General features: G+C 45.6%; 57 protein-coding genes (1 of these 57 only partly in view). 46 read left to right on the forward strand and 11 right to left on the reverse strand.

Going from position 1 to position 57,671, the window contains the following annotated elements; translation table 11 throughout:
* Positions 1 to 496 precede the first annotated feature (496 nt).
* The 10 genes from HMPREF0240_RS05710 (at position 497) to HMPREF0240_RS05755 (ending at position 11,584) form a co-directional block, all read left to right on the forward strand.
* On the forward strand, positions 497 to 1,531 hold the full coding sequence (locus HMPREF0240_RS05710) for an iron-containing alcohol dehydrogenase (protein WP_009002493.1): 1,035 nt from the start codon (positions 497 to 499) through the stop codon (positions 1,529 to 1,531).
* 24 nt (positions 1,532 to 1,555) lie between these two features.
* On the forward strand, positions 1,556 to 2,947 hold the full coding sequence (locus HMPREF0240_RS05715; protein ID WP_035312424.1) for a sugar ABC transporter substrate-binding protein: 1,392 nt from the start codon (positions 1,556 to 1,558) through the stop codon (positions 2,945 to 2,947).
* 71 nt (positions 2,948 to 3,018) lie between these two features.
* The gene (locus tag HMPREF0240_RS05720; protein ID WP_148486287.1) at positions 3,019 to 3,915 is read left to right on the forward strand and encodes a sugar ABC transporter permease; all 897 of its coding nucleotides are present in this window, start codon (positions 3,019 to 3,021) and stop codon (positions 3,913 to 3,915) included.
* The gene (locus HMPREF0240_RS05725; RefSeq protein ID WP_009002496.1) at positions 3,916 to 4,740 is read left to right on the forward strand and encodes a carbohydrate ABC transporter permease; all 825 of its coding nucleotides are present in this window, start codon (positions 3,916 to 3,918) and stop codon (positions 4,738 to 4,740) included.
* Between the two features lie 21 nt (positions 4,741 to 4,761).
* Positions 4,762 to 5,685 (forward strand): allose kinase, encoded by a 924-nt coding sequence (gene alsK / locus HMPREF0240_RS05730; protein WP_009002497.1) that lies wholly within the window; start codon positions 4,762 to 4,764, stop codon positions 5,683 to 5,685.
* 65 nt (positions 5,686 to 5,750) lie between these two features.
* Positions 5,751 to 6,470 carry a glucosamine-6-phosphate deaminase gene (gene nagB / locus HMPREF0240_RS05735; protein WP_035312426.1) on the forward strand — a complete coding sequence of 240 codons (720 nt, stop codon included), beginning with the start codon at positions 5,751 to 5,753 and terminating at the stop codon, positions 6,468 to 6,470.
* A 42-nt stretch (positions 6,471 to 6,512) separates the two neighbouring features.
* On the forward strand, positions 6,513 to 7,139 hold the full coding sequence (locus tag HMPREF0240_RS05740) for a GDSL-type esterase/lipase family protein (RefSeq protein ID WP_009002499.1): 627 nt from the start codon (positions 6,513 to 6,515) through the stop codon (positions 7,137 to 7,139).
* Between the two features lie 193 nt (positions 7,140 to 7,332).
* The gene (locus HMPREF0240_RS05745) at positions 7,333 to 8,811 is read left to right on the forward strand and encodes a glycoside-pentoside-hexuronide (GPH):cation symporter (RefSeq protein ID WP_009002500.1); all 1,479 of its coding nucleotides are present in this window, start codon (positions 7,333 to 7,335) and stop codon (positions 8,809 to 8,811) included.
* Positions 8,812 to 9,032: 221 nt separating this feature from the next.
* Positions 9,033 to 10,328 carry an aspartate aminotransferase family protein gene (locus tag HMPREF0240_RS05750; protein WP_035312428.1) on the forward strand — a complete coding sequence of 432 codons (1,296 nt, stop codon included), beginning with the start codon at positions 9,033 to 9,035 and terminating at the stop codon, positions 10,326 to 10,328.
* Between the two features lie 89 nt (positions 10,329 to 10,417).
* Positions 10,418 to 11,584 carry an ROK family protein gene (locus tag HMPREF0240_RS05755; protein ID WP_009002502.1) on the forward strand — a complete coding sequence of 389 codons (1,167 nt, stop codon included), beginning with the start codon at positions 10,418 to 10,420 and terminating at the stop codon, positions 11,582 to 11,584.
* A gap of 154 nt (positions 11,585 to 11,738) precedes the next feature.
* On the opposite strand, the gene HMPREF0240_RS05760 is transcribed toward HMPREF0240_RS05755, so the two are convergent.
* Positions 11,739 to 12,098, reverse strand: coding sequence for a metal-dependent transcriptional regulator (locus HMPREF0240_RS05760; protein WP_009002503.1), 360 nt, complete (start codon positions 12,096 to 12,098; stop codon positions 11,739 to 11,741).
* 425 nt (positions 12,099 to 12,523) lie between these two features.
* Between HMPREF0240_RS05760 and HMPREF0240_RS05765 the strand changes: the two genes are divergently transcribed.
* From HMPREF0240_RS05765 to HMPREF0240_RS05875, 23 genes are all read left to right on the forward strand, one after another.
* Positions 12,524 to 13,405, forward strand: a complete 882-nt coding sequence (locus tag HMPREF0240_RS05765) for a hypothetical protein (protein WP_009002504.1) — start codon at positions 12,524 to 12,526, stop codon at positions 13,403 to 13,405.
* Between the two features lie 239 nt (positions 13,406 to 13,644).
* Entirely contained in the window at positions 13,645 to 13,860 is a 216-nt protein-coding gene (locus tag HMPREF0240_RS05770; protein WP_009002505.1) for a FeoA family protein, read from the forward strand.
* 15 nt (positions 13,861 to 13,875) lie between these two features.
* Positions 13,876 to 14,097 (forward strand): FeoA family protein, encoded by a 222-nt coding sequence (locus HMPREF0240_RS05775; protein WP_009002506.1) that lies wholly within the window; start codon positions 13,876 to 13,878, stop codon positions 14,095 to 14,097.
* A gap of 128 nt (positions 14,098 to 14,225) precedes the next feature.
* Entirely contained in the window at positions 14,226 to 16,409 is a 2,184-nt protein-coding gene (gene feoB, locus HMPREF0240_RS05780; RefSeq protein WP_009002507.1) for a ferrous iron transport protein B, read from the forward strand.
* Positions 16,410 to 16,465: 56 nt separating this feature from the next.
* On the forward strand, positions 16,466 to 16,606 hold the full coding sequence (locus HMPREF0240_RS05785; RefSeq protein ID WP_035312429.1) for a FeoB-associated Cys-rich membrane protein: 141 nt from the start codon (positions 16,466 to 16,468) through the stop codon (positions 16,604 to 16,606).
* Complete coding sequence (locus tag HMPREF0240_RS05790; protein WP_009002508.1) at positions 16,596 to 16,829, forward strand: transcriptional repressor; 234 nt, start codon at positions 16,596 to 16,598, stop codon at positions 16,827 to 16,829. Before HMPREF0240_RS05785 ends, HMPREF0240_RS05790 begins: the two co-directional genes overlap by 11 nt.
* 152 nt (positions 16,830 to 16,981) lie before the next feature.
* Positions 16,982 to 17,383: a YbaN family protein gene (locus HMPREF0240_RS05795; protein WP_035312430.1), complete on the forward strand. Its 402-nt coding sequence runs from the start codon at positions 16,982 to 16,984 to the stop codon at positions 17,381 to 17,383.
* Positions 17,376 to 17,612, forward strand: a complete 237-nt coding sequence (locus HMPREF0240_RS05800; protein ID WP_009002510.1) for a cytochrome b/b6 domain-containing protein — start codon at positions 17,376 to 17,378, stop codon at positions 17,610 to 17,612. Before HMPREF0240_RS05795 ends, HMPREF0240_RS05800 begins: the two co-directional genes overlap by 8 nt.
* On the forward strand, positions 17,602 to 19,335 hold the full coding sequence (locus tag HMPREF0240_RS05805; protein ID WP_009002511.1) for an ABC transporter ATP-binding protein/permease: 1,734 nt from the start codon (positions 17,602 to 17,604) through the stop codon (positions 19,333 to 19,335). Before HMPREF0240_RS05800 ends, HMPREF0240_RS05805 begins: the two co-directional genes overlap by 11 nt.
* The gene (cydC, locus tag HMPREF0240_RS05810; RefSeq protein ID WP_009002512.1) at positions 19,335 to 20,996 is read left to right on the forward strand and encodes a thiol reductant ABC exporter subunit CydC; all 1,662 of its coding nucleotides are present in this window, start codon (positions 19,335 to 19,337) and stop codon (positions 20,994 to 20,996) included. The genes HMPREF0240_RS05805 and cydC overlap by 1 nt, the downstream gene beginning before the upstream one ends.
* Before the next feature lie 238 nt (positions 20,997 to 21,234).
* Positions 21,235 to 21,519, forward strand: coding sequence for a DUF6110 family protein (locus HMPREF0240_RS05815; RefSeq protein WP_009002513.1), 285 nt, complete (start codon positions 21,235 to 21,237; stop codon positions 21,517 to 21,519).
* A 99-nt stretch (positions 21,520 to 21,618) separates the two neighbouring features.
* A complete protein-coding gene (locus HMPREF0240_RS05820; protein WP_035312432.1) occupies positions 21,619 to 23,700 on the forward strand; it encodes a heavy metal translocating P-type ATPase in 2,082 nt (693 codons plus the stop codon).
* 264 nt (positions 23,701 to 23,964) lie between these two features.
* Positions 23,965 to 24,255, forward strand: a complete 291-nt coding sequence (locus tag HMPREF0240_RS05825) for a DUF2325 domain-containing protein (protein WP_009002515.1) — start codon at positions 23,965 to 23,967, stop codon at positions 24,253 to 24,255.
* A gap of 259 nt (positions 24,256 to 24,514) precedes the next feature.
* On the forward strand, positions 24,515 to 25,711 hold the full coding sequence (locus HMPREF0240_RS05830) for a GGDEF domain-containing protein (RefSeq protein ID WP_009002516.1): 1,197 nt from the start codon (positions 24,515 to 24,517) through the stop codon (positions 25,709 to 25,711).
* 20 nt (positions 25,712 to 25,731) lie between these two features.
* Entirely contained in the window at positions 25,732 to 26,940 is a 1,209-nt protein-coding gene (locus HMPREF0240_RS05835; protein WP_009002517.1) for a GGDEF domain-containing protein, read from the forward strand.
* A 401-nt stretch (positions 26,941 to 27,341) separates the two neighbouring features.
* Positions 27,342 to 27,707 (forward strand): DUF2089 domain-containing protein, encoded by a 366-nt coding sequence (locus HMPREF0240_RS05840; RefSeq protein ID WP_009002518.1) that lies wholly within the window; start codon positions 27,342 to 27,344, stop codon positions 27,705 to 27,707.
* Between the two features lie 99 nt (positions 27,708 to 27,806).
* Complete coding sequence (locus tag HMPREF0240_RS05845; protein WP_009002519.1) at positions 27,807 to 28,190, forward strand: hypothetical protein; 384 nt, start codon at positions 27,807 to 27,809, stop codon at positions 28,188 to 28,190.
* Between the two features lie 32 nt (positions 28,191 to 28,222).
* Positions 28,223 to 28,486: a hypothetical protein gene (locus HMPREF0240_RS05850; RefSeq protein ID WP_009002520.1), complete on the forward strand. Its 264-nt coding sequence runs from the start codon at positions 28,223 to 28,225 to the stop codon at positions 28,484 to 28,486.
* 259 nt (positions 28,487 to 28,745) lie between these two features.
* Positions 28,746 to 29,468, forward strand: coding sequence for a phosphatase PAP2 family protein (locus HMPREF0240_RS05855; protein WP_009002521.1), 723 nt, complete (start codon positions 28,746 to 28,748; stop codon positions 29,466 to 29,468).
* Positions 29,458 to 30,510, forward strand: coding sequence for a lysylphosphatidylglycerol synthase transmembrane domain-containing protein (locus HMPREF0240_RS05860; protein WP_009002522.1), 1,053 nt, complete (start codon positions 29,458 to 29,460; stop codon positions 30,508 to 30,510). The genes HMPREF0240_RS05855 and HMPREF0240_RS05860 overlap by 11 nt, the downstream gene beginning before the upstream one ends.
* A 69-nt stretch (positions 30,511 to 30,579) precedes the next feature.
* Positions 30,580 to 31,248: a CDP-alcohol phosphatidyltransferase family protein gene (locus tag HMPREF0240_RS05865; RefSeq protein ID WP_035312433.1), complete on the forward strand. Its 669-nt coding sequence runs from the start codon at positions 30,580 to 30,582 to the stop codon at positions 31,246 to 31,248.
* Positions 31,249 to 31,387: 139 nt separating this feature from the next.
* Complete coding sequence (locus HMPREF0240_RS05870) at positions 31,388 to 32,332, forward strand: phosphatidylserine decarboxylase (protein WP_009002524.1); 945 nt, start codon at positions 31,388 to 31,390, stop codon at positions 32,330 to 32,332.
* Between the two features lie 456 nt (positions 32,333 to 32,788).
* On the forward strand, positions 32,789 to 34,138 hold the full coding sequence (locus HMPREF0240_RS05875; RefSeq protein ID WP_035312434.1) for an MATE family efflux transporter: 1,350 nt from the start codon (positions 32,789 to 32,791) through the stop codon (positions 34,136 to 34,138).
* A 69-nt stretch (positions 34,139 to 34,207) separates the two neighbouring features.
* Here the strand turns inward: HMPREF0240_RS05875 and HMPREF0240_RS05880 are convergent, their stop codons facing one another.
* The 4 genes from HMPREF0240_RS05880 to HMPREF0240_RS05895 form a co-directional block, all read right to left on the reverse strand.
* Positions 34,208 to 35,104, reverse strand: coding sequence for a HAMP domain-containing sensor histidine kinase (locus HMPREF0240_RS05880; RefSeq protein WP_035312437.1), 897 nt, complete (start codon positions 35,102 to 35,104; stop codon positions 34,208 to 34,210).
* A 61-nt stretch (positions 35,105 to 35,165) separates the two neighbouring features.
* Positions 35,166 to 35,972 carry an ABC transporter permease gene (locus tag HMPREF0240_RS05885; RefSeq protein ID WP_035312438.1) on the reverse strand — a complete coding sequence of 269 codons (807 nt, stop codon included), beginning with the start codon at positions 35,970 to 35,972 and terminating at the stop codon, positions 35,166 to 35,168.
* A complete protein-coding gene (locus HMPREF0240_RS05890) occupies positions 35,965 to 36,882 on the reverse strand; it encodes an ATP-binding cassette domain-containing protein (RefSeq protein WP_009002528.1) in 918 nt (305 codons plus the stop codon). Before HMPREF0240_RS05890 ends, HMPREF0240_RS05885 begins: the two co-directional genes overlap by 8 nt.
* Positions 36,883 to 36,958: 76 nt before the next feature.
* Positions 36,959 to 37,633, reverse strand: a complete 675-nt coding sequence (locus HMPREF0240_RS05895) for a response regulator transcription factor (RefSeq protein WP_009002529.1) — start codon at positions 37,631 to 37,633, stop codon at positions 36,959 to 36,961.
* 391 nt (positions 37,634 to 38,024) lie between these two features.
* Between HMPREF0240_RS05895 and HMPREF0240_RS05900 the strand changes: the two genes are divergently transcribed.
* Both HMPREF0240_RS05900 and HMPREF0240_RS05905 read left to right on the forward strand, forming a co-directional pair.
* Complete coding sequence (locus HMPREF0240_RS05900) at positions 38,025 to 38,387, forward strand: DUF134 domain-containing protein (RefSeq protein ID WP_009002530.1); 363 nt, start codon at positions 38,025 to 38,027, stop codon at positions 38,385 to 38,387.
* 177 nt (positions 38,388 to 38,564) lie between these two features.
* A complete protein-coding gene (locus HMPREF0240_RS05905; protein ID WP_009002531.1) occupies positions 38,565 to 38,969 on the forward strand; it encodes a NifB/NifX family molybdenum-iron cluster-binding protein in 405 nt (134 codons plus the stop codon).
* A 162-nt stretch (positions 38,970 to 39,131) separates the two neighbouring features.
* On the opposite strand, the gene HMPREF0240_RS05910 is transcribed toward HMPREF0240_RS05905, so the two are convergent.
* The gene (locus HMPREF0240_RS05910; RefSeq protein ID WP_009002532.1) at positions 39,132 to 39,344 is read right to left on the reverse strand and encodes a helix-turn-helix transcriptional regulator; all 213 of its coding nucleotides are present in this window, start codon (positions 39,342 to 39,344) and stop codon (positions 39,132 to 39,134) included.
* A gap of 225 nt (positions 39,345 to 39,569) precedes the next feature.
* A complete protein-coding gene (locus HMPREF0240_RS05915; protein WP_009002533.1) occupies positions 39,570 to 40,622 on the reverse strand; it encodes an ABC transporter substrate-binding protein in 1,053 nt (350 codons plus the stop codon).
* A 155-nt stretch (positions 40,623 to 40,777) separates the two neighbouring features.
* Between HMPREF0240_RS05915 and HMPREF0240_RS05920 the strand changes: the two genes are divergently transcribed.
* The 8 genes from HMPREF0240_RS05920 to HMPREF0240_RS05955 all read left to right on the forward strand — a co-directional run bounded on the left by HMPREF0240_RS05920 (position 40,778) and on the right by HMPREF0240_RS05955 (position 52,416).
* On the forward strand, positions 40,778 to 41,791 hold the full coding sequence (locus HMPREF0240_RS05920) for a hypothetical protein (RefSeq protein ID WP_009002534.1): 1,014 nt from the start codon (positions 40,778 to 40,780) through the stop codon (positions 41,789 to 41,791).
* A 421-nt stretch (positions 41,792 to 42,212) separates the two neighbouring features.
* The gene (locus HMPREF0240_RS05925) at positions 42,213 to 43,502 is read left to right on the forward strand and encodes a sugar ABC transporter substrate-binding protein (protein ID WP_035312439.1); all 1,290 of its coding nucleotides are present in this window, start codon (positions 42,213 to 42,215) and stop codon (positions 43,500 to 43,502) included.
* A gap of 39 nt (positions 43,503 to 43,541) precedes the next feature.
* On the forward strand, positions 43,542 to 44,441 hold the full coding sequence (locus tag HMPREF0240_RS05930) for a sugar ABC transporter permease (RefSeq protein ID WP_009002536.1): 900 nt from the start codon (positions 43,542 to 43,544) through the stop codon (positions 44,439 to 44,441).
* Between the two features lie 16 nt (positions 44,442 to 44,457).
* Complete coding sequence (locus tag HMPREF0240_RS05935) at positions 44,458 to 45,318, forward strand: carbohydrate ABC transporter permease (RefSeq protein WP_009002537.1); 861 nt, start codon at positions 44,458 to 44,460, stop codon at positions 45,316 to 45,318.
* 15 nt (positions 45,319 to 45,333) lie between these two features.
* On the forward strand, positions 45,334 to 46,380 hold the full coding sequence (locus HMPREF0240_RS05940) for an alcohol dehydrogenase catalytic domain-containing protein (RefSeq protein WP_009002538.1): 1,047 nt from the start codon (positions 45,334 to 45,336) through the stop codon (positions 46,378 to 46,380).
* A 40-nt stretch (positions 46,381 to 46,420) separates the two neighbouring features.
* Positions 46,421 to 48,652 (forward strand): pyruvate formate lyase family protein, encoded by a 2,232-nt coding sequence (locus HMPREF0240_RS05945; RefSeq protein ID WP_148486309.1) that lies wholly within the window; start codon positions 46,421 to 46,423, stop codon positions 48,650 to 48,652.
* Between the two features lie 11 nt (positions 48,653 to 48,663).
* On the forward strand, positions 48,664 to 49,554 hold the full coding sequence (locus HMPREF0240_RS05950; RefSeq protein WP_009002540.1) for a glycyl-radical enzyme activating protein: 891 nt from the start codon (positions 48,664 to 48,666) through the stop codon (positions 49,552 to 49,554).
* Positions 49,555 to 49,587: 33 nt separating this feature from the next.
* Complete coding sequence (locus HMPREF0240_RS05955) at positions 49,588 to 52,416, forward strand: hypothetical protein (RefSeq protein WP_009002541.1); 2,829 nt, start codon at positions 49,588 to 49,590, stop codon at positions 52,414 to 52,416.
* Between the two features lie 57 nt (positions 52,417 to 52,473).
* On the opposite strand, the gene HMPREF0240_RS05960 is transcribed toward HMPREF0240_RS05955, so the two are convergent.
* The 3 genes from HMPREF0240_RS05960 to HMPREF0240_RS05970 all read right to left on the reverse strand — a co-directional run bounded on the left by HMPREF0240_RS05960 (position 52,474) and on the right by HMPREF0240_RS05970 (position 55,365).
* The gene (locus tag HMPREF0240_RS05960; protein WP_009002542.1) at positions 52,474 to 53,457 is read right to left on the reverse strand and encodes a LacI family DNA-binding transcriptional regulator; all 984 of its coding nucleotides are present in this window, start codon (positions 53,455 to 53,457) and stop codon (positions 52,474 to 52,476) included.
* Between the two features lie 58 nt (positions 53,458 to 53,515).
* The gene (locus HMPREF0240_RS05965; protein WP_009002543.1) at positions 53,516 to 54,952 is read right to left on the reverse strand and encodes a histone protein; all 1,437 of its coding nucleotides are present in this window, start codon (positions 54,950 to 54,952) and stop codon (positions 53,516 to 53,518) included.
* A gap of 188 nt (positions 54,953 to 55,140) precedes the next feature.
* Positions 55,141 to 55,365 carry a hypothetical protein gene (locus HMPREF0240_RS05970; RefSeq protein WP_035312440.1) on the reverse strand — a complete coding sequence of 75 codons (225 nt, stop codon included), beginning with the start codon at positions 55,363 to 55,365 and terminating at the stop codon, positions 55,141 to 55,143.
* A gap of 112 nt (positions 55,366 to 55,477) precedes the next feature.
* On the opposite strand from HMPREF0240_RS05970, the gene HMPREF0240_RS05975 reads away from it, so the two are divergent.
* Complete coding sequence (locus HMPREF0240_RS05975; protein ID WP_009002545.1) at positions 55,478 to 56,203, forward strand: phosphatase; 726 nt, start codon at positions 55,478 to 55,480, stop codon at positions 56,201 to 56,203.
* A gap of 73 nt (positions 56,204 to 56,276) precedes the next feature.
* A complete protein-coding gene (locus HMPREF0240_RS05980; RefSeq protein WP_009002546.1) occupies positions 56,277 to 56,582 on the forward strand; it encodes a YerC/YecD family TrpR-related protein in 306 nt (101 codons plus the stop codon).
* 71 nt (positions 56,583 to 56,653) lie between these two features.
* Here HMPREF0240_RS05980 and HMPREF0240_RS05985 read toward each other — a convergent pair whose 3' ends face one another.
* Positions 56,654 to 57,265 carry a DUF1836 domain-containing protein gene (locus tag HMPREF0240_RS05985; RefSeq protein ID WP_009002547.1) on the reverse strand — a complete coding sequence of 204 codons (612 nt, stop codon included), beginning with the start codon at positions 57,263 to 57,265 and terminating at the stop codon, positions 56,654 to 56,656.
* A gap of 316 nt (positions 57,266 to 57,581) precedes the next feature.
* Between HMPREF0240_RS05985 and HMPREF0240_RS05990 the strand changes: the two genes are divergently transcribed.
* Positions 57,582 to 57,671, forward strand: the beginning of a protein-coding gene (locus HMPREF0240_RS05990) for an HPr family phosphocarrier protein (RefSeq protein ID WP_009002548.1). The gene runs 150 nt beyond the window's last position; 90 of the gene's 240 nt are visible here — the first part of the coding sequence; it begins with the start codon at positions 57,582 to 57,584; its stop codon lies off the right edge, out of view.

Genomic DNA, 57,671 nt, shown 5'->3' on the forward strand with positions numbered 1-57,671 from the left:
CTATATGAATAGAAAATAATGAATGTGGATTCGACCATGAATCAATCTATAAAGTTGCAAACTCAAGACTTGGATGGTACAGACAGAGTGGAATGAACGTAGTTAATTTTATCATTAGCCCAATGGTGCTTGAAACAAAAATAAAGGACGGAGCTGGTTTGCTCAATCCTTTAAATTATTATCTAAGATAAGTTGGAATATAAGTTGTAGAGCCGTATACGAGACCCGTACGTACGGTTCAATGAGAGGGAAATAATGCTAGCCATTATTTCCCTACTCTATTTATTGAGTGATAGATATGCGAATGGGTGGCGTTTTTTTGTTATTTGGAGGAAATGCACAAAATTTCCCTCTCGGTTTTGTGAATTTGTGAGAGTTGACAAATCGCATGTGCATTGTTAATATAATGTTAAATAATATTTATAAACACTATTTAGAAATATTATTTAGGAATAAAACCAATAAATGATGAAAAAAGAAAAAGGAGAGAAAAATCATGGCAAAGAAATTATTTACAACAATTTACGGAAGAAATCTGGTAGGAGAACTCAAGAATATCGTGCAGAGACCTTATCTGGTTGTTACCATGGAAGACCTGTGGGATACATTTAAAGATGAATTTGATGATGACTGCATCGTGCATTTTGTAAAGACACTGGAGTACGATGAGATTATGGCCAATGTAGACAGCCTTCCGAAGTTTGAATCCGTAATCGGTCTTGGCGGCGGCCAGGCTGTGGACTATGCGAAGATGGTAGCATGGAAGAGCCACATGCCTCTGTATCAGGTACCGACCTCTATCGCTACAAATGCAGTATTCGGACACCGCGCAGGAGTTCGTTTCGACAGCGTAGTAAAATATGTAGGATATGTAGAGCCGGTAGCAGTATATGTAGACTATGACGTGATTCAGAACGGACCGAAGGCCCTGAACAGAAGCGGTGTTTGCGATGTTCTCTGCTACAACAACTCCATGTTCGACTGGAAATACGCAGCCGACCAGGGAAAATGCGAAGAAAAATGGGCATATGACCAGGATATGGTAGACGAAGTAAGAGAAGTATATCAGTCAGTAGTAGACGGCCTTGATGATATTTATGCACTCAACGAAAAGGGAATTCGTATTCTGACAGAAGGATTGAGATGGGGCGGCGGTGCTTTCCACAATAACGGCTGGAATCCAAGACCGATCGAGGGAAGCGATCACTTCTTATTCTATACATTAGAGTACATGACAAAGAAGAAATTCATCCACGGACAGCCGGTATGCCTCGGAATCTTTGTTGGTTCTGCAATGGGCGGCAATGATCCTGACGGTATCCTGGATATCATACATAAAGCAGGCGTAGAGATCCGTCCGGAAGGCATGGGAATCACATGGGACGATGTATTTGCAGCAATTAAATATGAAAAAGAATTTTTGGAGAGCCACGGATACTGGTACACCGTAGTGAATGATTTCAAAGTGACAGACGAGTTCTGCCAGATGATCAAAGATAAGGTAACTGCAAAATATGGTGAATGGAAATAATCAATTTCCGGATCGGGGGATTTTATGAGAAAGAGATTAACGAGAGCAGCCGCGTTTACGCTTGCGGCAATGATGTTATTTACAACAGGGTGCGGTTCATCTAAAAAAGAAACATCAGAGGGAAAAGGCGAAGGTGTACGTAAGTTTGAAGGAACGACACTTTATATGATTGCTGAGCAGCAGACCCCGACAATTGCACTTCAGTCTCAGCTGGATGATTTTGAGGAACTGACCGGGATAAAGGTAGAACTGCAGATGGCGCCTTACGATGACGTTGTCCAGAAGGAGACGCTGGCTTTTGAAAGTAAATCCGGAGCATATGACATCGTGGCATCTGCGTACCAGTTCCTTGGGAATATGGTAGAAAATAAATATATCCAGTCCATAGAGCCTTTTATGGAAGATGAATCTCTGGCGATCATACCTGATTACAATGCGGACGATATTATTGACGCTATGTGGGATGCTTCCGGCAACTGGAAGGGGACGATGTATGGTGTTCCCGCCAACTCCTGTATCGGGTTCTTTGCATACCGCAAAGATTTGTTTGAAAACGAAGAAGAACAGGCAGCCTTTAAAGAAAAGTATGGTTATGACCTGGAAGTTCCGAAAGACTGGGATACATACCGAGATGCAGCAGAGTTTTTCACCCGTGCAAAAGGCGAGAAGCTGGCAGGCGAGACCCTGGACCGGGATTTTTACGGAGTATCGATGGAAGGAAAACGCCATGGTGCGACAACCTGTGAGTGGATGAACTATATGTGGTCGTTTGGCGGAGGCATCTTTGATGAAGAGGGAAATATTGCCGTTAACAGCGATAAGTGTGTCAAATCCCTGGAATATTTTACAGACCTGACCCAATATGCACCTCCGGGAGTCACATCCAAGACATGGGATGAACAGACAACAGAGCTGCAGCAGAGTATTGCCGCCATGGCTATTATTTTCAATGACAACGCACCTGCCCTGGAAGATACATCAGCATCCGCAGTAGCGGGCAAGATGGGATACGGCGCAGTGCCGGTAGGGGAAGCAGAAGCCGCGCATTACGGCGGATGGGGATACTACATTCCGACAGATTCCAAGAATCCTGAGGCAGCCTGGGTATTCATGCAGTGGTTTAACACACCAAAAGTACAGAAGGCAATTGCTTTAGAGGGCGGTTTTATTAATCTGCAGTCTGTTTATGACGATGAAGAACTCAACGAACTTCCATACTGGCAGGCGAGTAAGGATGCCTATGAAATCAGCAGCACGCGTCCGCGTATCGCAGAATGGAATAACATGGACAATGTCCTGATGCTGGAATTATCTAACACACTGGCCGGTAAGACAACGCCGAAAGAGGCATTGGATAAAGCGGCAGCGGAATTTGAAAAAATCCTGGACGGCAAGTTACCCGTCACTTATCAGTAAAAACTGAATAAAAGTAAGAGTGTCAGGGAGAATGCCTTTTACAGGCATCTCCCGCACAGGAAGGGATGCCTATGAGACACAGGAAACAGAAAAAATTAACGAATTATACTACACTGGCGATCAGATTTCATTTACCTACGTTTATTACACTTACTTTGATTACCCTGGTACCGCTGCTGTACACCCTGAAAATCAGCTTTTTTGACTATCAGCTGTCCAATCCGGGCAGTGAGCACACCTTTGTCGGGCTGAAAAATTATATTGCCCTGTTCCAGGATCCGGAACTCATGAATTCCATGGGAAAAACCTTTATTTTTATGTTCTTTGCCGTCATCCTGGAAGTAATCATCGGCGTTGCTCTGGCAATGGCGCTGAACAGTATTCCGGCCTGTCGGAAGCTGTTTACCTCTCTGACCCTGATTCCCATGATGGTGGCTCCGCTGGTAATCGGCCTGATGTTCAGCTTTTTTACGAATCCGCAGTTCGGGCTTTATGTCTGGCTGGTGGAGAAGCTGCATCTACCGTTGCCCACGGTTTTGACGGATAATTCGTTTACCGCCATGGTGATTATCATCATTATGGATGTATGGGAATGGGCCCCTTATCTTGGACTGACCTTTCTTGCAGGGCTTCAGGCCATATCCGGTGAATTTTATGAGGCGGCAGAAGTGGACGGAGCCGGTAAATGGCATACATTCAGATACGTTACCCTTCCCCTGATGAAACCGGTGCTGGCAGTCAGCATTCTTCTGAGGGCGATGGAGACATTTAAAGAATTTGATAAACCATATATCTTAACAGGAGGCGGTCCGGGGAATGCGACCGAAGTGATTGACATCTATACCTACCGTCAGGCATTTACAGCCTTCAAATTCAGTTATGCAGCGGCGATCTGTGTGGTTCTGTTTATTATACTGGTCGCATGTGGAATGGTGTACCAGAAAGTTGCAATGGGAGGGGATGACTAAATGAAGCGAAAAAGAGGAAGAAGAGCCGTTATTATATACATTGTTTTAATCATTTTTATTGCCATTACCCTGCTTCCATATCTGTGGCTGGTGCTGACGTCGTTTAAGACCAAGCTGGATGCATTCTCCATACCTCCGAAGATCTTTTTCCAGGCAACACTGGATAATTATTACCAGGCATTTATCGAAAGAGGGATGCTGACAAGCCTGAAAAACAGTCTGATTGTTATGCTGGCTACGGTAGGAATCGGTATGCTGATCGGCCTTCCGTCCGCATTTGCATTTTCCAGATTTAAGACCAGGGGCGATAAGCTGATGCTGAACTATCTGCTGGGAACCAGATTTACACCGTTTGTAGTTCTGGCGCTGCCGCTTTATCTGATTATGAGTAAATTCGGTATGCTTAACAGCTATGTGGGAATCATTATTGCACATATATCTTTTAATCTGCCGTTTATTGTCTGGATGATGAAAGGCTTCTTTGATGCAGTGCCAAAAGAGATTGACGAGGCGGCACGGGTGGAAGGATACTCCTGGTTCAGGGTTTTTGTTTCGATTGATATACCGCTGGCAAAAAGCGGGCTGGCGGCAACCTCGGTATTCTGTGCCATTAATTCATGGAATGAATTCCTGATGGCCCTGATCCTGACCGGACGTGATACAGCCACCATGCCGGTTGCGATTCCGGGTATGATGACGCCCCAGGGGACTTTGTGGGGGCAGATTGCCGCGGTTGGCACAGTCATCACAATTCCTGTTCTGATTTTTGCAATCATAGTCCAGAAGCATATGGTTGCGGGCATGACCATGGGAGCAGTGAAATAAAAGAAGAAAGAGGGTGATTTTTTGGGAAAAGCGATTATCGGTATCGATTTGGGTGGAACCAACTTAAGAATCGGTGCAGTAGAAGAGAATCATGAAGTAGTATCCTTCTGCAAAATAAAAAGTGACAGAATCGCCCGTGCCGCGGATCCTATGAAAGAGCTGAACGCAATTATCAGTGAATATATTGAAGAAAACCATATTACGGAAGTTGAGGCTGTATCTATCGGCGTGCCGTCTTCCGTGGCGAATGATAAGAAGACGGTGATCTGCACCACTAATATTCGAAATACAGAGGGAGCCCCGGTCTTTATAAACAGAAACATGGCAGAAGAAATCGAGTCGTTTTTACATGTACCTGTCTATGTAAATAACGATACAAATAATATACTTTTATATGATGTGATGGCGAATCGGCTGAACCAGGATTCTGTAATCATAGGAATTTATATAGGAACCGGAGTAGGGGCGGCCGTGCTGATGAACGGCCAGATGCTCGACGGAAAAGACGGAGCGGCCCTGGATCTGGGACATATTCCTTTTTACAATGGAGATATTCTGTGCAGCTGCGGAAAGCGGGGGTGCTGTGAATGTTATGCATCCGGCTGGAGACTTCAGGAAATCCGAAGAGAATATTTTCCGGATACCAGGATAAAGGAGCTGTTCCTGAAGCATGGAAAAGAGAAGCCTCTGAAAGAATTTATTCATTCCTGCGCCCATGTGTTTGCGGTGATGGCGACTATTTTCAATCCGGAAGTCATGGTGGGCGGGGGCGGAGTGATGGAGATGCCCGGGTTTCCGAGGGAGGAGTTCGAGCGTGCAGTCAATGAGGCTACGGGGAAGGATGTTATGCAGTACGGCTTCCGGTATGTTTACTCAGAAGACGTGGAAAGCAAAGGTGTAGTTGGTGCGGCTCTATTTGCAAGGAGAAAGATGAAACATAGATAAAAGACAGGGGGGTGTGCAGCACCCCCTCATTTATTAAAACAAAGCGGGCATTAAGGAGAACGAAAATGAAGATCTACAGAACAGAGAATTATGAAGAAATGAGCAGAAAGGCGGCCAATATTCTGGCGGCACAGATTACATGGAAACCGGACAGCGTTCTGGGACTTGCTACCGGTTCTACTCCGATGGGGATGTATAAAAATCTGGTCCGGAAATATGAGCAGGGAGATCTGGATCTCACGCAGATCAGCACTGTAAACCTGGATGATTATAAGGGACTTAAAAAGATGGATCTGCGGGGTTACCGTTATTATATGGAAGAACATTTCTTTTCTAAAGTGAATATCTGTCCGGAACATACATTTATCCCTGACAGTATGGAGGAGGACAGCATCAAAGCGTGTGCAGATTATGATAAGGTTCTGTTGAATCTGGGGCCTGTAGATATTCAGGTGCTTGGGCTTGGGCACGACGGGCATATCGGTTTTAATGAACCATCCGGCAGCTTTTCGGAGAATACACAGTGTGTAGACCTGAATCAGGCCACGATCCAGGCGAACAAACGCTTTTTCGAGAAGGAAGAAGATGTTCCGCGTCAGGCATATACGATGGGAATTGGTACGATTATGAAGGCAAAGACGATCCTTCTGCTGGTCAGCGGGGCAGATAAAGCAGAGATTTTGCAAAAGGTACTGAAGGAGGATGTGACGCCGGAGATTCCCGGGACTATTCTGAGATTTCACCCCAATGTGATTCTCATCGCAGACAAAGACGCGCTGCCTTAGATAGCCGGGAATACAACTGGCATCGGACAGAGGGAGGCAGATATGAAACAGATTCTGTGTTACGGGGATTCGAACACCTGGGGGTACCGGGGGAGCGATCTGGTGCGTTATCCGTGGGAGATCCGCTGGACCGGCAGGATACAGGAGCAGCTGGGGGACGGTTTCAGGGTGATCGAGGAAGGACTGTGCAGCCGCACAATTGCAGTGGAAGACCGGGTGCAGCCGTTTCGAAGCGGCCTGGAATATCTTATACCGTGCCTCATGTCACATCATCCTCTGGATCTGATCATTGTGCTGCTGGGTACGAATGATACAAAATGCAGATACCGGCTGTCACCGTATGAGATCGGAATGGAACTGGAAGAATTGCTGAAAGGGATCAAAGAAACGCTTTACTGGATGCAATCCGAACAGACCAAAATCCTGCTGGCAGCGCCTGCACGAATCCGGGAGCCTGTACAGCCAAATGGTGAGATCGATGGGACATCTGCAGAAAAGCTGAAGATGCTGCCGTCAATCTATAAAGAAATTGCAGAAAGATACGGTGCAGCGTTTATGGACGCGGGCAGATATGTAAGTGACTACCAGCCGGACGGAATCCATTTTTCTGCGCAGGGGCATCAGCAGTTTGCAGAGGCAGTTTTAAGAAAACTAGAAGAAGTATGGTAACTGTTCATGTTTCTGAACCGTTACGAAATATGAAAGAAAGAGGTTTAAGAAATGAGACCGCATAAACGATGCTTAGGAATACAGGAAAATCAGTACTGTGTTGTTCATTTTATGAAAACTTTGAGTTATAATGAAGCTATGGCAGATTCATCGCGAAATGCGGAGCATGCCGGGTGTGGGGGGAGGTGAAGATGTGAGCGGAATACGTGACCGTTATGATATCGACTTTACGTCAACAACAGCCAGGGTTCCATGGTATGATAAAATTGTCCACAGTATGTACGGGGCATACAGCTTTCAGGTGTCATGGGTCATCTTCGGATATTATCTCGTTTACTTTTACACAGACGTTGTGGGATTAAGTGCAACGGTTGCCGGAACGATTATGCTTGTGGCAAGGTTCGCGGACTGCTTTACGGATCTGTGGGTAGGCTACATGCTGGACAATGTCTGTTACCGGTGGGGACGTTACCGCTCCTGGGCAATATTCGGGATTGCGCCCCTGTTTCTTTTGTTTGTGGGAATCTTCACCGCGCTTCCGACTGAGAGTACGGGACTGAAGATTGCCTGGGCGGCTATATGTTACGGATGTTTCGGGTCCATTGGCGCGACTTTTTCCTTTATGCCCCAGATCGCACAGTTCTGCAATATGACAAGGAACCCGCGGGAGAGAGAGACTATCGCTGTGATCAAAAGTGTATGTACCAATCTGGCGCAGGTTGTGGCAGCATCTCTGTTCCTTCCTCTTGTCAACCTCTTTGGGGGAGACGGCGTGGATCCGGCACGGGGATACTTCTGGGCGGCGGTAACTATCGGACTGACGGTGATGCTGTTTCAGATCCTGAATGTATGTATGAGTAAAAAATACGAACTGAACCGGGACGGATCCTGCAGAGAGCATCTGCATCAGGTGGAGCATGAAAACCTGTCAGCACAGCTCAAAAGCTTCGGTAAGAACCGTCCGGCAATTATCCTGCAGGGCGGAGAGATACTCAAGCAGATCATGCAGGCCATCAAGAACGGCATGGTGATCTATGTCTTTACATATTACCTGGGAATCAAAAGATTCTATTCGGTGGCCATGTTTGCGTTTACGGTAGCTCTTATGGCAGGGGTATTTATTATGAAGCCTCTGATCCGAATGTTCCGGGATACGGGTAGAGCTTATCAGTTCTGCATGGCGGCAAGCGCCGGGTGCAGCATACTGCTTTTTATTATGTGCCGATGGTACGGACCGGGTGTTGCGGGGAATTCCATGCAGTTCGGGCCCCTGTTTGTGGTATTTGTCCTAAACGGAATATTCAGCGGGACTTATTACTCATTCTCTAATGTCATGATACCGGCGACGGTTGACTATGGAGAATGGAAGAACGGCAAAGGACAGGCAGGGATCATTTCCGCAATCAATGGTTTCTGTATTACGATCGGTGCTGCGCTGGGAGCACAGATTATGGGGATTCTTCTGGACGGTTCCGGCTATGTAGCGAACAGGGCGCAGTCAAATTCCACGCTGAACTGGCTTTTGATTCTGGCGTTTGTCATCCCGGCAGTGGTGACGGTGATTCATTTTGTACTGCAGATGTTCTATGGGCTCAGTGACAAAAAACTGAATGTCTGCATGCAGGAAGTCCGTGTAAGAAAAGAGAAGACGGAGGCAGCAGCCGATGAATAAATGGAAGAATAAAATAAGTAAAACAATTTTGGGATATAGGATTGACATACAGAAAGATTCGTTATATCATAATATTAAATAGTATTTATAAATAATATTTATAAATAAAAAGAAGAGAAAATTATGGTAAAGAAATTAGACGGACGAATTCTGTCAGATGATTAAAGATAAAGTAACTGCAAAATACGGAGAATGGAATCAGTAGAAAGGAGAGTTTTGATATGACGACTCTGGAGAAGGATAAACAATATTTAATACAGTGTTATACAACCGATGATATTGTGTTCACAAATGGAAAAGGCATGTATATGTATGATGAGGGGGGAAAAAAGTATCTGGATTTTTCCGGGCAGTTTTCCGCCTGTACACTGGGACACGGCAATGAAGAACTCATTGAGGCTCTGAAGGAACAGCTGGAAAAGCTGGTGTCTGTGACGTCCTGTTTCGCCACGGAAGAAAGGGCGGCTCTGGCAGAAAAGATGATAGAGATTTCACCAGACGGCCTGGATAAGGTTATGTTTGGATGCACCGGATCAGATGCCAATGAATTTGCCCTGAAAGTGGCAAAATACTATCGCGGCGGAGGAAGAGTCATTTCCTTCAGAAGAGGATTTCACGGCTCAACGGCCGGAGCGGCTGCGGCTACCGGAAAATCAGAGATGATTCAGGAAAACTCCGGAATATCAGAGCTGCTTCCTCGGGGCTTCGTACATTCCGCACCGCCTTACTGCTATCACTGTGACTTTGGTAAAGAGCCGGGAACCTGCGGCCTGCAGTGCCTGAAATACCTGGAGCAGACCATGCTCCATGAAGGCGGAGACAGAATCGCGGCCGTGATTTCTGAACCGATTTTTGCAGCAGGAGGCGTGATCATTCCGCCGAAGGGATTCTGGAAAGGGGTGCGCGAGCTGTGTGACAAGTACGGAGCGCTTTTGATCTTTGATGAAGTTGTAACCGGAATCGGACAGACCGGAGCCATGTTTGCCTGCCAGTATGAGGGCGTAACACCGGATATCCTGGTGACAGGAAAAGGGCTGACAAGCGGGTACGTACCTGGATCTGCAATCCTATGCCGTAAAGAGATCGGGGAGGCGATGGGCAAGATCAGCCTGCACGGACATACCCATTCCTGCTATCCTCTGACCTGCCGCAGTGCATTGAAGAACATTGAGATTATCGAGAGAGAGAATCTGGTAGAGAACAGCCGGGTGACAGGTGAGTACCTCCATGAAAAGCTGCTCGGCCTGAAAGAAAAATATGATGTTATCAAAGATGTACGCGGCCGTGGCCTTCTGCAGGGTATTGAGATCGAAGGAAACAGCAGTGCAGACAAATTTGTTCTGGGTCAGGAATTGTACGAGACAATGCTTGGCAACGGATTGATCACAGAGCTGGAGAGCCGGAAGAATCTGGAGAACGTAGTAGTTGTTATGCATCCCGCTTTGATTACAACCAGGGAAAATGTGGATGAAGCAGTTGAAATCATTGACAAATCTCTGCAAAGCTGTATAAAATAATTTTTAGCAGGCATTGTTTTATTAGAAGATACTTAAAAACAGTAACAGTGAATGTTTAAAATATAGAAACAGAGGGAGTCACATATAAAATGGCGGCTGAGAAAAAACAGATTCTGACGGTAAAAAATATCAGAAATGTAAATACGGAAAATATACTGCAAAGTATCATACGAAACAGAAATACGACAAGGAGTATCCTTGCCAAAGAAAATAATATCAGTCTTATGACTGTGAAACATGTTGTGGATGATTTGATTGCCGCCGGATTTCTCGTGGAAAAAGAATCTGCCAATGCAGATGTGGGAAGAAATCCCAAAGTGCTCGAATTGGCAGAGGATTACGGGAATATTGTATGTGTAAATCTTACCTCTGAGGACGAGATCAGCTTTCTGATCTATGATATCCATCAGAATCTGCTGACAGAAAAGAGCCTTATCCTGAGCGGGAAGGACTATAAAGCAGAACTGCTGGCGGCGGTCAGAAAAGTAAAGGAAGAATTGGCAGGAATAGCCACGGAGACCGTCGGCATAGCAGTATTTGTACCGGGTGCCTATGACAGTGAAGAAGATCAGGTAAACTATGACCTCATCCCTGCGTTTAAACAGCTGCATATCAGAGCACTGTTTGAAAATGAATTCGGTATTAAAAATATACAGATTCTTCACGATGTATTTGCAGCGGCCAGATCAGAATATGACAGTTTGAATCCGGAGATGGAGAGCCAGTTTTATTTTTACTGCGGTTATGGCGTGGGCGGATACTTTATCCACAAAAATGAGGCCGTTGAAGGTTCGGGGAATATGGCGGGAGAAGTGGGGAAAATGCTTGTATCCATGGACGGATATGGGGAAAACTATGTAACTCTTGAAGAAATTGTTTCCATATCGGCTGTGAAAAAGAGAATGCAGGAATTCGGGCTGGATATTTCTTTTACGGAACTGCTCAGTCTACATCAGGCAGAGGATCCTCTGGCGGCGGAGATTATGACACCGGTACTGAACACAATTTCCAGAGTACTCTATAATCTACTATGGGTATATAATCCCACCAGGATCGTAGTGGACAGCTGCCGGGATGGTTACAGTAATCTCATCACAGAGCACTTCCGGACATTTATGGAAAAAATGAAAAATGATGCAATTCCGATCAATGCAGAGACGAGGGCCGCAAAGTATGATGAATACCATATGATGCGGGGATGCTTTTATATGACGAGAAACGCCTGGATAGAGGAGACTGCTGATTCGATTCAGTAACCAGGGATCCTGCCGCCACATAAAGGGGTCTGACCCCTTTGAGACGAAAAAGTATAAAGTGTACAAAGGGGTCTGACCCCTATAAGATGAAAAAGAGGGTACGCATATGCACTGTGCATGCGCCCCCTCTTTTTATATGGTCTTCAGACTGACGTCACCGGATGTGACGTTTAATCGCATCAAAACTTTCTTTGCTGATCACATGCTCTATTTTGCACGCATCTTCGGCCGCAGTATCATGATCCACGCCCAGACGTACCAGCCAGGCGGTCAGCAGCTCGTGTCTTTCATAAATCATTTCGGCAATTTCTCTTCCCGTATCAGTAAGAGTAATAAATCCCTCTTTTGACACGGTTATGTGTTCATTTTCCCGAAGATGCTTCATTGCTACGCTGACGCTGGACTTCTTAAATCCCAGTTCTTCTGCAATATCTATAGAACGCACCGAAGGATGTGCTTTGCTCAGAATCAGGATGGTTTCCAGATAGTTTTCTGCGGATTCATTTGTTTTCATGGGCATTTATCTTACCTCCGTTTTTCTGTATATCAACTTTGGATATTGGATATATGTTAACATATTTCATGGGGCAGGGCAAATAGATTATAAAACATCCAGAGCTCTGACTTAAGTTTCGGACTCAGAGGCCGTGCAGCGAAGTGTATGGCAAGGTCTGAACAGTAAGCAGAGGACGACACTCGAATTTTTTATGTTATAAATAGACTGGTTAAAAAAAATACTCTATGTTAATATGAATCTATAGCATTATATTTCTAATTATTCTTAGTGACGGCTGTCACATCTGAAACAAATCTTCCTGGTACAGGAAACCAATCACAGAAATCTCAATGCTAAATACCCACAATAACAGCAGCGAGGTTTGGTAAAACTGGACAAGGTTTTTACACCTCCTGCGCACCAAACAAAGGAGGAACTAATAAATGAACAATACTGCACAAACAAAACCTAACCGTATTTATAAGTCCAGATTATTTGAACTGGTATTCAGTGACAGAAAGGAATTATTGAATCTGTATAATGCGATGAACGGAACAGATTATGAAGATCCGGAATTATTAGAGATTAATACTTTAGAGAATGCTATTTATATGTCTATGCATAACGATGTCTCTTTTATTATTGATTCCAGGCTGGCACTCTATGAACACCAGTCTACCTACAGTCCGAATCTGCCACTGCGCTATCTCTTTTATGTATCAGATTTGTATTCTGCAGAAACGAGAGCAGCAAATTTATACGGGACACGGATTATCCGGATACCTGCACCCAGGTTTGTTATTTTCTATAACGGTGAGGAGGAACAGCCGGGCTCGCAGGTCTTAAGATTATCGGATATGTATGCAGTAAAGGAAGAGGCTCCGTCACTTGAACTGGAGGCCTTAATGCTGAATATTAATCCCGGATATAATCAAAAACTGCTGGAAAGCTGCAAGACTTTGCATGATTATTCGGTCTATACATCTATGGTACGCACTTATGCAAAGACAATGGATCTGGAAGAAGCTGTGGAAAAGGCGATTACAGAATGTATTTCAAATGGAATATTGGAAGATTATCTTAGTAAAAACCGAGCGGAGGCGAAAAGCGTGAGTATTTATGAATATGATGAAGAAAAACATATGCGTCAGGAACGGGAAGAAAGCAGGGAAGAAGGCAGGATTCAGGGTGAAATCAAAGGTGCAGAGAGAGTACTTGAGCTGACAAGGCTGCTTATAGAGGCGAATAGATTTGAGGATTTAAAACGTGCCACTACAGACAAAGAATTTTGTAAAAGGCTGTTTGAAGAATTCCATATTTTGTGATGAGAAAGCAAATTGTCTTAATTATAGGGAGAGGGAAAGGGGATCCCCCCTCTCCCTGACAAACGATATGTTCTCCGTCTAACGTCCTATCTCATCCGTCCCTGCGAACAGAGCTAATAATTTAATGTGTTAATTGATAATTTTTATCAATAAACCTCTTGACAATTACTGGAAGTTAGAATATACTAACCTTGTAAATGAAAAGAATTATCAATAATTACAAGGAAAGAAGATGAAGCATGATGCCATTGACGATGGTGAGAGAAGGCGTACCAAACGTTATCCGCAAAATCGGCGGTAAGGAGGAGACCAGGAGATTTCTGGAAAACCTTGGTTTTGTTGCCGGCGGGACAGTTACGGTTGTTTCTGTAATCGGGGGAAATATGATTGTAAATGTAAAAGAATCCAGAGTTGCCATTGGCAGGGATATGGCGAACAAAATCATGGTAGGCTAAAGGGAAGGAGAAACAATGAAGACATTAAAAGAAGTTCCGTGCGGCGAGACAGCCAGAGTGACAAAACTGACTGGGGAAGGCCCGGTGAAGAGACGTATTATGGATATGGGAATTACAAAGGGTGTAGACGTTTTTGTGAGAAAGGTAGCACCTTTTGGTGATCCGGTAGAGATTACGGTTAGAGGATATGAGTTATCTGTACGTAAAGCAGATGCGGAAATGATTCTGGTTGAATAGGTGGAAGCTGACATTTTCGCATCAAATTTTTTACATATGAGTTAGTGGAGACTAATTAGAGGCAGAATTGAAATAATATAACATAATGGGTTGATTAGCATGAAGTGCTGTCAGGAGGAAAGAGTAAAATGGCTATTAAAATTGCATTGGCGGGAAATCCAAACTGCGGAAAAACGACATTATTTAATGCACTGACCGGTTCCAATCAGTTTGTAGGAAACTGGCCGGGGGTTACGGTGGAGAAAAAAGAAGGAAAGCTGAAAGGAAATAAGGATGTTATCATCATGGACCTTCCGGGCATCTATTCCCTCTCACCGTACACGCTGGAGGAAGTAGTAGCAAGAAACTATCTCATCAACGAGAAGCCAGATGCGATCCTGAATATCGTAGACGGAACGAATATTGAGAGAAATCTCTATCTCTCCACACAGCTTATGGAGCTTGGAATTCCGGTTGTCATGGCTGTAAATATGATGGATGTGGTCGAGAAGAGCGGCGATAAAATACATATTGACAAACTGAGCAAGAAACTGGGATGCGAAGTGGTAGAAATCTCAGCGCTGAAAGGAAATGGCGTAACACAGGCCGCAGAGAGAGCAGTAAAGATTGCCAAAACCAGAAATGCAGCTCCGCCGGTACACAAATTTGCACCCGAGGTAGAAAGCATACTGGATGCAGTGGAAAATAAGATCGGCAACGGCGTGCCGGATGAACAGAAAAGATTCTTCGCGATAAAGCTTCTGGAGAAAGATGATAAGATTTCCTCACAGATGAAGTTTGTACCGGATGTGAAAGAAGAAATTAAAGCAATAGAAAAAGAGATGGATGACGATACCGAAAGTATTATCACCAATGAAAGATACGTTTATATTTCTTCTATTATAAATGAGTGCTATACTAAGAACAGCAGAGGAAAGATGACGGTTTCCGATAAGATTGACCGGGTTGTAACAAACCGCTTTCTTGCACTTCCGATCTTTGCGGTTGTGATGTTTATTGTTTACTATGTTTCAGTAACAACGGTTGGTACATGGGCTACAGACTGGGCAAACGACGGCGTATTCGGGGATGGGTGGAGCCTGTTTGGCCTTCAGATCCCCGGTATCCCTGTTCTCATTGAATCAGGGCTGAATGCAATCGGCTGCGCGGCATGGCTGCAGGGGCTGATCCTGAATGGTATTGTAGCCGGTGTCGGAGCGGTACTTGGATTTGTGCCGCAGATGCTTGTACTGTTTATCTTCCTTGCTTTCCTGGAAGCATGCGGATATATGGCAAGAGTTGCATTTATCATGGACAGAATCTTCCGTAAATTCGGACTTTCCGGTAAATCTTTTATTCCGATGCTGATCGGCAGCGGATGCGGCGTACCGGGAATTATGGCATCACGTACCATCGAAAATGACAGAGACCGCAAGATGACGATTATGACGACAACGTTCATCCCGTGCGGCGCGAAGCTGCCGATCGTGGCACTGATCGCGGGCGCTCTGTTCGGCGGGGCATGGTGGGTTGCGCCGAGTGCTTATTTTGTAGGTATTGCGGCAATCATCTGCTCAGGAATTATTTTAAAGAAAACAAAGATGTTTGCAGGCGATCCGGCGCCGTTCGTTATGGAACTTCCGGCATATCATCTTCCGACCGTAATGAATGTACTCCGCAGCATGTGGGAGCGCGGCTGGTCCTTCATTAAAAAGGCCGGTACGATTATCCTTCTCTCCACAATCCTGGTGTGGTTTACCTCTTACTTCGGATGGATTGACGGACAGTTCAGAATGCTGGAAGACATGGAACTGGATCACAGTATTCTGGCAGCAATCGGCAGCGGTATTGCGTGGATATTCACACCGCTTGGCTGGGGAGACTGGAGATCAGCAGTTGCAGCCATTACAGGTCTGGTAGCAAAGGAAAATGTAGTAGGTACTTTCGGAATTCTTTATGGATTTGCAGAAGTAGCGGAAGAAGGAAACGAAATCTGGGGCTCACTTGCAGGAAGTATGACAGCAGTTGCAGCATATTCCTTCCTTGTATTCAACCTTCTGTGTGCACCCTGCTTTGCAGCAATGGGAGCAATTAAGAGAGAAATGAACAATGCAAAATGGTTCTGGTTTGCGGTAGGATATCAGACACTGCTGGCATATGTTGTTGCGCTGTGCGTATATCAGATCGGAACATTTATCACAGCAGGAACATTCGGCGTTGGAGTTGTTGTGGCAATGATACTTGTAATCGGATTTATCTATCTGTTGGTTAGACCATATAAAGAAAGCAGCACATTGAAAGTTAACACAAAAAAGTTGGCAGGAGCCAAGTAAAAAAGAATTAAGGAACCGGCGCACAGCAGGTTCCTTCGGGAAAGGAGGCAGTTTCTATGGGAACACTTCTGGCGGGAGCTATCGTGGTGGGTGCGGTTGCACTTGTAATCCGCGGCATGATAAGAGATAAAAAGAACGGCAAATCAATTCAATGCGGCGGGGATTGCAAACATTGCGGAGGTCATTGTGGAAAGTAAAGAAATGATAGTTGAGAAACTAAAAGAGAACGGATGCAGGATAACGAAGCAGCGTCTCATATTGATCGACATCATTCTGGAAAATGAATGTCAGAGCTGCAAGGAAATCTATTATAAAGCGGCCCAGATTGACCATAAAATTGGCGTGGCGACGGTGTACAGAATGGTGAATGCCCTGGAAGAAATAGGGGCGATTAACCGGAAGCTGGTACTCACTCTCTGAAACCGGTAATAATTGTAGATACTGCCGTCTGTATGAACGGGACACCACAGCAGCTGCTGTTATATAAAACAAGGAATAGCGCTTAATGAGAGATACTCCCACTAAGCGCTTTTCTTATTTCATGGAAAATAATTCAAATATAAGAGGTGAATATGAAAAAAATTATCAATGGTATATTTATTGCACTGGGATTTTTGTTTATTGGTCTGGGCGCTGTGGGGATCGCACTGCCGCTTCTTCCGGCAACTCCTTTTCTTATATTGGCAGCAATCTGCTTTGCCAAAGGTTCTGAGAAGTTCCATACCTGGTTTATAGGGACTTCACTATACCAGAAATATGTTGAGCCGGCCGTGAACAAAAAAGAGATGGAGAAGGCGGCAAAGAAAAAGGCATTGGGTACATTGTGTCTGATCTTTACAATCAGTTTTCTGCTAGTGCCTGTATGGCAGGCAAAAGCTGTCATTCTGGCGGTTGCCCTGTTCCATATCTATTATTTTACGTTTAAGATTAAAACGGCAAAGTGTAAAAAAAGGGAGATTGCAGTAAATGACTAATAACGCGAAAAGGAGCAGCACAGCAATGAAAAAGTATGGTGAGGTTTTGTTTTACATCGTAACAGTGGTCATGATTCTTTCCGGATTTTTAATTCATCCTCTGGGGGGCCTGATGGCGGTGAAAATCATACATAAGATGTCCGGGCTTATATTCTGTATCTTCCTGATCGGACATATAACGCGCTATGGAAGACGGATCAGAAAGGGGAAGAAAGCTCATGTTTCATAAACGGTTATTAAAAGAGTTCAGGGACAATCAAAAATATGTAGCCGGCATGGTTGCCACACAGTGGGTTACCCTGCTGGCGAATGTTGTTCTGATGCTTGCGGCAGCTGATTTTATCGGAAAAATGAGAAGCGGCATCCTTGGGACTGCCGGTATCGCGCAAATTCTGATGATTCTGGCCGGTGTGCTTTTGGTAAGAGGAGTCATGAATACGCTGAACAGCAGGTTTTCATTTCAGGCCTCCACAGAAGTAAAATGCCGTCTCCGGGAGAAGGTTTATGCAAAACTGATGAAGCTGGGCGGCAGATACAGAGATACAATTGCAACATCTGAGGCGGTACAGATCAGTACAGAGGGGGTAGATCAGCTGGAGATTTATTTCGGCAAGTATGTGCCGCAGTTCTTCTACAGCCTGCTGGCGCCCCTTACGCTGTTCATTATCGTAGGGATGATGAATATGAAGGTAGCGGGCGTCCTGCTTCTTTGTGTGCCATTGATTCCGCTCTCTATTGTGGCGGTGCAGAAATTTGCGAAAAAAATGCTGAAACGATACTGGGGTACCTATACAGAACTGGGCGATTCATTTCTGGAGAACCTCCAGGGTCTGACCACGCTGAAGATCTATCAGGCGGACGGCAGATACGCGGAGAAAATGGATGAGGAAGCCGAAAAGTTCAGAAAGATAACGATGCGCGTGCTGATCATGCAGCTGAATTCTATCAGCGTCATGGATCTGGTTGCATATGGTGGGGCGGCGGCAGGGATTATTCTGGGTATCCTGGAATTCGGAAAAGGAAGCATCAGCCTGGAAGAGTGTTTCTTTATGATCATGATTTCCGCTGAGTTTTTCCTTCCCCTGCGTCTGCTGGGATCTTTTTTCCACATCGCAATGAACGGCAATGCGGCTGCGGATAAGATATTCCGCCTTCTGGATGCGCCGGTTCCGCAGAAGGGAACGGTCTGCCTGACAAAGGGAAATGATGTACAGTTTCAGAATGTATCTTTCGGTTACGATGAAGAAAAGCAGGTGCTGAAAGGAGTCAGCTTTGAAGTGCCTCAGCGGGGATTCACGGCGCTGGTCGGAGAATCCGGATGCGGGAAGAGCACCATTGCCTCCCTGCTGATGCAGGACCACGCGTCCTATAAGGGGAAGGTAACGGTCGGCGGAGTCAGTGTCTGTGATCTGGCTGAGGACACGCTTTACAGTAAGATTACGAGAATACGGCATGACAGTTATTTGTTTAAGGGGTCCGTTGCGGACAATCTCCGGATGGGCAGGGAAGATGCTTCGGAATCGGAGATGGCGGATGTGCTGAAAAAGGTGAATCTGTATGATACCGTAATGGAAAAAGGCGGGCTTTCGATGCAGCTGGATGGGAAGGCATCCAATCTGTCCGGCGGACAGAAGCAGCGGCTTGCCCTGGCGCGCGCCATACTTCATGACAGCGATATTTACATTTTTGATGAGGCAACGTCAAATATTGATGCCGAGAGCGAAAACCAGATTATGAAAGTCATACACGGACTTGCAGGCACAAAAACGGTATTTTTAATTTCTCACAGGCTCGCGAATGTGACAAGTGCGGATCAGATTCTGATGATCAAAGACGGCCAGATTGCAGAACGGGGCACCCATCTGGAGTTGATGGGAATGCAGGGCGAGTATGCAAGGCTTTATAAGGGACAGAAAGAGCTTGAAAAATATACAGGAGAGGGGGCGGCGTAATGGAACATAATGAAGAAAAAATGAGAAGTTCATTCCAGGTGATGGCCGGGCTGATCGGTATGGTCAAGCCACTTTTAGGTTTTATGGTCCTGGCAGTCCTTATGGGATGCATCGGAAATCTTGCCGCAACATTTCTGACTGTTTTCGGGGGATACGGGCTGCTGTCTGCGGCTGGCGTTTACGACGGAAAGCCGTTTTATGTCATAGCAGCCGTTTTGATTATATTTGCTGTGTTCAGAGGAATTCTGCGCTATGCGGAACAGTCCTGCAATCACTTTATTGCATTTAAGCTGCTGGCAAGAATCCGGCACCAGGTATTCGCGGCTCTTAGAAAGTTGGCACCCGCCAGGCTGGACGGAAGCGGGAAGGGAAATTTGATTTCGATTATCACCAGCGATATTGAGCTGCTGGAAGTATTTTATGCCCATACGATTTCGCCCGTTGCCATTGCGGTAATTACATCGGTTTTTATGTCTGTATTTATCGGGTATCAGCACCCGGCAGCCGGTGTGCTGGCGCTGGTGTCTTACGTTGTGGTTGGTGCCGTAATTCCTCTGCTGAACGGGAGAAAGGGAAAAGAAAGCGGACAGAAGTACCGGGATTCTTTTGGAGAACTGAATACAGCCGTGCTTGATAACCTATACGGCCTGGAAGAGCTGCTGCAGTACGGCCAGACAGGAAAGCGAATGGAAAAGATGGCAGAACAGACAGAAGAACTGGAAAAGACCAGTAAAAGGCTGAAAAAAGACGAGAACGTGCAGAGAATTTCCACGGATACGGTGATTCTTGCAGCCGGTATTCTGATGCTGGTCCTCTGCGGATATTTTGTCCGTGAGGGAGAAATGGATTTCTATCAGGGCGTGATTGCGGTGATCGCAGTGATGAGTTCTTTCGGTCCTGCGGCAGCATTGTCCGCACTGTCAAATAACCTGAATCATACACTGGCCAGCGGAAACCGGGTACTGAACATTTTAGAGGAGAAGCCAGTTGTAGAGGATGTCAGGGAGGGCGCAGAGCTGGAAGAAGGCACGGTGGCATGCCAGAATATCGGTTTCCGCTACCAGGAGGCGCAGGACGGTGTTCTGAAGAACTTTAACGCTGATTTTGAACCGGGAAAAATTCATGGGATATTTGGAAGAAGCGGGTGCGGGAAATCTACCCTGCTGAAATTGATGATGCGCTTCTACGAGGCGGACCAGGGCAAGATTACCTATGGCGGTGAGAATGTCAACAACATACGGACAGATTCCCTGCGTTCCGGTATTGCTTATGTAACGCAGGAAACATTTCTTTTCCATGATACCATTGAAAACAACATCAGGATCGCGGACGAAAATGCTACCAGGCAGGAGGTAGAGGATGCGGCAAAGAAAGCATCCATCCATGAGTTTATCATGTCGCTGCCCAAGGGATATGACAGCAGGCTGACGGAGCTCGGAGACTGCATATCGGGTGGAGAAAAGCAGCGTATCGGAATTGCCAGGGCGTTTCTGCATAAAAGCCGGATGATCCTGCTGGATGAACCGACCAGCAACATCGACAGCCTGAACGAGGGAATCATACTAAAGAGCCTGAAAAAAGAGAAAGAAGGAAAGCTGATTCTGCTTGTTTCTCACAGAAAATCAACAATGGGAATCGCCGACAAAGTGGTTCAGATGTAAGAAACGATAAAATTTCTCAACAACAATGGTTAGCTTTGACTAGCCGGAAAACTCCCTGCTATGATGGTTAAGAAGGCAGGGACAGGCGCATTTTTCGAATAGGAGTGATAGAAATATGAAACAGCATAAGTTTTGGGCGTGGGCCGCAGTCTTTTGTTTCGCGATGGTGTTCTATACCGGATACAAACATAAGTAGAAACATACGTACAACAGATAAAGTATAAGGAGGATAACAGGAATGGATATTTTTAAATTAAAGAGAATCGGGATTTTTGCAGGCGGTGTATTGTTTGGAACGGCAGGCGTAAAAGTTCTTTCCAGCAAGGATGCAAAAAAGGTGTATACGAACTGTACAGCAGCTGTGCTGCGCGCAAAGGAATGTGTGATGAAGACCGCCACCACAGTACAGGAGAATGCAGAGGATATCCTGGCAGAGGCAAAGCAGATCAATGAGGAACGCGCTGAAAAAGACGCGGTGCAGACAGACGAGATGCCTTCAGGTGAAGAGACGGCTGAAGCGTAGGAAATCTGCTGGTAAATAAATGTGACCAAGACGGGGCTGGGCAGATGCGACAGTCCCGTTTTACTGCATCGGTGATGGAAATATATGGGAGGCGTTACAGTGAAGTTTATAATAAAACATGAAATAAAAGGGCGGATGCGCATACATGCAGTGCAGGGGCAGATGACATACCAGGAGGCGGATACGCTGCAGTATTATCTGGAAAGCTTCCCTCAGGTGATGGAAGTAAAAATATACGAGCGGACAGCAGATGTATCTGTACGGTTCAGCGGGGACAGGGAGGAACTGCTGGCTCTGCTGAAAAAGTATCATTATGAAGACGTGGAGGTTCCGGAGGGGCTGATTGAGAATTCGGGCAGAGAGCTCAATGCAGAATATCAGGAGAGGCTGATTCAAAAAGTCATTCTGCGGTATGGAAGTAAACTTCTTATACCATATCCTGTCCGGAAAGCCTACATAGTGCTGAAGTCTCTCAAATACCTGTGGAAAGGCTTCAAAAGCCTGATGAAAGGCCGCCTGGAGGTTCCGGTTCTGGATGCCACAGCAATCGGAGTGTCTGTGCTGCGGGGAGACATGGAGACGGCCGGTTCCGTGATGTTCCTATTGGGGATTGGGGAAGTGCTGGAAGAGTGGACACATAAAAAGTCTGTCGGGGATCTTGCCCGAAGTATGTCCCTGAATGTCAAAAAAGTATGGCTGAAAACAGGAGACCAGGAAGTGCTCACAGATGTTACCCGGATTGTACCCGGGGATCAGGTGGTTGTCCACATGGGCAATGTCATACCCTTTGACGGTACTGTTGCCGGGGGTGAGGGACTAGTTAACCAGTCTTCACTTACCGGGGAAGGACTACCGGTGCGGAAGGAAACAGACGGTTATGTGTACGCCGGTTCTGTGCTGGAAGAGGGCGAGCTGGTCGTTCTGGTGAAAAAAACAAAGGGGTCTACCCGTTTTGAAAAGATTGTATCCATGATTGAAGAATCGGAAAAACTAAAATCAACAGTGGAAGGAAAGGCAGAGCATCTGGCGGACAGGCTGGTTCCGTATACATTGGCGGGAACCGGACTCATCTGGCTGCTTACCAGGAATGTCACGAAGGCGCTGTGCGTGCTAATGGTGGACTTTTCCTGTGCGTTAAAGCTGGCAATGCCGATCGCCGTTTTATCTGCCATAAGGGAGGCAAACCAGAACCGTATCACGGTAAAAGGCGGAAAATACCTTGAAGCGGCAGCGGAAGCGGAGACCATCGTATTTGACAAGACGGGGACGCTCACCAAGGCAAAACCAACGGTGAAAGAGGTCATTACATTCGGTGAAGGCGAAGCGGATGACATGCTGAGAATTGCAGCATGCCTGGAAGAGCATTTCCCGCATTCCATGGCAAAAGCTGTGGTGAAAGCGGCCAAAGTAAAAGGGCTTGTCCATGAAGAGATGCATGCTAAAGTAGATTATATCGTCGCGCATGGTATTTCATCCTCCATAGACGGGAGGAAGGTTGTGATTGGCAGCCATCATTTTGTCTTTGAGGATGAAAACTGTACGATTCGGGAAGGATATGAAGAAAAATTCAGCAGCCTTCCTACAGAATATTCTCATCTTTATCTGGCCATAGAGCAGAAGCTTGCCGCAGTCATATGTATAGAAGACCCGCTGCGAGAAGAGGCAAAAGAAGTAATAACACGTCTGCGCGGGGCCGGTTTCAAAAAAATAGTCATGATGACCGGGGACAGTGAGCGCACGGCGGCAGCCATTGCGGAAAAAGTCGGAGTGGACGAGTACTATTCTGAAGTTTTGCCGGAAGACAAGGCAAGATTTATAGAGATGGAAAAAGCAGCCGGGCGGAAAGTCATTATGACGGGGGATGGTATCAATGATTCCCCGGCTCTTTCGGCAGCAGATGTGGGAATTGCCATCAGCGACGGCGCCGAGATAGCAAGGGAGATAGCAGATATCACAATCGCTGCCGACGATCTCAGGGAGATCGTGAAGCTGAGGCAGTTAAGCGATGCACTCATGAACAGGATTCAAAGAAACTACCGCTTTATAGTGGGATTCAATACATCGCTCATTGTACTGGGGATCGCAGGAATATTAATGCCTGCAACTTCGGCTTTCCTGCATAATGTTTCTACGCTGGGAATCAGTCTGAAAAGCATGCAGAATCTTTTAGAGGAAGAATAAAGGATAAATATATGGAAGACAGGGCACTCCGCGGACTGATGGCAGACTTGTTCTGCTGTCTGGTCCGAGGAGCTGTGCATATAAATTTAAATATGATTAGTTATTGAGAAAAAGTATCAGTATATCTTATTGATTTTTTGAATGAGAATGGTTATCATATAATTAGGTTAGTCAAAACTAACCAACCCGAAATAACCACGAAACTGTATTAGAACATTGAAACATCTAGCAGAATGCATTCAGGAAGGCAATAAGGAGGTTTTTATGAGTATTGTAATAATTGGAGGACATGACCGGATGGTATGTCAATATAAGAAAATCTGTAAACAGTTCCACTGTAAAGCTAAGGTATTTACCCAGATGTCTGCGGGGCTGGGAAAACAGATTGGAAGCCCGGATCTGATCGTGCTCTTCACGAATACTGTATCACATAAAATGGTAAAATGTGCTGTGGAGGAGGCCGGACGGTGCAATGCGGATGTAATCAGATGCCATACAAGCAGTAAAAATGCCCTGGAGGAAATATTGGGGGGCGTCTGTGGTAATGTTTCATAAATAATTTTATCAGAAAAAAGCGTTCAGATTGTTGCGGTCTGAACGCTTTTTTATGATATAGAATATAATTTTCGGGGGAATATTGTCGGGCCTGACGGTTCAAGATGTGGACGGGAGTGCAGATATTTGCTATAATACCAGCAAAGATACAGCTGATAACATTACCGATTGGGGCATAAAGCGTGGCTGTCAATGGTTTCCTATAACCCCGGATAAAAAAGGTTTTAAGATAAGAATACAAAAGAAAGAAGAGATTACAATGCCGTTTCCGATTTACCTTGGCTGGGGCCTTCTTGTGCCCGCCGGACTTTCCCTGCTCTATGACTGTGCATCACATAATGCGATGATCGCTTTGGGATATCAGCAAAAAAATACGATCCGGGAACGGTTCTGGAATTTCCTCCCTGCCTTTCTCTTGTTTCTGCTTTGGGGAATGATCAATATACCTTTGCCGTTTCTCTATATTCTGGCATATCTGGGAAAGCTTTCCCTGCTGTTTTACAAAAGTGTAAGTCGTACCAGAGGGCTTTTCTTAATTAATCTTACCCATTTGACGACCATAGCGCTGCATATGATCCTGATTAGTTTATTCTCACTTTTGACCGGGATACAGATGAACGATCTTCTGAGTCAGCCTTTTTGGCGGATCGCCACCATTGGCATTTTACTGGCTGCAAACACTCTGACGGCCTGCATGGTTCCACGCTGGGGAATGATAATGGAGGTACTGCGCACCCAGGCGGAGAGCGAGGAAGTCAGGCCTTTTATAAAATTTCTCTGGTTCTGTAATATTTTCCTGATGCTGGACAGCGTACTGTGCATCTCTGATATTGACTGGAAATTGCTACCGGTTTTTTTGATTGGAAGTACGGTGTTGCTGGAGTTCTACCTGATTCGGTTTTTAAGCCATATTTATCAGCTCTTAAAGGTACATTATCTGGAAGCAGAACACAACCTTCTGTTGGAAAAACTGGAACAGCAGAACAAAAATGCTGCTGAACTGCGAAGTAAAATAGTCCTGGATCCCATGACCGGAATATTTACACGGCGGTATGCAATAGAACGGGTGGAATTCCTTCTACAGGAAAAAGAGCCGTTTTCCCTTGTTTTTATAGATCTTGATCAACTCAAACAGATCAATGACCGGGAGGGACACCATGCGGGGGACCTGTATCTTACCAGGTTTACGAAGGAACTGGGATCCTGCCTGCGGAAGGCAGACATCTTTGCGCGTGTAGGCGGGGATGAGTTTGTTGTACTGCTTCCGGGATGTCCACTGAAAACTGCCAGGAAACGCTTTGAATCCATCCGGGGGCACCTGGCGGTGCAATGCAGACCTTCTTTTGCTTTCAGCTATGGCATTACATATGTTATGAAGAATTCCGGTGACAGTGTGGAACAGATTTTACGCCGGGCAGATCAGGCAATGTATCAGGATAAACAGGCGAGGTCCTGAACAGAAAGGAGGGACGTGAGATGATATTACTTCTGACAGCTGCGGCCTATTACTATTTTAACTGGCAGTACTTTCTAATGGCCGGAAAACTCCGTCAAATGCCAGTACTTCGTGTATGGTTCGTCCCTATCAGTTTTGCCGTCAACTACCTGTTTTTCATTTTCTGCAGTATACTGGAGTTCCCGCTGATCGTGAACTGGTTTCTGTTCGCGTTTTTGTTGTTTTTTGAAACTCTGTTTTATAGTAAAGGAGCAGGAAGATGTGCACTGTTCAGTACGCTGATCGGAATTATCTACGGGCTTGCCGTGAATATTTTCTGCCGCAGTATCATAGCGATTCTGCTGAATCAGCCTCTGCAATGTTTTGATAATCGTACCAGCAGCGTCGGCAATCTGAAAGGGATACCGGTTTTGCTGGGCTTTGTACTGGCAGGTGCCATCATGCAGGTATTTAAGCGCCCGGCTTTTATAGATCGGCTGCGGCTGATCCTTAGATATCCCAGACATCACGCCTTTCTGCTGGAAATGATGGCCGGTCTGTTTTTTTATCTGTTCCTTAACCTGCTGTTGTATTCTACGCCCCTCAACGATCTTCTGCTGAAGGTATGGAGTATCAAATCATGCCTGTTCAGCGTGATTGGTTTTTATATTGCGATCCGCTATGCGGTTCGGATTTGTGAGCTGGATGATTACCGGGAGAAAAATCTGCGTATTGAACAGGAACTGAAGGAACAGAAGTGGGAGGAAGAATACCTGCGGCGTCAGGCGGCTATTGACTCACTGACGGGGCTTTACGACCGGCAGTATGCGGAGGAGACGTTATCAGCGCTGATGTCACAGAATACCCGCTTTTCCTTATGCTTTCTGGATCTGGACGGGCTCAAGAATGTCAATGACCAGTACGGGCACGAGGAAGGTGACCGCTACATTCTGAAGGCGGTAAGGGAGATCCACAGCGTCTGCCGAAGCAGTGACTCCCTGTTTCGTTACGGCGGGGATGAGTTTCTGCTTCTGCTTGCGGATATGGGGGCCGAAGGTGCAAAAGTAAAGGCGGAAGCAGTTAATGGCAGGCTGCACGGTCTTGCGGAAGAAGGTTCCTTTTCTTATCAGCTTTCCTTCAGTTATGGCGTGGCTGAGAGCGGAGAATATTCCGATTGCGGAGCCATGATTCATGCGGCTGACCATCGGATGTATGAACAGAAGAGGCAAAAATGCCTGGCGCGGGATTAAGCTGTGCCCTCAGGGTATGCCCTTTCACATTTTTAAGACAACCACTATTAGATATATAAGAAGTCTATGGATGCCATTCTGACAGACCAGGGGGCGGTGAGATGGCGGAGCAGGACGCCGCAGTATGGATGAGAAATCATTTATGCTGTGGCGTTCTTTATGTTATATAGGAGAGGCTTTAGAATATGTTTATACAACAAAAATACTCCGGGAGGAATGTAAACGCCATGATAAGTACATATAAGGTAAAAGAAGTATGGATTATATGGATAAAATTAAAGAAGATTAAAGATAATAGATATATAAATTAATATCTTTGATATAAAAATTAAAATAATTAATTTTTATATTGAAAATTATGATATATGGTGATATATTATTAACAGGAAGGAAGTGAATATATGAAAAAGGTCATTAGCCAGTGCCCGGTCTGCGTAGGGGAACTCAGTGTTGTGCGTCTGAAGTGTGCAAAGTGCGGCACAGTGATAGAGAATGATTTTACACTCAGTAAGTTCGACTATCTGTCAGCCGAGGAACTGCATTTCACCGAGACATTCATCAAGTGCCGGGGTAATATCAAAGAGGTGGAAAAGGAGCTGGGGATTTCGTATCCCACTGTGAGGGCGAAGCTGGACGGGGTCATTCAGAGACTCGGTTATGAGAAGGAGGCTGCCAGGGATGAGGAGATGCTTCGGCGGGAGGCTGTTCTCAGGGCACTGGAGCAGGGGGAGATCACCGCGGAGGAGGCAATCCAGAAGCTGAAGTGAGCAGATATGAAACCAGATATCCAGAAAGATATTATATTACAAACCCTAAGGAAAGATTCAAGGTAAAACAACACATATTATGAAAAAATGGAGGATAATATGGACGAGCGATTGAGAATATTAAAGATGGTAGAAGAAGGAACCGTGACCGCAGAGCAGGCGGCAGAACTTATGAAAGCCATGGGAGTGGAAGCAGAGCAGACAACTGCTGTTGCGAACAGAAGCTATGATAAGAAGATGTTTCGTATCATAGTTGACAGCCCTGTGGGAGATAAAGTGAATATCCAGTTTCCGGTCGGTGCAGTGAAAAAGGTGCTAAAGGCAACCGGAAAGCTGCCGCTGCCCGAACAGGAGCTGCAGGGGATGGATTTATCTTCTATCATGGACGCCGTATCGGAGTGTCTGGATGAAGAGGTTGAAGGTGATTTTGTCAATGTCAGTGCAGCAGACGGCACCACGGTCAGAATATATGTGGATAAATAATTAAAAACGAACGGCAAGCGAGGAAACATATTATGATGGTAGTAGTAAAATCTCCGGATGTAAACTTAAGAATTCCGGTCCCCATGGGAATGGCATCTCTTGCAGTAAAAGTAATACCGGAGGCTGCATTTCGACAGATGCGCAAAGATGTGCCCCCGCCCTATGATGCACTCATCACCAGGCCGGTTCTGGTGATGATGCTGGATGAATGCATGGATATCCTGAAGGAGAATAAAGGACTTGAGGTTGTACATGTGGAAGCTTCGGACGGGACTTTTGTCTCAATAAAGTTATAGGACATTTTAAAATAAAAACAGACACAGGTTTTTTACCGCCCGGAGCAGGTGATCCTTCCAGGATTGTTTACTTCAGGCGGTAATTTTTATCCGATCCTGTAAGGGAACAGAACCAGCAGCCAAAATTCCACTCTTTTATGGAAGATTTTCCAGAAATCTTAAAAATTTATTAGGATTTATGAAAGAAACGGGGAGAAGAGGTGCAACTTTTGAAAAGTCTGTTATAATAGCAATAGACTGAAGAGAAAGGGCGGCTGATATGGGAAAAATATCCGGAAAAAGAAAACCAGTTGTACCACAATATGCAATATTCCCACTTCTATCCTGTGTTATCCTGAACTTTATTGTTTATACCGGCACAGATTTTCTGGCGGGATCATGGAAACATTATGACTTAACGCTTCCCATAGACCGGGCGGTTCCGGTTATTCCGGGATTTGTCACTGTCTATCTGGGATGTTATCTGTTCTGGATTGTGAACTATATACTGATAGCACGGCAGGGGGAGGAACACTGCATCCGGTTTGCAACAGCGGATATGCTGTCAAGGCTGGTCTGTGCGTTTTTCTATCTGGTGCTTCCGACTACCAATGTGCGGCCGGTACTTTCCGGCGGCGGGATCTGGGAGATGCTGCTGGGAATGGTATATGGGATGGATGACCCCACAAGGCTGTTTCCATCCATCCACTGCCTTGTGAGCTGGTTCTGCTTTATCGGTATCCGGGGACGGAAGAATGTACCGAGGGCATACAGAGTTTTTTCATGTCTGTTTGCGCTGCTGGTCTGTGTATCCACGCAGTTTACAAAACAGCATTACATAGTGGATGTGTTCGGTGGAATTCTCCTGGCCGAAGGAATGTACTGGCTGGCGTTCCATACACAGCTGTACAGGTATCCGAAGCGGGTATTTGATATGCTGAATAAAAAATGTTTTCGCAGGCAGGACGTGTCAGTCAGAAAGCAGGTGGGCTGTGAAGAGTAAAAAGAAAAAGATTGTAAATGCCGTGTTTGTCCTGCTGGTGTTTGCATTGACTATCTATAGTGTTTTTAAAGGGGAAGATCTGCGGGCGGTGCTTAGGACCATCCTGCAGGTAAATCCCTGGTATCTCCTTCCAGGAGTTCTGGGGGTGGTAGTTTTCATCTGGGGAGAGTCCATTATCATCCATTATATGTTTGGAACACTTGGGATTCGCGAGAAGAAATGGACCTGTTTTCTATATTCCTGTGTGGGATTCTTTTTCAGTGCCATCACCCCTTCGGCCAGCGGAGGGCAGCCGATGCAGATATACTATATGCGGAAAAATAAAATTCCGGTTCCTGTCTCGACATTGGTGCTGATGATTGTTACAATTACATATAAATTGGTATTAGTGGCAGTGGGACTGTTCGTGGCCTTCTTTCAGAGGGGATTCGTACACAAATACCTGGAGGGGATACTGCCGGTATTTTATCTGGGAGTAGGTTTGAACGTAGTGTGCTGCATTGCCATGTCGATCCTGGCATTTCATCCGGCGCTGGCAAAGGGGATTATGATGTGGTGCCTGAAGATACTGGAACGCATCCACATTATGAAGCGCAAGCCGGAGAGGACGCAGAGGCTGGAAGCGTCTATGGATCAGTATAATGCGACAGCAGCCTATCTGCGCAGTCATGCCAGAGTCATGGTCAATGTCCTGCTGATTACATTTTTCCAGAGATTTGCCCTGTTTTTTGTGACATGGTTTGTCTACAGGGCATTCGGACTTCATGGAGCGCATATTTATGACGTTGTTATGCTCCAGGCAGTGGTATCGGTATCGGTAGATATGCTTCCGCTCCCGGGCGGAATGGGAATCAGTGAAAATCTGTTCCTGATTATTTTCAAAGGTATATTTGCAGCGGGGCTTCTGCTGCCGGGAATGGTATTAAGCCGCGGAATTGCATATTACATACAGTTGCTGCTCAGTGCAGGAATGACACTGTTCGCACATCTGACAATTGGACAAAAGGTAACGGATAAAATATACCCAAAGGGCACCACATAACACATGACCTGCGGGCGGATCTGCAGCAAGCTGCAGAATTATGTATAAACTAAGGAAAAGAGAGAGAAAATGATTGGATTTTATAATTATACAGTGGTGTTGACTTACATCAGTCTGGGCATATCCGCATTCGGCATGACACAGGCGATTCACGGAAGATTTAAAACGGCAATTATCTGCCTGGCATTATCCGGACTCTGCGATATGTTTGACGGGAAAATCGCCCGTGCAAAAAAGGACAGGACCGAGGACGAGAAGGCATTTGGCATTCAAATCGATTCATTGTGCGATGTTGTCTGTTTCGGGGCATTTCCTGCACTGATCTGCTATCTGCTGGGCGTGCGGGGACCACTGGGCATGGCGATTATCATAATGTACTGTATCAACTCTGTAATCCGGCTGGCGTACTTTAATGTAATGGAGGCAAAGAATGCACTGGTGACGGAGGATGGTGAAAAGTTCTACCGGGGGCTGCCAATTACATCCATGGCGATTGTCCTGCCGCTGGTATTTATGATTCAGTTTTTTGTTCCCGATTTTGTTTTCCGGATCTGTCTGCATCTGGCACTTTTGATTGTGGGGATTTTGTTCATTGTGAATTTTAAACTGAAAAAACCGAAAAATATGACACTGGCAGTCATTGTGGGAGTTGTAGCGGCTGCGGTAGTCGTCATGATATTTTTTACGCGCTACAGGATCAGCTTCCATCCCGGATGGCCCTGGATTGTGAGACGGTAGTGGGCCGGTAAAATTCAGAATAAATTTAGCCGAAAATTACTGGCAGATGGCAGAAAGATCACAGGAAAATAGTGGAAAGGATTATCCCCGGACATTACAGATTATATTTATTTTACGGTCGGGGATGCAGAGACTACATATGAAATATATCGACAGAGACGGTAATATGACGGAAGAAAAGAATGGGCAGGACAGACTGCTTGAGTGGCTGTACACGCACAGGAGCGGAAGACTGCTCATTGGCCTGCTGGTGCGGCCGGGAATATCAAAGGCAGGGGGATGGCTGCTGGACAGAAGATGGTCCACATGCCTGATTGCCCCATTTGTAAAGAAAAGCGGCATCGATCTGTCCTCCTATGTGGATAAGAAATATAAGTCTTACAATGACTTTTTTACACGTGAGATTAAACCCGGATTCCGGCCGCTGGAAGGCGGCGAAGGGGCGCTGATCAGCCCCTGTGATGGTAAGCTGAGCGTGTATCCGATCACGGAGAAAGTGGGGGAAGAGAGCAGATTCTGCATCAAAAATACCGAATATACGGTGAAATCGCTGCTCCGCTCCTCGAGCCTGGCAAAGCGCTACGTGGGAGGCTGGGCCTGTGTGTTCCGCCTGACGGTTGATGATTACCACAGATACTGTTATGTAGATGACGGCGAGAAGTCAGAGAATTACCGGATCAACGGCATCTTTCACACGGTGAACCCGGCGGCGGGGGATGTATATCCGATCTATAAAGAAAATACGAGAGAATATTCTCTTTTAAAGAGCAGGCATTTTAAGACCGTGCTGATGATGGAGGTTGGTGCGCTGATGGTGGGCCGCATAACAAACTACCATGAGGCATGCCAGGTCAAGAGGGGAGAAGCCAAGGGGCGGTTCGAGTTCGGCGGGTCTACCGTGGTGCTGCTTTTCCAGAAAGACGCAGTAGAGCTGGAGGAACGGTTGGTCCGCAATACACAGGCGGGATGTGAGACAATCATAAAAATGGGGGAGCGGATTGGGAGGGAGGTCGCTCCGCGAAATGAGCGGCAGGAAGTTTCCGAAAAAGAAGGCAGGGGTGCTGGAAACGGAATACGGCAGTAAGCTGGAGTAGAATAAAAAGGAAGGAAAACCAGGGCAGACCTGGCCACATCACCTGAAGCCCTGATGGCTTCAGGCGCTGGGGCCAGGAAGATATGTGATTTGTGATCACATATCTTACCCTGGTTTTCCTTCCTTTTTACTCAACTCCAGCTAACAGCCGTAAAGACGCTTCCAGCACCCCTGTCTTCTTTTTCGGAAACTTCCTGCCGCTCATTTCGCGGAGCTTGGCGCTTCCAGGCGGGAGGTGCATACGGATGGGATTCTTAAAGGGGGAGGTATTTGGGTATTTTTAAGTTAGAGCGTGCTTTGATTTTGGGGGATACGGTCATTTTAATTAGTAGTTTTTTCTAAAAGCCTAAAAGGCGGGCAGGACTGGGTAAATCGTGATGGAAAATTATTCACTTCAGGCGTATAATAATACCGTTGGTTATAACAAGGGCTTATGAGGTGAAGGGCATGATTAAGGACAGAGAATTTTACATAAATTTTTTTAAGATATACAGTGCGCTGGTGCTGCAGAATGTTATTACTTTGAGTGTGAATCTGGCGGATAATATGATGCTGGGGGCTTACAGTGAGACTTCTCTGGCGGGGGTTGCGGCGGTGAATCAGATTCAGTTTATTTTTCAGCAGCTGCTGATGGCGCTGGGGGACGGGCTGGTTATTTTCTGCAGTCAGTACTGGGGGAAGAAGCAGGTGCAGCCGATGAAGAAGATTGCGGCATCTGCCATGCATGCGGCGCTTGTCATTGCGGTGCTGCTTTTTGTTCTGGTCAGTGTGTTTCCGAATCAGGTTGTGGGGATGTTTACTACGGATAAGCCGATTATTGGTGAGGGCGTGAAATATCTGGAGATTATCAGGTTCACATATCTGTTTTTTGCGGTTACCCAGCTGCTTCTGGCGGCGCTTAGAAGTGTGGAAGTAGTGCGGATCGCCATGTGTCTCTCGGTGGTAACATTTTTCGTGAACTGCGGGATTAATTATGTTCTGATCTACGGGCATTTCGGCGCACCGGAATTGGGAGCCAGAGGCGCGGCAGTCGGGACTCTGATCGCCAGAATCATTGAGTGTACGGTTCTAATTGTTTTTGTAGTGACAAAGGAAAAGAAGCTGAATCTGAGACTAAAAGATTACCTGCATTTTGACAGGGTGCTTTGTAAGGATTACTTCAAAATTACAGCGCCCATGCTGGTGGTGCAGGGGCTGTGGGGGCTGAATACGGCTCTTCAGACCGTGATTCTCGGACATATGACTGCGGCGGCGATCGCGGCGAACAGTGTGGCATCGACGCTCTTTATGATGGTGAAATCCATGGCGGTTGGTGCGGCGTCCACTGCATCTATCATTATAGGAAAGACGATCGGGATGGGGGATATCAAAGTTGTAAAACAATATTCCATCCGGCTTCAGAAACTGTTTCTGGGAATCGGGATTGTTTCCGGTATTATTTTGTTCTTTATCCGCATTCCGATTCTGAATCTGTACGACCTGTCCGCTTCCACGAAGGAGATGGCGAATACATTCCTGATCATTCTGAGTGTGGTAATTGTAGGGATGTCCTATCAGATGCCAACCAATAATGGCATAATCAGAGGCGGTGGAAATGCGATGTTTGTTGTAAAAATGGATCTGGTCAGCATCTGGATGATTGTAATTCCGCTTTCCTTTATTATGGCATTTGTAGTGAAAGCTTCTCCCGCAGTGGTTGTATGCTGTCTGAATGCAGACCAGATCTTCAAATGTATTCCGGCCTTTCTGGAATCACACTATGGAAACTGGATACGGAAGCTTACCCGGGATGTGTAGAGACAGCGTGAATCCTCTGGTAAATGTCTGCAGACGGCAAGCGGACGACGGCCCCGTCCGGCGGTGCGGTTAAGGCTGGTGTGTATCTTCCGACGGCCAATTTATTAAGACTTTTAATACATTTTGTGCCAGAACCGCCTCAATGGTTCCACCCATTTTTTCCGTCATTTCTCTGACGATTGCCAGACCCAGACCGGAGGAACCTTTGCGGCGTGCTCCGTCCGCTTTATAGAAACGATCAAATATCTGCGCCACATCAATTTCTGAATCCTCAGCAACAGGATTTTCAAAGGTCAGCACTCTGCCCGCCTGTCTGATCGTAATGCCGCCGGTTCCGTGCAGCAGGGCATTCTGGATCAGATTGCGGAAAATCCTTGTCAGGCATTCTTCATCCGCCATCATCCGTATCCCCTCATCTTCAAATTCTACCACAGGTTCCGCTCCCTTTTCCTCAAACTGCCGGTACATTCCCACAAGACATTCCCCAAGAAGCGGCAGAACCTGCACAGGCCGTATAGACAGCTCAAATTCATCGCTGGAAAGTTTTGTGTACAAAAATAATTCTTCCAGCATGTCTTTCAGCTCTTCCAGTCTGTCCTGGCTGACGTTCAGATACCGGTCTCTTTTTTCTTCGTCCGCGCATTCTGCACCCATTTGAAGATACCCCGCTGCACTTGTCAGCGGGGTGCGGATATCGTGCGCCAGGGCAGAGATATTCTGTTTCAGCCTTTTCTGGGCCTTGTCATACTGTATCTCTTTCTGACGGTTCAGTTTCATCACCAGATTCAGCTTTCGGCAGAGTTCCAGAAAAGATTTATCCTTCCGGGTTACAAAAAGCTCCATGTGGCTGCCCTGGGCCAGCTCATCCAGCTGCCGGCAGACGGATCGGATCTCCAGGCGGTATCGGATGCAGCGTATGAGCAGAAAAACTGCGATAGCTGCAAATGCCACTGTCAAAATTACCATCGTATCATACCTCCTGTTCAAGAGCCGGTTTATCATCTAACTTACTTACTACGGCTCTCTGCTAAATATCTTTCTTATTCAGAACCACTCCTGCAAATACCGTATACACAATCAGGAACACAATCCCAACGGCAAATCCCGCCAGGTCGGCAGGACCATGATATACCTCCGGAGCGCCAGTCAGGCTAAAATATAAAGTGTACTTCAGCCAGCCGTTTGCGTGGAAGAATCCAAGAAGTGCGTTCAGTATAGTAACAATTACACCGCTTGCCACCAATACGGCTGTCAGAATCCCGGCCGCTATACTGCGGGTGAGCATACAAACCACCATAGTCAGCGCCAGGATCGCCATGGTCAGAACCCAGGCCTGTGCCATATAGAACAGTACAGAGGAAAGCTTTGTAAAAGGAACGCTTCCGCCTATTATCAGATTCACTAAAAAAGTAAACAAATAAGCCGCCGCCAGATAGATTATATCTAAGATGGCGAAAGAAAGCATCTTGCTGCCCACATATTTCCAACGGTTTACGTGAATTGACATAATGTTCTTAATAAATCCGTTTTTAAAATCTGCACATACAAATATGGTAAAATATACAGAAATCACAAGAGAAAAGAAGCCGCCGTCCGTACAGGACTGTCTGAATACCAGCAGAAGATTGATCTCCTGGAACAGCGCCTTTGCTTCCTCCACCTCTGCAATATCCATCATGCCAAGTTTACCTGCAATTACCTGTCCTCCGGGTGTCAGCATTAAAAAGAGGAGAAAATATACGAGCGCGATTGTTGCAAGAATAATTCCCAGGCAGATATAAGCCGCTTTGCCTTTTCTCATCCGGTATAAATCCATTCGCATTAAACTAAGCATTGCGGGCACCTCCTTCCATCTTATCCAGGAAGTATTCTTCCAGATTCATATGGTGGAAGCCCGAGGAGTACACCTGCACCTGATTCGTTACCAGCAGCTGTATCAGCCATGCACTGTCTGTAAAACCATAGATGCGTAGTGTCTGGTTATCATAAACTTCCAAACCTGCATCTTTCAGATTTTCTGAAATAACAGGAAGCGCACGGTCTACATTATCTACCTCAAGCTGGAAATAATCACGGCACTTTTCTTCCAGTTTTTCTTTGCTGATTTGTTCCGTCATTCTCCCGCCGCGGATAATTCCGTAATGGGAAGCTATTTTACTCAATTCACCGAGGATATGTGAACTTAGAAGGATCGTCTTTCCTTCCTCATTTAGTGTGTTCATCAGTTCACGAAGTTCCCGGATTCCTTCCGGATCCAGTCCATTGATCGGCTCATCCAGGATGAGAAGATCAGGATTGCCAAGGAGTGCAAGGGCAACCCCCAGTCTCTGTTTCATCCCCATGGAAAAATGTTTTACCTTCTTATTGCCAGTATTAGTAAGACCTGTGATCTCCAGCACGGAGTCTATCGTTGTCTTATCAGCCAGTCCCATGCATTCTGCCTTCATTCTGACATTATCCCGTGCCGTCAAATCGTGATGCAGCCCGGCCTCTTCGATCAGCACGCCTGTCCTTCTGCGTACCATCGGATCATTGACAGATCTTCCGAATAATTTGGCTTCCCCGTTGGTTGGATGCACCAGACCGCAGAGCATTTTCAATGTAGTCGACTTCCCCGAGCCGTTCGGTCCGATTAATCCGTAGATTGCACCGGTCTTAACCTGCATATTCAGCTGGCTGACAGCTTCCGTGTTCCCATATGTCTTGCAGAGCCCCATCGTCTCTACTGCAAATTCTTCATTCATAAGCTCAACTCCCTTTGCGTTTTTTGTTTATGGCATCATTATAAAAGAGAAAGTTTCATAAAGTGCTCAAAAAAGTTTAAGAAAGTTTAAAGCCTAATCCCCAGACCGTCTGGATATAAGAATCAGTCCCGCTGTCTTTCAGTTTGGAGCGGATATTACTGATGTGCACATTAATGGTCTTATCCTCAGCCAGATACTCTTCACCCCAGGCATATTCATAAATCATCTGCTTTGAGAACACCCGTTTCGGATTCCGCAGGAACAATTCCATAATCAAAAACTCATGACTCGTCAGCTCAACAGGAATCCCTCCCGCCGTCATCTCATGGTTGGCAGGATTCATCGTCCACTCCCGATAAGACAAAACACCTTCATCAATCCCTGCCTCCGGCTGCTGTCCCCGTTTTCGGAGCTGAACCTGAATGCGCACCAGCAGTTCCTGCAGTTCAAAAGGCTTACATATATAATCATCCGCCCCCGCCTTGAGCAGTTCAATCTTACTGTCCAGCCCATTCTTAGCCGAAAGCACAATCACCGGAACCCGCCCCGCAAAGACCTCAATCAGCTCTTCACCCGAAATCCCCGGCAGCATCAGATCCAGAATAATCAGATCAAATTCCTTCATTGAAAAAAGCAGCTTCCCCTCACTTCCCGAAAAAGCCTGAGAGCAGCAGAAGCCCTCCCCGCCCAAATATTCAAATATCATCTGATTAATATCAGAATCATCCTCAATAATAAGAATACGATACATCCTGTTTCACTCCTTAATTGGCCGAAAAAATCCCATTATTCCGGCAAAATACATACACGACAATCATAACATAAATCCCTGCTGAAGTCATCCAAAACGGGATTTGGGGAGCGGGCTTTGGTCTTGCGGGCGGATGGGGAATGGCTGTGTGGATCTTGTATTCTGCTTAAATGGAGTGTTTTGAGAATATGAAAAGGATACCCAGGGAATGATGCTGTGTAATTATCTGTATTATACGAATTCTCTGTTGTTTGGGTATTTGACATATCTGGTCACAGAGTATAATATTTCTTTAGAGTAGTTTTACGGGAAAATGAAAATAATTATATTCTGACGTATGCGGGTCCTATTGGACACGGGCAGCAGGCGGATAGAATGAAAGGTGGTTTGTATGGGAAGACCGGTGAAGTGCAGGCGGATATGCCAGATGCCAAAAGTGGATGAATTTATTCCTTCCGACCAGGGATGCGATGAAATTATAGAGATGACTGTGGATGAATATGAGACGATCCGCCTGATTGATCATCTTGAATATTCACAGGAGCAGTGCGCACAGCAGATGAATGTGGCAAGAACAACGATCCAGGCTGTCTATGATTCGGCCAGAAAGAAACTGGCTGACGTGCTGGTAGAGGGAAAACGGCTGAAGATCGGGGGCGGTTCATATGAAGTGTGCCCCAAGGCGTCAGGATGCTGCCGCAGGCAGTGTGAACGTGCAAAATGTAAGAGCACTGAGAGGGAATGTAAGAAGTAGGAGTACTGTGCAGGAATATAAAAGGCAGGAGCGCTGTGCGTGTACGCAAAATAGGAATGCTTCGTATGGAAAAAGAAAAGGTGAAAATCAAGTGTGGGAATGGAAAACAGATAGGTTATTGACATATGCCGGAAATAGGTGTACAATTTTGTTACAAAATCATTAGGAGGTATGGGGATGAAAATAGCAGTAACCTACAAAGACGGAGAGATATTCCAGCATTTTGGCCATTGTGAAGAATTTAAGATGTATGAGGTGGAAGAGGGCAATATCAAATCCTCAGAAGTCGTAAGTGCTGTCGGAAGCGGACATGGAGCACTTGCAGGTTTTCTGAAGGAGCATGGTGTACAGACTTTAATCTGCGGAGGAATCGGCGGAGGAGCACGTATGGCTCTGGCTGAGGAGAACATTGAACTTTACCCCGGAGCAGCGGGAGATGCAGATGCCAGTGTAGAGGCATTGCTGAAAGGTGTGCTGGCATATAATCCAGATGTAATGTGCAGCCATCATCACGGCGAGGGACACAACTGCGGAAACCACAGCTGCGGAGAAGACAAACACGGGTGTGCAGGGAACCACTAAAACAGAAAAATCTTCATGGAAATGACCAGAACAGAGTGGGATAAGTTCCATGGGGATTTTTTGTTTTAAAGGGAAAGGGGCCAAAGACAGGTAAAGTTCAGGGAGTGACATTTTAAGATTCTCAAAAAAATCAAAAAAGGACTGGGCCCTAAATAGTTTACACTATCGCCTGTCCCGCCCGGCAAGTTCGTCTAATGATATATCAAACAGATCTGCAATTTTTATAATTTCATATATATCAGGAATTCGTTTGCCTATCTCGTAGTTAGATAGCGTCTGACGTTTCATGTATAATTTATTTGCCACCTGTTCCTGCGTCATGTGGTGTTTTCTGCGCAATAACCGTATGTTGTGACCGATTGTATTTTGTGACATATCTTAACCCCCTGTTCATTCCCTGGCATTTTAAAACAGATATAATAATTGTAACTGCCAAAGTCTGATTAATAATAAAAATAAAGTATACTTATAGACATATAATATCAGCTTATAGAGATGATATCAAGAAATGATTCTGCATGAGGGATAAAATACGTATTCCTTATATTAAAAGGGGGCCTGCCATAAGACAGCCCCCTTTTTGGCTGATTTCAATCAAAATTATTTACTTGCATTCTCAGCGAATTTGGTAGTTACCAGGTCTTCATAAGGTGCACGCGTATCCAGTTCGCCTGCGCTCTCCAGGATATCCTGCAGCAGATCAAAGCTGCTTTCCTCGAATACAAGATTATCTTTCCATGTATCCTGATCATAATATCTGGTTACAATTTTCGTAATCGTATCCAGGTCGGTTTCCGGAAACTGGGGTTCAATGACTGCTGCGATCTCTTCCGGAGTGTGAGACTGTACATAGTCCATTCCTTTTTGAAGAGCATTCACAAAGCCCTGGATCACATCCGGGTTTTTATCAATAAAGCTTTGTTTTGCACTGTAAGCCGTGTAGGGTACATATCCGCTGTCTTCACCGAGAGATGCGACAACAAAGCCTTTGCCTTCTGATTCCAGTGTGGTTGCCCCTGGTTCAAATTCGACGGTAAAGTCGCCCTGTCCCTCAGCAAAAGCAGCGGCAGTAGAACCAAAATCAATATTCTGGTTGATCTCCAGGTCGGCAGTCGGATCGATACCGTTCTGTTTCAGAATATACTCGAAGACCATCTCCGGCATTCCGCCTTTCCTTCCTCCAAGTACAGTACTGTCCTTGATATCATCCCATGAAAAATCAGGCATTTCGTCCCTGGCAACCAGGAAATTTCCTGCACGTTGTGTAAGCTGCGCGAAGTTGACAACAAAGTCGTTGGCACCTTCATTGTAGGTATAAATCGATGCTTCAGATCCCATAAAGCCGATATCGGCTTCACCTGACAGGACCGCGGTCATGGTCTTATCCGCACCAAAACCGCATACCAGATCGAGGTTGATCCCCTCATCTTCAAAATAACCTTCTTCCACAGCTACGTACATAGGTGCGTAGAAAATTGAATGCGCTACCTCATTCAAAGTGACATCTGTCATTTCTTTTACTGCATCCTCTTTCTGTGTCTCTGATGTGGCTTTCCCGGATGTTTCCTTGTCATCCTTCTGTGAACCGCAGCCGGCAAGCAGAGCCATTACCATAACGGCTGCAAGCAGTGCGGCAAGTATCCGCTTCTTCATAAAATTCCTCCTGTAAAAGTTCGGTCTCCTATACTATATGAAAGTTATAAAAATTGGTTCATATTTGCGGGAGGGATAGTAATTTTCAATGACCTCTGATATGATAAAGGAAAGAGAGATGCAATTAAGGCATGATTCATAGAAGAGGACAATATATGAGAAGAGAAGCTGATTTAAATGCATGGGGAAAATTATACGAAACTGCAGGAAAAATAAAGGCTCTGGAACCCTGGAAAGATTTCTGGGATATGGATTTAATCATCGTGTGTCCGAAGGGAAAAAAGGTTCCTTACTTCTGCAGCATCATGGGGCGGGCAGGTTCCTGCTGCGGGATTAGTGTTTATAAAGGGGAGGATGGTCTCCGGGACCTGGATATGCTGACGATGGCCGATGTCGGGGGAATCCCTCTGGATTATGCCGTATTTGAGCAGAATAATCTGACCTGTTACTGGGGAGACCGGGAAGAGGTAGACCCGAAGCAGAAAAAGATCATCAAAGATCTTGGTCTGAAGTTTCGAGGAAGAGGCCAGTGGCTTTTCTTCCTGTCCTTTAAAAAGAGGTATACCCCGTACATTCCTGACGCCGAAGAGGTTGAGGAACTGACGATAGTCTTCGAAGGGCTTCTGGCCATCATACAGGACTATCAGGAAAATCATATCCCAGTGGATTACGAACAGGGCGAGTACCTCTGGAGTATTTACAATAAAAAAGAGGAAAGATGGAAAAGTGAAATACATGCCCTTCCCTATGATCCGGATCTGGAAATCAGCATCATAGAACTCAGCGATGAGATATTAAAGAAAAAGCTGCAGAAATGTCCTTATGTTGAGGGGGAACTGCAGATGGACTTTCTCTATCTGAACAGCAGTACCATTGAAAATCAATATGACCGGCCCATAAACCCGCTGCTGTTTCTGGTAGTGGACGGAGAAAGCGGAATGCTGCTCAGAGCGGAACTGCTGGATCCAGAAGATGAGGAGATTGACGTGATCCTGAGCTTCTTCATCCAGTTTACGCAGCAATACGGCAGAATAAAAACAATAAAAGCTAGAAATCCCATTATCTACTCCGCACTTACAGACATTTGTCAAAAGTGCAAAATAGACCTGACAAACGGTGATATGACAGAAATAGACGAGGCAATTCAGGATCTGAAAGCTCATCTGTAAGCTATGAAACAAATAAATAAGTATGTTCGATAACTAAAATGAAAAGCTCCTTTTTGAACAGACAAGGAAAGATTAGACTTGTCTGTCCGAAAAGGGGCTTTTCTATATTTAAAAGAATTAAATAAGTGAAATAATAAAAACCAGTAAAGAAAATAAACGAATATAGAAATGAAAAATATGTTGAATTGAAATTATCTCCAAATTTCAGGAATGTGTACGCTGCAATTCTTTTGGAGATAATTCACAAAATAACAGGTTAATAAATGTTAAATATGTAGAATATTATTTGAAAACAGGTTAAATTGTTGACTTATAAAAAGTGTAATGGTAGTATAATTTTAGTTTGTTTAATATATGTGAAACCGGTTGACATATATCGCAATTAAAGAAAAAATTACAAAAGGTGTAAGGAGGATTAGGTATGAAAAGAAAGAAGATAGCAATCTTATTAACAGCTGTAATGATAGCAGGTATGGCTGCCGGATGCGGAAGTGGTTCGGAGAGTAAAAAGAGTGACAGTTCCGAGGACGGGAAAGAAGTAGTCCTGACCTGGCAGAGTTATGACAGTTACGATAAATATGAGAAAGTGGTGGATGCTTTCGAGAAAGAAAACCCTGATATTAAAATCGAATTCGAAGAAGTTTCTGATTTTTCAACAAAGATACTTACGGAGGCAACGGCAGGGGACCTGCCGGATTTGATTAACTGTAATACAGGTACAACACAGCTGCTTGCAGAATCAGGGGCGCTGCAGAAGTTTGATACGGAAGAACTGGAAGCTGATGAGGAGTACAAGTTCGACGATTTCTGGGATGCGGCAAAGACATATTGCACCTATGATGATGAGTGGTATGCGCTTCCCCTGGACGGCGGCAACTACGGATGGGTTTACAATGTCGATATGTTCCGGGAATGCGGTATCGAGGTGCCTGAGGAAGGCTTTACATGGAAGGAATTTGAAGAGGCATGCTCTCTGCTGAATGAAAATAAGGACAAGTTGGGAATTGAATATCCGACGATTTTTAATGATTTGTCATCTTCAATCGATATGATGTATCCGCTTATCACAGAGGCGGGCGGAGAGTATCTGAATGCTGACGGAACATGTGCATGGAACAGCGAAGCAGTTGTAACGGCATTCGAGTGGGTACAGAGCCTTGTAGCTGAGGGATATATTCCGTCTATTGAAAAGCTGGGCGACGGATACGATGCTTTAATTACAAAGTTCAACGCCGGCCAGATTGCAATGTGCCGTGTCGCGCTTTGGAATTCTACCTACCTGGAAGATACCGTAAACTGGAAAGTTATGAATGCACCAAGGGGAAATGACGGCATACAGTCAGAAGTACTGTTCCTGAATGGAATCGGTATTTCCAATACATGTGAGAATTACGATGCAGCTTTAAAATTCGTAAAATATCTGACCAGCGAAGAGGGGCTTGCAATGTATTTGAAAGACAATACTTCACCGCAGATTGCGGTAAGGCGTTCACAGGCAGACCTTTCCGTGGCAATGTTTGATGAAAAACATGATATGCAGTTATATAACACAGGACTGGAATATGCTGGTTATATCGATCTTACAAACACTTTTGCAGACCAGCAGACCATTATAGGGCAGTCTTTTGATGAAATATGGCACAATGATGCAGACATTCAGAAAACATTGGACTCCCTGGTTGAACAGCTGGATGGATTACTTACACAGTAGAGGCAGATTTTTCATCTGACGATATAAGGAGGCAGCATTTTGAAAAAAAATAAGGAATGTCAGACAAAGAGGAAAAGTGATATAGGGATTGCATTGGTCTTTTTGTTTCCATCATTGATTCTACTGGCGCTTTTTGTGTTCTGGCCGATGCTTGATTCCATAAGAATGTCTTTCTACGACTGGAATCCACTGAAGGGGAAAGTATTTAACGGAATCGAAAATTACGTGAATCTGGTGCATGATAAGCTCTGGTGGTCAAGCCTGCGCAATACGGTTGTCTATATCCTTATGAATGTCCCCCCAATTGCAATTTTTGCGATTATAATGTCGGAACTGGTTTTATTTGCTAATAAAAAAAATAAGAGTATTTCTAAACTTGTGCGTGGAGTTTTTTTCCTGCCATGTGCATTGTCACTTGTGGCAACAGGTGTTGCATGGAGATATTTGATGGGAACCAATTATGGTGTTATCAATAATTTCCTGAATGCAATAGGGCTCCCATCCGTCGGCTGGCTGACGGATGGGAAAACAGCACTTGTCTCAATGGCTATTGTTACGATCTGGCGCTGGGCCGGATACTACATGGTCATGGTCGTAGCCGGGCGGCTGGAAATATCAAAAGAATTTTATGAGGCAGCGGACCTGGACGGAGCGAATGCATGGCATAAGTTTGTCTCCATTACGCTTCCTCAGCTAAAACCAGTACTGACTTATATTATCCTGATGTGTGTGATTGGAACATTCCAGGAATTTGATCTTGTTTATACGATGACAAACGGGGGGCCGGGTACAAGTACATACCTTACAGGACTGACATTGTATAAAACCGCGTTTTCTTCCTTAAAGATGGGATACTCCTGTACAATGGCAGTATTTATTTTCCTGTTATCAATTATTATTTCGGTTCTGCAGCTTAAACTGACAAGTGAGAAAGACTAATCGTGGAGGGAAGATTATGAGACAGGCAATAGCAAAATCATGGAAAAGGGGAGTGACGGGCCAGATCATCTGCTGGCTGATCATTGCCGTATTAGGATTTTCAATTTTCTTTCCATTCTTATATATATTAGCTACATCTTTAAAGTCAGATACGGATCTGGCAACAAGTGTGGGGAGAATTTTACCGGAACAGCTGCAATGGGGGAATTTTGCTGAAGCTTGGAAGCTTCTTGATTTCAGGAGGTGCTTCATCAATTCTTTTGTTGTGGCAATCGCAGTGACGATTCTGACGGTATTTTTATGCAGTATGGCGGCCTATGTATTTACCAGGCTGGAATTTAAGGGAAGAAATCTGCTGTTTATTCTGTATCTGTCAACAATGATGATACCGATAACGGTAAGGCTGATTCCGTCTTATCTGCTGTGCAGGGAGCTGAGTCTTCTGGATACATATGCAGGCATGATTTTACCACAGGTAGCGTGGTCCATACCGTTTGGGACTTTTCTGATGAGACAGTTTTACTTTGGAATACCAAAGCAATTAGATGAAGCAGCTAAAATTGACGGGGCCACACATTTTCAGATATTCACCAGAATACTGATGCCCCTTACAAAATCAAGCATGACAACGCTTGGGACTTATACATTTATTTCAGCATGGAATAATCTGATATGGATGCTGTTAGTTGTACAGAGCGAAAGTAAGTGGACAGTGACACTGGGAATCAGTTCGATATGTGGAGCTTCGGTTGTGAAGCAGCCCACATGGAATCTGATTATGGGCGTGATCGTGATCGGAATGATTCCGGTGTTGATTTTATTCTTTTCTTTCCAAAAATATTTTATGCAGTCTGTGGCAGCAACGGGAATAAAATGATGGAGGTAGATTGGCATGAAAGGGTTAGTTGTAACCAGAAACAAAGAGGTATGCTTAAAGGATGACATTCCGATGCCGGAGATCGGCGATTATGAGGCGCTTGTTAAAATAGAGTGCTGCATGATCTGCAATGGAACGGATCTGGGTGTGATTCATGGCGATATACATGAAGTAGAGCGGTATCCGGCGGTGCTTGGCCACGAGGACGCAGGCCGTGTTGTTAAAGTGGGAGCCAAAGTGACCTCTTATAAGGTGGGGGACAGGGTAGTCCGGGCCGGCCAGCATAACAGCGGAAAATATGCAAGCGCATGGGGCGGGTTTGCCGAGTTTGGGATCGTTAAGGACTATGAAGCAATAAAAAGAGACCATGCAGATGTGGCGGATGCCTCATTGGGCATTACCCAGCAGGTGTGCCCCAGGGAGATGAAGCCCGAGGATGCCGCCCTTCTTATTACATTGAAAGAAACATACAGCGCAATTGCCAGGATCGGAGCGGCAAATGCCAGACGTATGGTGATTATAGGCGACGGACCTGTGGCGCTCGCATTTTTAGTCTGCGGTAAGCTGCAGGGGATTCAGGAAATCTATCTTTTGGGAAATCATAAAGAGAAGCTGGATATTGCAAAAAAGCTGGGAGCAGCCAAAGCTTATTGTAATAAAGAGAAAGAAACCGCCCTGTGGGCAGAAAAAGAACTGGTGAGGAATGCGGAGTTCTGTGTGGATACGATTGGCTGCAATGCAACGATCAATCAGTGTATGGACTACATTTGTGATGACGGGGTCATAGCGGTGTACGGATTAAAAAATGAAGAGAAACTCCAGGTGAAAATTCCGGAACTTCGCAATTTTTCCATCCAGTATGTACAGTGGCCGATTCCGGAAACAGAAGCAGAGGCACATAAACCAGTCGTTCAGGCAATTATGAACCATGAGATTAATACGGATGCATTTATAACACTTCGACTGCCTGTTACTGAATATGAAAAAGGATTTCAGGCAATACAGGACCGTACCGCTTTGAAAGTGGTTTTATACTTTTCAGATCCGGAGTGTGAAACGTAAAGAAGGAAATACGAGAAGCCGGATGGGAGGCATGAAGAGAATGGAATACCGATTTGACAAAGAACAATATTTTAAAGAGGCAAAGGATGTATATTCAAAATACCCCAGCGATGTTTCTGATATGGAGAGACTGCTTGACGAGCAGAATGTCAGGCATCCGGAGGCATCGCCTTTTCAGAAAAAAACCTGGATTTACCGGACTGCCGCAGAACATGCGGAGGTCATTCTGTTTCCTTCCTGTCCGTTCTATGCAGAAATAGATACCGGAAGGGAGCAGAACAGCGTTACCGCAACCTTCCCTCCACAGCCGGGGATCGGCTGCTGGCTGATGAAGCAGTATCCGGATTTTATATCTGAGTATGGAGAGTGGAGTGACTATTATGGGAGCCGGGGCGTGATGAACGGCCCGCAGTTTATGGATGCCGCCCATCACTATGCGAATTGTGAAACTGTGCTGAAGTACGGGCTGATCGGGATTAGAAAAATCGCAGAAAAAAGGCTGCTGGATGACGGTTTAGACGCACATCGGAGAGATTTCCTGATGTGTATGACAGATGTCCTGGAGAGCCTTATGGCAATTGCGGACAGATTTGCCCAGAAGGCAGAAGAGATGCTCCGGACAGAAAAGGACGAGATGCATTGTCTTGTACTGAAGCGGATTGCAGATACGGCGCGGCACATCCCGGCTTATCCTGCACAGACGTTCTATGAGGCGCTTTGCGCAGTCTGGTTTACAAGGGAAATGTGCAATGCACTGGATGGCCTGGGCTTTGCTGTCATTGCGCATCTTGACCGTATTCTGGAGCCTTACTACACACGGGATATGGAGGAAGGAATTCTGACCCGGGAGGAAGCACAGGAACTGCTGGATTGTTTAGTGTCTATGACGGATGCAAGATGGGATCTGGAGGCAGACCTGCCGGGCGGAACCAATGCAGATATAATCATCGGCGGCTGTGATGCAGAGGGCAGGATTATATATAATGATATCACTGTGATGATCATAGAGAGTTACCGGAAATATCAGTTTGCCAATCCCAAACTGCAGGCAAGGGTATCGCAGAGACATCCCGAAGAATTTCTAAACCGACTGGGCATACTTTCAGGAATGGGGTTAAATGTCCTTTCTATATTTAATGATGATGTAATAATCGAAGCAAACCGCCGGAAAAATAAAAAACTGGAAGACTGCAGACTGTACGTGGCGGGGGGATGCCAGGAAATCTGCCTCTCGAATGAAGTGAACAGCCGGGCATATACTTATCTGAATCTGGTCCAGATGTTAAATGGATCGCTGTTTCCGGAAAAATGGAATCCGGTGTTTGCAGCCGATGATTTTTCATTTGCTCCGGCATGGGAAGCGGATTCCTTTGAGGAATTCTACCGGATTGTAATGGAAAACTATTGTAGTGAGCTGCACATGTTCATGCGGAAATACCGTGAATTCGGAACCTGGTGGAAAACGATCAATCCCTGCCTGTTTTTTTCTGCGACGATGCCTTCCTGTATCGAAAAGGCGATGGATGTCTCGGAAGGCGGCGCGGAGTATAACACGGACAATTTTGCAGCAGCAGGTGCAGGTACAGTGATTGATTCACTGTATGCTATTAAGACGGCAGTATTCGATAAGAAGATTGTGTCTATGGAGAAGCTTAAAGAAGCGTTATCCGATAATTTTGAACAGGAGGAAATCCTGCGGCAGTATCTTCTTCATAAGGTACCAAAATTCTGCCGTGATGCGGAAGCCACGGAATTTGGGAAACATGTGATGCATGATCTGGCAGAATGCCTTGGAGGAGAGCCAAATGGCCGGGGTGGATTTTTTGAACCGTCGTTGTTTGCATTTTATTCGTATGACTGGTTTAAAGATACAACTGGGGCAACCGCAGACGGAAGGCAGTGTGGGATCGGGCTTTCCAGAGGTGTGAACCCGAGCGAGAGTACAGAAAATATTAATATTGCAACTTTGCTGGATGCTCTGAAAAGATTAGATTATACAGAGTTCCCAGGCGGAGCGGTCACTTATATGGACATTCCTGTTGTGAAGGACACCATGCAGCCGCAGATATTTGCCAGTGTAATCAGAGCATTCTGTGAGAACGGCGGGAGCGTTATGGATTTTAATGTGGTGAACAGACAGGCCTTGCTGGATGCACAGAAGAATCCCGAGGCACATAGGAACATCGTAGTCCGTATATGCGGATACAGTGCTTATTTCCACACCCTGACTGCAGAAATGCAGAATGAAGTAATTGGCCGTACACAGAGGTAAGGAGAACGGGAATGCAGATGATGACTGTGAATCAAATACAATACTTTTCACTCTACGACGGTCCGGGGATTCGGACCACCGTATTTTTGCAGGGGTGTAATCTTCGGTGTGCATGGTGCCATAACCCGGAGACGTGGTCCCTGTATGCGTCGGTCAGCTATGCAAAAGAACGATGTGTGCAATGCGGAGCATGCGGGAGCGTCTGTCCGTCCCATGCCCATATCTTCGATGAGAACAAACATCTTTTTGAGCCCGAAAAATGCATCAGGTGTGGTGCATGTGCAGAAGTCTGCTGTACAGAAGCGCTGGAAATGAACGGGACGCAGTATTCGGCCGTCGGATTGTATGAGAAGCTGGTACGCGACCAGCGCTTATACGAGATCTCCAATGGGGGAGTTACTTTTTCAGGCGGAGAGCCGCTTCTGCAGTGGGAAGCGCTGGAGGAAATCTGCGTTATGCTCCGTAAAAACGGGATTCATGTCGCCATGGAGACTGCACTCGATCTGCCCTGGAAGACCGTGCAGAGAAGCCAGACATTTACCGATTTGTTTTTAATTGACTGTAAGATATTTGATGAAAACAGGCACAGGGCGTATACGGGAAAAAGTAACAGGCAGATTTTAGATAATCTCAGGAAACTTGCTGAAACCAGCAATATTGAAATAAGAATCCCCGTAATAGAGCGTGTAAATACCGATGCAGAGAATGCAGAAAATACGGCGGCGTATTTAGCGGGGCTTGGGGAGCGCATTAAAAGTGTGGAACTCCTGCCCTATCATGATTTTGGTATTGCCAAGGCGGCACATGTAGGAATTACCCAGAAAAAATTCGGGGTTCCATCGGATGAACAGATTGCAGAATTGCGGCGGATTTTTAGAAAATATCATTTGAATGTGAAGTAGCCTGCGTTCGGGCAGGGTTTGAGGAGAAAGAGTATGAAAATAACATTACAGTATGAAGGCGATAATAAATGGCTTCGGATTCCCTATGAATATGATGCGCCGGAACGTCTGCTGAGAATATGTGACGAAAATGGCAGGGAGGCTTCATTTCCTGTAAAATTGTCGGTCAGCAGAATTGACTTATGGATGTCTTATCCGCTGGACCAATTCAAAGAAGGATTCCTGACCGTTGAGGCAGAGGGGAAGAACTGGCTGAAAGCAGTCTGCACGGGAGCGGAGCCGGAGGAACAAAAAAGACGGGAAGCCTCAAGGCCTCAGATACATTATATGCCGCCTACGGGGGGCATTTCTGAAATACATAGTATCCGGCAGGAAGATTCCGGCTGGGTTCTGGAGTATACAGCTGCTCCGTGCTCCTTATCGAACGGGGAAGGATGCGTTCGTGAGACGATTGCCAGCCGGGATCTTCTGCACTGGAGCCTGTCTGACAGAAAATCTTCCGAAACAGGGCTGAAGTGTGCAGAATATTGGGTTGGAGATGTGGAAGAACAGTATGTGATAGAAGAAGGAAGCAGACGGATGACCATAGCGAAAACGACGGGACAGCGTATCGAAAATCTCGCAGCCGCCTGTGTGTTAAGCCTGCCGGCCCAGATCAGAGAGAAAAAAATAAAGCCCGCCAGTGAGACTGCAAATCTAAGGGTCTGGGAGCGGCTTTGGCACAACAAAAAAATAAGCGGTGACTTCCGGTTTTTGATGCGGTTCAAGCTGGGGCCTGATATCTGGCCGGAAATCCGGGTCCTGGAAAAAGAGAATACGGTACATGACATACAGACAAAGGCATGTGAGGTGGAGCTGGAATTATTTGCAGGGCAGGAGCCGGAAATTGAGTTTGACCTGTGCGGTGTCCGCTGGATCTGGAAGGCGCTGGATCAGAGCATTTCCTTCGGAAAATATAAAATGAAAGCCCCGGCAGAGGAAGGCAGGCTGCATCTGCATTTTTTCAGCGATATGGTGATTCAGGAGCTGTTTGCGGATACAGACAAAGCAGCTCTGTTTCTGAAAAAGGAAGGCCCTGAAAAAGAAAATTACAGGATTCAGAGCGACCAGGTGGAGAATATCAATAATTCTTCTTTTCAGTTTGAATATAATAGTGATCCTTATATTGCCATTCATACACCGGGAACAACGGCCTCAATCATCTCAATGCATGTATGGGGGCTGCGCTCCACGGCATATGCGCCTGAAAACAGGAAGCTTTTAAAAGCGGCAGAGCGCGGCAAGGTACTGTATTCCTGTGAGAATTACAAGGTATATGAAAACTGTGTTGAAGACAGGATATATGGAGAACCCGCGGCATGGGCCCTGAATGAAGGGAAAACGGTCCTCTCGCCGGTTCGGGCGGTGGAAGAATTCTGCTGGAGAGATACGCCGTGGGGCGATATGACCAGAATTATAAACCGCACAGAACGGTGGGATGCTCCGCAGAATAATGTATACCCAAGGGCACCCCGTAACTCATGCCCTGCGGGCGGGTCTGCGGCTAAGCCGCAGAATAATGTATACCCGGTGCTCCGGACCAAATATGCAGTTTTAAATGCAGCCTTTGCCATGGCAACGGATATCATGCAGTCCAACAGGAATGAGAGCTATGCCCTGCCCGGGCAGCAGGGACTGATGAATGCGGCTTTGTTTCAGGGCGAGGGGGAGGGATTCGGCAGCTGGGTGCGGGATACCTGCCATGCCGCCTTCCGCTGCCAGAATCTGCTTGCGCCGGGGGAAGCCAGGGAGTCTTTGGTCTATATATCGGAGCACGGATTCAATAATGGCGAGGATTGTGCGGCCATGCCCGCTATTGCGGCGTGGGATTATTATATAGCCACAGGTGACATTCAGCTTTTATTCGAAATGCTGCCTGGGATTCTTCGTTATGCAAAAGAAGCGGATGATCGTTATGATGAAGAGATAAACCTGGTACATGCAAGCATGTGCCTTGCGCAGGACGCATTTGAGGAGCCGGAAAACGGAGGGTACTGTCTTGGTACAGAGATTGCCTTTGCATGGATGTATCAGTCGGCGGCTAAGATCTGCGAGGTGACGGGATGTGAGATGGAAGCGGGGCGGCACTGGGCCGAAAGATCGGAGCGCATGATGCAGTCCATCAGGCAGAACTACTGGAATGAAGAGAAAGCATGCTTTACAAGCGGACCTGTTGGCAGCCAGGCCTATGAAAACGGCTGGTGGGAAACAACCGGTGCGGAAATGTCAATATGGCCGCGTTTTGGCATTGCATCAAAGGAGCAGCGGATGAAGTTCCTGCAGACCATAAAGCAGACGCCGGATGCATGCTCCGATTTTGGCATCAACTGGTATCCGTTCCGCAAAGAAAAAAACCATTTCTGGAGGGCGTGCTGGGTATCCTGGACACTGGGCATATCAGCAGCGGCAGGAGATGTGGGAGATACCGAATTTATCCGCGATCTGATTTTCCAACAGGTGAGAAATGTCCTGCTGAACAAGTCATTTCATGAAGTCATGGATTACGATACCGGCAGGGCCTGGCGCTGGCCGCATCTGCCGTGGCATGCAGCAGGATTCATAGGATTTATTATGAATGGGGTGCTGGGAATCCGGTATGATGAAAATGGTTTAACAATGAAGCCCGCTGTGCCGGAAGAATTTGACGGAGCACAGATCACGGAATGGAATTATCGAAAAGGCCAGTATACGATACGGATTCATGGATATGGAACAAACTGCCAGATCAGGCTGAATGACATGCCGTTAGAGCAGCCTTTTGGACTGGATATGGAAGGCAGTCACAGAATCGATATTTATGCGTCAAAAACACATGTTTTCTAACAGCATAAAACTCCTGCGTCTTTCGAAACGCAGGAGTTTTGTGATCAGAATAAAATATTACAGTGGGGGAGTGGTATCCCCCCGGACTAAAGAGATATCTTCGAGGACGATGTCCCCGCTTATCTTTTTCCCGTTTATTTTTTGAATCAATGTATCAACCAGTTTTTGTGCAAGTTCTTTGATTGGCTGAGCAATATAGGTCATAGAAGGATAACTCATCCTGGCAATGATGGTTCCGTCATATCCGATAGCTTTAAAATCCTCAGGAATCCGCAGCCCGCGTTCATTGGCACATTTAATCGCATTCATCACGATGAAATCTTCAGAAAAGACGGCGTCAATTTCAGGATAGAGGTCAAAAAGCCGTTCGATATGAGTGTAATAATCTCCCAGCTCCACACGGGTATCCCATACGTAATCAATACACTTGATCCCATGTTCCCTTAACTTTTCGGATACGATACGGTGACGCTGTAAGGATGGAGATTTCTCTGCCAAAATCGCAATTACATTCAGTACGCAGCGGCAATTGCTGCGGATCAGTTCTTCGGCGGCAAGATGCCCGCCTTTTTCATGATCGGAGAAAATGGTCGGTATCTGGTCTGCAATATGCAGATCCAGTGCAACAATTGGAAGCTGTAAGTTCTGGTATTCTTCAGGATTTAACATATGGGTACCAAGAATGATGCCATCTACCATATTCTCACGCATCATCTTGATATACTCACGTTCCCGGTCAGCAGTGTCATTTGTATTGCACAAAAATAATTTATATCCGTGGGTATAAAGATTTAATTCAATATACTTGGTGATCTCAGCCCAAAGCGGATGAGAACTGTCGGGGACGATTAAACTGATATAGAAAGAATGCTGCTTAAACAGGTTCCTGGCAATCTGGTTCGGAACATAGTCAAGCTTTTCAATTGCGTCATATACGCAGTCATAAGTCTCCTTGGAAATGTAACCTTTATTATTTAAAACTCTGGATACAGTTGTCACCGAAACCCCGGCAAGTTCAGCCACATCCCGAATATTAGCCATAGAGTTATACCTCGCTTATATCTTGATAGTATCAATGACCTGCATACTAAAAAATTTCCTAATAATTGTCATGATCTTCTTCAAATGGATCATCGTATTCATCCTCATAATCTTCTTCATTCCCGCTTCTGGAAGCGATTGTCAGTATGAGAAATATAACTGCCAGTACCGCTCCTGCAACAGCTCCATAAAGAAGCCATTTGTCATTACCGCGTTTCAGGAAGGCGAAAACAGCACTACCGATATAGAAAATCATAGGAAGCACGAACGCGAAAACGGTGCGTTTCTTCTGCATAATCAGAAGGAGCAGTCCGGAGACAAGCATGCAGAGTGCAAGCACTATATAAATCGTTCCGGTCGCTGCATTACTTCCTGCTGAAATACCGTTCAGTCCGGCCATGAAACCTTTGTATGCAAAAAATCCAAATGCTAAAATTGAAATTATGCCAAAAATAATTCTGACTGTTCTGAATCTAGGTTCTGGTTCGTCCCTTTCCACCGGGGCCTTTTGCGGCTGCGGCGCCGGTCTCTTAGCAGGCTGCCTCTCAGGATCGGAATCCGGTCTTTTTTTCTTCACCGGTTTTCTGTTCGGATCAGTGGAGAGCATATCTTCATAACTCTGTTTTACAGCCTGTTCTTTTTTGACTCTCACCTTTTCCGGCGGAATATTGCCGTATTTTTGCTGGCTGTTTCCAGAAGCAGTATTGCTGCCGGCAGCCGGTCTTTTCTGTGCTGGTTTGCCGTCTGGTGGAGCCGGTCTTTTTGCCTGGGCAGTCGGTTTGCCGTCAGGCGAAACTGGTCTTTTTCCCTGGGCAGAAGGCCTGCCGTCTGGAGACGCTGGTTTTTTAACGGGAGCAGCTGGTCTGCCATCAGGAGAAACAGCTTTTTTTGCAGGAGCGGCCAGTCTGCCGTCAGGAGAAACAGCTTTTTTTACAGGCGCAGCTGGTTTGCCATCCAGGGATGCCGGTCTTTTTGCCTGAGCAGCCGGTTTACCGTCGGGGGAAGCAGCTTTTTTTACAGGAGCAGCCGGTTTGCCATCAGGAGATGCCGGTCTTTTTGCCTGAGCAGCCGGTCTGCCGTTAGGAGAAACAGGCTTTTTGGCCGGAGCAGAGGGGTTTCCCTCTGGAGCTCCTTCCTTTTTCACTGCAGCCGGTTTTCCATCCTGTCCTGGTGACTTCTTCGCTGGCGCCGACTTGGCATCAGTGGCTGGAGTATTGGCAGGTTTTGCTTTTACCGGGGCTTTTTTATCAGCGGCGGCCTTCGGGGCCTCTTTTTTAACAGGAGCCTTTGCGGACCCGGATTTAACAGATGCAGCATTTGTATGATCAGAAGCGCTGGTATTCACCGCTTTTTTTTCTCTTTGCTTGTTCAGATTCCATTGTTTTTTGCAGTCTCTGCAGATTGCGTATTCGTTAAAGATAGGTTTACCATTCTCATCAACGCCTACTTGTTTGTTCTGAAGTTCAACGTCTTTACCACATTTCGGACATCTCATTTATGCATTCCTCTCTTTCATAGGTAGATTTACAATGGTTTCATTATAGCATTTTGTCTGGGTAAGGACAAGGAAAAATGACATATCTTGAGGTTTTATGTCGAAAACACGATATTGCCGACATGTGTAAAGAGCATCAAAGACACCGCCATGTGTATGAATGGCGGTGTCTTTTCTGGAAATACTATTTAGTAATTGTTATCCTGAGGCGGTTGTTCTGAAGCATTGGCATGCGTGGATGACTTGGCCTTGATAACAGGGGGCTGATACTGGTACAGATCGTTATAGGCTTCCAGCTCTGCGTCAGATATCGGGAGAGAGGGGATGAGGCCCGTACAATCCATGGAAGATGCCGCATTTGACAGATAATCAAAATCGTCAATGATTTTTTCATTTTCTTTGTTATTTAACATGAAATTCACCTCATAAATAGTATGTGCTGAAGTAAAAATTGTATTCTGGAAGAAATATGGTATACTTAGAAACGTATGGAAAAATAAATGTGAAAAGAAAAGGGGGACGAATATGAAATTTGTAGCAGATACGCACGCACATACGCTGGCCAGCGGCCATGCATTTAGCACGATCCGGGAGATGGCGGCGGCAGGAGCGGCGAAAGGCCTGCAGGCACTGGCAATAACAGAACATGCACCCAAGATGCCGGGCACCTGCAATTTTATTTACTTTCAGAACCTGGATGTGATTCCCAGGGAAATGAATGGCATGCAGATGCTGTTTGGATCTGAGCTCAATATTATGGATCCGGATGGAACTGTTGACCTGCCGGAAAATATCTGCAGAGATCTGGATATTGTGATTGCAAGCATCCATCCGCCGTGCTATGGGATGGACCACAGTATCGAAGAGAATACAAGGGCGTATATCGAGGTAATGAAGAAACCCTATATTAATATTATCGGACATCCGGATGACGGACGTTTCCCTGTAGATTATGAGGCAATTGTCAAAGCAGCCGGCGAGACAAAGACACTTCTGGAGCTGAACAATGCATCGCTGCGTCCGCAGAGTTTTCGCCAGGGGACAAGGAAAAATACGCTGACACTTCTGGATCTCTGTAAACAATATCATGTTCCTGTAACAACCGGAAGCGACGCCCATGTAGATGCAGATGCGGGGAATTTCGGGAATATACTGGATGTTCTGAAGTACTGTGATTTTCCAGAAGATTTGATTGTAACAACGGATTTTGAAAAGCTGAAGCCGTACTTAAATCTATATAAAACATTATAAAAAGGTAGACTTTACAAGTTTAGTGTGCTAAAATGTAACGGTAGTCATTTGACTGATAAAGGAGATCGGTAGTATGAGTAAAAAGATAAGAACAGAGGCGGTAGATTATCTGTTTAATGCCATACTAAGTCTTGAAAACAAAGAAGAGTGTTATACATTCTTTGAGGATATCTGCACTATCAATGAATTATTATCACTCTCACAGCGCTTTGAAGTAGCAAAGATGCTCAGAGAACAGAAGACTTATCTGGAAATTGCAGAAAGAACCGGAGCTTCCACAGCAACCATCAGCAGGGTGAACCGTTCACTGAATTATGGAAATGACGGATACGATATGGTATTTGAAAGGCTTCGAGATAACGAAAAAGGGGATGCGTAAGCATCCCTTTTAAAATTCCGTTTTTAATTGATCTTATGACAGTTTTGAGTATAAAATATCTGGCCGCTATTTTATTTTTTAGTCGGTTTGCCCTCAGACGCAGGCAGTTCATCAATGATCTTTTCAATCAGCAGCTTTTTGACATACACATCAAAACTGAGGCTGCAGACGAAAGAGAATAACTGCAGATAGCTGCGGTCTTCGGTATCTGCATCCGGAAATGACTCCTCGGCCTTTTTATATGCTGCCTTAATCTCATCCTGAAGAGGGTCAATCTGCTCCTTTTCCATCGTGCAGATAGCTTCGTAAAGTTCCGTCATGTCCAGCGTCTCATTTTCTGAAAACGCTTTGTCAGTAATCGGCTTCAGTAAGGCCTCTATATCTTTAATAGAAAGAATATTCTTAAAATAATAGATGAAGATCAGGACAAGTACATGCTCCTTCGTATACTTTTTCTTAACCGGCGGCGGAAGAAGATTGTTTTTGGCATAATTGTTGATCATTGTCTTTGTGAGAATCTTGTCTTCATCATAGCGCTTGGTTGATGCAAGCTGAGCATCCATGAAAGTTGTGACCTGGTCCATATATAAATCTATATTGGGGATGTCTCCCGGATGAATATAATCGATGCGGGAGATACTTTCTAAAATGCTGTTCAGCATATCATTCGTATTAATTGTCATATTATCACCTCAATGACTTTATTATATAGTATTCAAAACTAGATGGCAAGCATTTTCGGACTTAAAGTAAATAAATCATTATTTGGTATGTATTGGAAAAAATTAGTGATAAACGGCAGTGAAGATTATGAGTTATAATCGTAACGGAAGTTATGGCACAGCTCTGGCTTCACTGCCTTTCTATGATTAAAAAAGTCTCATTTGAGTACAGGGGTGAAACTGATCGGCGGATGTAATGGTTTTTATATTTGCTGTATATAATACTGTTTTAGCCGGAAAGGTTACGAATGAATAAGTTAAAAAGGAGATAGATCAAATGACAGAAAGAGAAATTCAATTTTCGAATATGGAAGAAATACTGCAGTTCTGCAGCATCTGTAAAAAGATGGACGCAGATATAGATGTA

Origin of the sequence: Clostridium sp. D5 (assembly GCF_000190355.1) — a bacterium.
GTDB lineage: Bacteria > Bacillota > Clostridia > Lachnospirales > Lachnospiraceae > Faecalicatena > Faecalicatena fissicatena_A.

Bases quoted from the DNA above. Each gene is read 5' to 3' on its own strand.
- HMPREF0240_RS05740 (WP_009002499.1), top strand. From the start codon at position 6,513: ATGAAACAGATTCTGTGTTACGGGGATTCGAACACCTGGGGGTACCGG.
- HMPREF0240_RS05985 (WP_009002547.1), bottom strand. From the start codon at position 57,265: ATGACAATTAATACGAATGATATGCTGAACAGCATTTTAGAAAGTATC.
- HMPREF0240_RS05785 (WP_035312429.1), top strand. From the start codon at position 16,466: ATGGGAACACTTCTGGCGGGAGCTATCGTGGTGGGTGCGGTTGCACTT.
- HMPREF0240_RS05935 (WP_009002537.1), top strand. From the start codon at position 44,458: ATGAGACAGGCAATAGCAAAATCATGGAAAAGGGGAGTGACGGGCCAG.
- HMPREF0240_RS05950 (WP_009002540.1), top strand. From the start codon at position 48,664: ATGCAGATGATGACTGTGAATCAAATACAATACTTTTCACTCTACGAC.
- HMPREF0240_RS05885 (WP_035312438.1), bottom strand. From the start codon at position 35,972: ATGCTTAGTTTAATGCGAATGGATTTATACCGGATGAGAAAAGGCAAA.
- HMPREF0240_RS05960 (WP_009002542.1), bottom strand. From the start codon at position 53,457: ATGGCTAATATTCGGGATGTGGCTGAACTTGCCGGGGTTTCGGTGACA.
- HMPREF0240_RS05875 (WP_035312434.1), top strand. From the start codon at position 32,789: ATGATTAAGGACAGAGAATTTTACATAAATTTTTTTAAGATATACAGT.
- HMPREF0240_RS05970 (WP_035312440.1), bottom strand. From the start codon at position 55,365: ATGTTAAATAACAAAGAAAATGAAAAAATCATTGACGATTTTGATTAT.
- HMPREF0240_RS05710 (WP_009002493.1), top strand. From the start codon at position 497: ATGGCAAAGAAATTATTTACAACAATTTACGGAAGAAATCTGGTAGGA.
- HMPREF0240_RS05975 (WP_009002545.1), top strand. From the start codon at position 55,478: ATGAAATTTGTAGCAGATACGCACGCACATACGCTGGCCAGCGGCCAT.
- HMPREF0240_RS05750 (WP_035312428.1), top strand. From the start codon at position 9,033: ATGACGACTCTGGAGAAGGATAAACAATATTTAATACAGTGTTATACA.
- feoB (WP_009002507.1), top strand. From the start codon at position 14,226: ATGGCTATTAAAATTGCATTGGCGGGAAATCCAAACTGCGGAAAAACG.
- HMPREF0240_RS05895 (WP_009002529.1), bottom strand. From the start codon at position 37,633: ATGTATCGTATTCTTATTATTGAGGATGATTCTGATATTAATCAGATG.
- HMPREF0240_RS05870 (WP_009002524.1), top strand. From the start codon at position 31,388: ATGAAATATATCGACAGAGACGGTAATATGACGGAAGAAAAGAATGGG.
- HMPREF0240_RS05755 (WP_009002502.1), top strand. From the start codon at position 10,418: ATGGCGGCTGAGAAAAAACAGATTCTGACGGTAAAAAATATCAGAAAT.
- HMPREF0240_RS05805 (WP_009002511.1), top strand. From the start codon at position 17,602: ATGTTTCATAAACGGTTATTAAAAGAGTTCAGGGACAATCAAAAATAT.
- HMPREF0240_RS05955 (WP_009002541.1), top strand. From the start codon at position 49,588: ATGAAAATAACATTACAGTATGAAGGCGATAATAAATGGCTTCGGATT.
- HMPREF0240_RS05880 (WP_035312437.1), bottom strand. From the start codon at position 35,104: ATGGTAATTTTGACAGTGGCATTTGCAGCTATCGCAGTTTTTCTGCTC.
- HMPREF0240_RS05715 (WP_035312424.1), top strand. From the start codon at position 1,556: ATGAGAAAGAGATTAACGAGAGCAGCCGCGTTTACGCTTGCGGCAATG.
- HMPREF0240_RS05980 (WP_009002546.1), top strand. From the start codon at position 56,277: ATGAGTAAAAAGATAAGAACAGAGGCGGTAGATTATCTGTTTAATGCC.
- HMPREF0240_RS05760 (WP_009002503.1), bottom strand. From the start codon at position 12,098: ATGAAAACAAATGAATCCGCAGAAAACTATCTGGAAACCATCCTGATT.
- HMPREF0240_RS05830 (WP_009002516.1), top strand. From the start codon at position 24,515: ATGCCGTTTCCGATTTACCTTGGCTGGGGCCTTCTTGTGCCCGCCGGA.
- HMPREF0240_RS05795 (WP_035312430.1), top strand. From the start codon at position 16,982: ATGAAAAAAATTATCAATGGTATATTTATTGCACTGGGATTTTTGTTT.
- HMPREF0240_RS05865 (WP_035312433.1), top strand. From the start codon at position 30,580: ATGATTGGATTTTATAATTATACAGTGGTGTTGACTTACATCAGTCTG.
- HMPREF0240_RS05840 (WP_009002518.1), top strand. From the start codon at position 27,342: ATGAAAAAGGTCATTAGCCAGTGCCCGGTCTGCGTAGGGGAACTCAGT.
- HMPREF0240_RS05775 (WP_009002506.1), top strand. From the start codon at position 13,876: ATGAAGACATTAAAAGAAGTTCCGTGCGGCGAGACAGCCAGAGTGACA.
- HMPREF0240_RS05920 (WP_009002534.1), top strand. From the start codon at position 40,778: ATGAGAAGAGAAGCTGATTTAAATGCATGGGGAAAATTATACGAAACT.
- HMPREF0240_RS05965 (WP_009002543.1), bottom strand. From the start codon at position 54,952: ATGAGATGTCCGAAATGTGGTAAAGACGTTGAACTTCAGAACAAACAA.
- HMPREF0240_RS05850 (WP_009002520.1), top strand. From the start codon at position 28,223: ATGATGGTAGTAGTAAAATCTCCGGATGTAAACTTAAGAATTCCGGTC.
- HMPREF0240_RS05940 (WP_009002538.1), top strand. From the start codon at position 45,334: ATGAAAGGGTTAGTTGTAACCAGAAACAAAGAGGTATGCTTAAAGGAT.
- HMPREF0240_RS05890 (WP_009002528.1), bottom strand. From the start codon at position 36,882: ATGAATGAAGAATTTGCAGTAGAGACGATGGGGCTCTGCAAGACATAT.
- HMPREF0240_RS05855 (WP_009002521.1), top strand. From the start codon at position 28,746: ATGGGAAAAATATCCGGAAAAAGAAAACCAGTTGTACCACAATATGCA.
- HMPREF0240_RS05845 (WP_009002519.1), top strand. From the start codon at position 27,807: ATGGACGAGCGATTGAGAATATTAAAGATGGTAGAAGAAGGAACCGTG.
- HMPREF0240_RS05720 (WP_148486287.1), top strand. From the start codon at position 3,019: ATGAGACACAGGAAACAGAAAAAATTAACGAATTATACTACACTGGCG.
- HMPREF0240_RS05910 (WP_009002532.1), bottom strand. From the start codon at position 39,344: ATGTCACAAAATACAATCGGTCACAACATACGGTTATTGCGCAGAAAA.
- HMPREF0240_RS05925 (WP_035312439.1), top strand. From the start codon at position 42,213: ATGAAAAGAAAGAAGATAGCAATCTTATTAACAGCTGTAATGATAGCA.
- HMPREF0240_RS05815 (WP_009002513.1), top strand. From the start codon at position 21,235: ATGGATATTTTTAAATTAAAGAGAATCGGGATTTTTGCAGGCGGTGTA.
- HMPREF0240_RS05800 (WP_009002510.1), top strand. From the start codon at position 17,376: ATGACTAATAACGCGAAAAGGAGCAGCACAGCAATGAAAAAGTATGGT.
- HMPREF0240_RS05915 (WP_009002533.1), bottom strand. From the start codon at position 40,622: ATGAAGAAGCGGATACTTGCCGCACTGCTTGCAGCCGTTATGGTAATG.
- HMPREF0240_RS05725 (WP_009002496.1), top strand. From the start codon at position 3,916: ATGAAGCGAAAAAGAGGAAGAAGAGCCGTTATTATATACATTGTTTTA.
- HMPREF0240_RS05825 (WP_009002515.1), top strand. From the start codon at position 23,965: ATGAGTATTGTAATAATTGGAGGACATGACCGGATGGTATGTCAATAT.
- cydC (WP_009002512.1), top strand. From the start codon at position 19,335: ATGGAACATAATGAAGAAAAAATGAGAAGTTCATTCCAGGTGATGGCC.
- nagB (WP_035312426.1), top strand. From the start codon at position 5,751: ATGAAGATCTACAGAACAGAGAATTATGAAGAAATGAGCAGAAAGGCG.
- HMPREF0240_RS05835 (WP_009002517.1), top strand. From the start codon at position 25,732: ATGATATTACTTCTGACAGCTGCGGCCTATTACTATTTTAACTGGCAG.
- HMPREF0240_RS05945 (WP_148486309.1), top strand. From the start codon at position 46,421: ATGGAATACCGATTTGACAAAGAACAATATTTTAAAGAGGCAAAGGAT.
- HMPREF0240_RS05765 (WP_009002504.1), top strand. From the start codon at position 12,524: ATGAACAATACTGCACAAACAAAACCTAACCGTATTTATAAGTCCAGA.
- HMPREF0240_RS05905 (WP_009002531.1), top strand. From the start codon at position 38,565: ATGAAAATAGCAGTAACCTACAAAGACGGAGAGATATTCCAGCATTTT.
- HMPREF0240_RS05770 (WP_009002505.1), top strand. From the start codon at position 13,645: ATGATGCCATTGACGATGGTGAGAGAAGGCGTACCAAACGTTATCCGC.
- HMPREF0240_RS05900 (WP_009002530.1), top strand. From the start codon at position 38,025: ATGGGAAGACCGGTGAAGTGCAGGCGGATATGCCAGATGCCAAAAGTG.